Consider the following 56,234-nt stretch of genomic DNA (forward strand, 5'->3'; position numbering starts at 1 on the left):
TATGACTGGAATAATCAAACCGGCGATAAAGCGATTTGTATGATGGTGGGTAAGATAACGCAATCTATGTACCCATATACCATTAAATATATAGAGGGGCAGGATTTACCTTTTTCGTCTGAAACACAAAAAGCATATTACAACCGTCTAAAAAATGACACCCTACATTTTTTTAGTGGGCTAGGTTTTTTTACTGAGGAGCTGGTGGGTGAAACTGATGGTAAACCGCTATATCGTTATAATCTTACAGAGTTAGGTCGAAAATATGTGGACTGGGAATTTGGAGAAACTAACTTCTGTTTTGGTCGGGTGGTCGTGGATAAAATTGAACGTATCAAGGATACCATTAATGGCGTAGGGGGAGGAACAGTGCGAGATGTCTATATTACGTATCATATCGAAAATATTCCGGACTGGGTAAAAAATCCTCAGGTGTATAAGCGTTTTCGCTACTTTAAAAAAATGATAACTGGAGAGTCTGTTCGTGGACAACATAGTTATAAAGTGTTAGGTAAAGATAAACTAGAGACAATGACTGGTGTAAGCGGAAGATATAATTGGGCTTCCGATTTTAAAAAAGAGATAGAAGAGTAAGTTTTGTTTAAGCCAGATTCTGTTGGCAGGATTTGGCTTATCATTGTTTGACCACGACAGCAATAACAAAAATCAAATTGGTTTATTTTTATAAAGTATTACCATTACTTGGTTGTTTAAAATTGAACATAAAATAAAAATTGGTGTAAAGCATATTTTCATTGCTGATTATGTTGATGTTTAATAAACTGAAAAAATTATTTTAAACTGTCAAATAATCTTAGGTTATTGGACTATATCGAATCAATTAATAGAGAGTACATCTCTATGTTTATATTAGTGAAATAAATTCAGCATGACGACACCACTTATTGCTTTTAATAAACCTTATGGCGTAATTTGCCAATTTTCGGGTGATGAGCAGCGTCCAACCTTAAAACATTATATTGAAGCTGAGGGTTATTACCCAGCTGGTCGTTTAGATACAGATAGTGAAGGTTTACTTTTATTAACCAATGACGGACGTTTACAAGCTAAAATTACCGAACCAAAATATAAACTACCAAAAACGTATTGGGTACAAGTAGAAGGTGCTATAACAGAATCGGCTATTTTACAGCTAGCAAAAGGAGTAAAACTAAAAGAGTTTACCACTGAGCCAGCAAACGTATTTGCTATTCCAACACCTGAAAATTTATGGCAACGTCATCCACCAATAAGAGAACGTAAATTTATTCCCACTTCCTGGCTAAGCATAACGATCAAAGAGGGGAAAAATCGGCAAGTTAGGCGTATGTGCGCAGCAGTTGGCTTTCCTTGTTTACGATTAGTTCGCGTGCAAATTGGGCAGCTAAATCTATTTAAGCAGGGCTTGGCATTAGGTCAATGGAACTATATTGAAACCAATATGTTATAAGCATGGCAATCTGCGATGTTTATTTGAGAAAATACATCATTTAGTTAATAATAAATGCTATTATGATCACGATCAATCTTACGATAAATTAGAGTTAATAAACGCATGAGTGAAGAAAAAAAAGTCGGTTTTTTTGCCCGTTTAAAACAAGGGCTGTTTAAAACAAAGAAAAATATTGGTTCTGGATTTCGCCAACTTTTCCAGGGAAAAAAGATCGATGATGAATTATTTGAAATACTGGAAGAACAGTTATTAGTGGCCGATGTGGGTGTTGAAACCACCCAACGTTTAATTACATCACTGACTGAGCAAGCGTCTCGAAAACAGTTAAAAGATGCTGAGGCATTACATGATTTATTAAAGCAAGAGATGGCGACTATTTTACAAAATGTCGATCAAACGTTAGATACCACTACGCATAAACCTTTTGTTATTTTAATGGTCGGGGTAAATGGCGTAGGTAAAACCACGACGATTGGTAAATTAGCCCGTCAATTTCAGGCTGAAGGTAAATCAGTAATGTTAGCCGCTGGCGATACTTTCCGTGCCGCCGCCGTTGAACAATTGCAAGTTTGGGGTGAGCGTAATCGAATTCCTGTGATAGCGCAACATACCAACGCGGACTCTGCCTCTGTTATTTTTGACGCTATGCAAGCGGCGAAAGCAAAGAATATTGATGTGTTAATTGCTGATACCGCTGGGCGCTTACAAAACAAAGCTCATTTAATGGATGAGTTAAAGAAAATTGTTCGCGTAATGAAAAAGCAAGATCCTAGTGCACCCCATGAAATCATGCTAACTATCGATGCAGGAACCGGACAGAATGCAATTAGTCAAACTAAATTATTTCACGATGCGGTAGGGCTAACAGGCATAACATTAACTAAATTAGATGGTACCGCTAAAGGTGGGGTTATTTTCAGTTTGGCGGATCAATTCGCTATACCAATTCGTTATATTGGCGTGGGTGAGAAAATTGAAGATCTAAGACCATTTGTTGCCGATGATTTTATTGAAGCACTATTTTCCAATGAAGAAAATGAGGATGCATAATAATGATTTGTTTTGAGCAGGTTAGTAAAGTCTATTCCGGCGGTAAGCCAGCTCTACAAAATATTAGTTTTTCTTTGCGACAAGGAGAGATGGTTTTTTTAACCGGTCACTCAGGTGCTGGAAAAAGCACCTTATTAAGACTGATTTGTGGTTTAGAACGCGTTAATGATGGACGTGTATTATTAAACGGTTTAGATATTAGCCGTATCAAAAAGCATGACATCCCTTTTTTGCGACGTCACATTGGGATGATTTTTCAGGATCATCAATTATTAATGGATCATACTATTTTTGATAATGTGGCAATTCCGTTAATTATCTTAGGAAAATCAATGGAAGAAATTCGAGGACGCGTTTCAGCCGCATTAGATAAAGTAGGGCTTATCGATAAAATGAAGTGTTATCCGATACAGCTTTCTGGTGGTGAGCAGCAACGCGTCGGTATTGCTCGGGCGATTGTTAATAAACCAGTCATTTTGTTAGCCGATGAACCAACAGGTAACTTAGATGATAAAATAGCCAGAGATATTTTAACATTGTTCGAGGAGTTAAACCAAACCGGCGTCACGGTATTAATGGCAACGCATAATTTAGGCTTGATTCGTCAAAATCACTACCGCATTCTCAATTTAAGTCAAGGGCGACTAATAGGAGATTCAAAATATTGTGAGTAAGAAAAATAACGAAAATAATGGTTTTTTTGTGCGTTGGTGGCGTCAGATTAGCTACGCGTGCCGAAATGTCTACAATGATATCCGTCAACATCTACTGACGTCGATTTTAACCATTATTGTCATTGCTATTTCGATTATGTTGCCAACTATTTGTTATCTACTATGGAAAAATGTTAATGAAGCCGCTAAACAGTGGTATCCTACGCCCAATTTAACCGTCTATCTTAATCAAGATATCGATCAGACTCAAACCGATAGCCTAATTGCTGATATTGTGAAATATCCAGAGGTAGAAAAGATTAAATATCTGTCACAACATGATACGTTGGAAGAGTTCCGTGAATGGTCAGGGTTTAGCGAGGCCTTAGATTTATTAGAGGAAAATCCCTTACCGGCGATTATCATCGTTATGCCTAAAGATGAGGCAAAAAAATCAGTCATATTGGCTGAATTGAAGAAAAAGATTCAAACCCTTGATAAGGTGAATGATGTTCGTCTCGATGACAGTTGGTTTGCTCGATTAACGGCATTGACGGGGATGGTCGAAACGATTGCTTGGACCATCTCGCTCTTAATGATCATTGCGGTATCATTAGTTATCGGTAACAGTATTCGATTGATGATTTTTGCGCGACGGCAAACGATTTTAGTTATGCAATTAATTGGCGCGACTGAAGGGTTTATACTGCGACCTTTTTTGTATAGTGGCATGTTTAATGGGGTAATCGGTGCCTTGTTGGCATTATGTATGTCACAAATCTTTATTTTGCGAGTCGATGCAATTATATTGAATGTTTCATCCGTATTTGGTACTGTGTTTAAATTAGTAGGCCTAACCTTTGAAGAAAGTATATTTATTATTTTACTTTCTGGTATTTTAGGGTGGTTATCGGCATGGATTGCGGTAAGAAAATATTTGCAAATGACAGAACAACGATCATGAAATTGATGTTTTTTTTACCAAAATAGCTGAACTATATCAATCCGTTAAGGTCTAAAATAATACATGTTGTTTTTGTTTTTGATAGATAATAAGGATGATATCATCAAAATAATAACGATAGTTGATAGTGCAAAGAGATAAGGAAAGTTAAATGAGTACTGAAATGAAAATGTCAACAGTGACTTTTATACCACAAGGTAGTATAGAAGCTTATCTTAGGATGGTAAATAATTATCCTATGCTAACGGCTGAAGAAGAGAAAGCGTTAGGAGAGCGACTTTATTATAATGATGATTTAGAAGCAGCAAAATTGTTGATATTATCCCATTTACGATTTGTTGCTCATATCGCACGTAATTATTCAGGTTATGGACTACCTCAGGCTGATTTAATTCAGGAAGGAAATATTGGCTTAATGAAAGCCGTACGCCGTTTTAATCCAGAGATGGGGGTAAGATTAGTCTCATTTGCTGTCCATTGGATTAAAGCTGAGATACATGAATATGTATTAAAAAACTGGCGTATTGTTAAGGTTGCCACCACCAAAGCTCAACGTAAATTATTCTTCAATCTCCGCAAAGCTAAACAGCGTTTAGGCTGGTTTAATCATGAAGAAGTTAAAATGGTGGCCGATGAATTAGGTGTTACAACCAAAGATGTATTAGAGATGGAATCTCGCATGGCGGCACAAGATATGTCATTTGATATGGATAATAATGATGACGATAATTCAGCTATTGCACCAGTATTTTATTTAGAAGATAGTCGTTCTAATTTTTCACAAACGATTGAAGACGACAACTGGGAAGATGATGCAACGGATAAGTTAAATCGTGCGTTATCATCGCTTGATGAACGTAGCCAAGATATTATACGGGCCCGTTGGTTAGATACGGATGACAGTAAATCAACGCTACAAGAGTTAGCGAATAAATATCATGTTTCTGCTGAACGCATTCGTCAGTTAGAAAAAAATGCGATGAAAAAATTACGTGTGGCAATAGAAGTTTAGCTATTTTATTGGCTTTAATTCTCTGGTTGGAAATAAAATGGGTTGATAATAGAACAACCCATTTTGTTTTATCTATAAAAGACACCACCAATCAGACTAGACCGTATGAATAACAGTTAAGTCTGAGCCTTGTCCCTCTAAAGTAGTAAAAACCCCTACGGCACTAATTAAGGTTTCATTATAATAAAGTAAGGGAATTCGATTACGCATCCATGGCGGCACGCCCAATTCTTGCCATAATTTTTTTATTGTTCTTGAGCCTAGACGATTAACGATTGTAAAACGTCCTTGAGCCTGAAAACGAATAGTTACTTGTTCATTTGCTCGTGGTGCACGTAATCCTGCTGGCATGCTAGGGCTAAGGGCCAGTTGACCTAAGTCATCAGGTAAGATTAAAGGTGATAACATATCCCAAGGTAAAATCGTATCCCTTAATGACGGTGAATTTGGTAATAAATAAAGCGTACGTTGATAGCGACGAATTATCTTTTGCTGCAATGTAAATATTGGATTGGCATCGTCCCTAGCCAAAGCAACTGTTTGCCATAACAGCGTTAACTGTTGCCTTGATGGCATATCAACATGATGAAGTTTAAACCAAGCACGTAATATCGCATTGCGTTTAATATCCGACATCGCCAATAAAGGTTGAAGATAGAGTTGCTTTTCAGGCGTTAAACAGTGTTGTAATTGTTCTTGAATAAGTTCAGCAATAAGTTGCGTCTCTTCAGCGCAAAGTTCAGCGCTGCGCGCGACCATCTGATTAAATTGCGGCCAGCGTTGATTGATTTCAGGTAACACCTTTAAGCGTAAGAAGTTACGATCATAACGGGTATCTTGATTACTTTCATCTTCAATCCACGGTAATTGATGGATACCCGCATAGATTTCAATTGCCCTTCGTGAAATACCCAATAATGGGCGGATAAGATAACTACTCGCAAATGGCGATATGGCAGGCATAGCTGATAAACCTGTCGGTCCACTACCACGTTTTAATGCTAACAAAAAGGTTTCGCTTTGATCATTAAGATGTTGCGCAGTCATTAAGACTTGGTTAGGTTGTAATTGTTGGCTAATCGCGTGATAACGCGCCGTTCTTGCTTGTGCCTCAATATTACTACTGAGATCAATCTGCACTTTGCAAATATGTAAAGGGACATGCCACTGTTGGCAAACTTGTTGACAATGCTGTGCCCACTGATCAGCATGTTGACTAATCCCATGATGAATATAGATAGCCGATAATTGAAGCGCATAGTCTGATCGTAGTTGTACCAACGCATGGAGTAAAACCGTTGAATCAATACCACCGCTAAAAGCAACCATAATTGATCGCTCTTGGTATAAATAGGGTCGCAGGGCGGTGATTATTTCTGAGGTATGGGTTAAATCAACTTCCATTAAATTAAATCTCAACGCTATAATTAAATTTTAAGGGGTAATTCGCTGTAAGCCGGCGGCTAAATCAGCAATAAGATCATCGGCATCTTCAAGCCCGATATGTAATCGAATTAACGTACCAGTAAAATCCACACCAGTAATAGGTCGTATATTGGCAATCTCATCAGGTTGATGGGCTAATATTAATGATTCGAATCCTCCCCATGAATAAGCCATCGTAAATAAAGTAAAATGATCGAGAAAATGGGCTAACTGCGATTTAGATAATTTTTGCTTTAATACAAAGGAGAATAAACCACTACAACCACTAAAATCACGCTTATAAATTTGATACCCCTTATGATTAGGTAAAGCGGGATGATGAACCTGAGCTACTTGAGGTTGAGTGGTTAGCCACTTGGCAATTTTTATACTGCTTTCTTGATGTTGTTTTAGACGGGTTAATAAGGTACGAATACCGCGTGTGGCAAGATAAGCCGTATCAGCATCACACATTTGTCCCATTAAATAAGATTGTTCCCGTAATTGTGCCCAACAACGTGCATTACTTACGGCGGTTCCTAACATCGCATCTGAATGACCAATAATATACTTGGTTGCAGCTTGGATCGAAATATCGACCCCACAAGTAAGTGGCTTAACTAAAACGCCAGCGCCCCAAGTATTATCAACAATGATCACTATCTCAGGATTCACTGAACGCACGGCTTTTACAATCGCTGGAATATCCTGTACTTCCATCGTGATGGATCCCGGAGACTCTAAAAATACTACTTTTGTATTGGGCTGAATAAAGTGGATAATCTCGCTACTGATTTGGGATGGAAAATAATCGGTCTTGACACTTAAACGTGTTAAAACGTCATTGCAAAAAGCTTGGGTTGGTTCATAAGCGGTTTCTGTAACCAGAATATGATCGCCAGCCGATACAAACGCTAAGAGAGTATTGGCAATAGCCGCTGCACCACAAGGGTAAAGATAACAGCCCACACCTTCTTCCATTTCTGTCATTGCCTCTTGTAAAGAAAAATGGGTTAGGGTACCGCGTCTACCATAATAAAGAGAACCTGTTTCCCGTCCCTTCGAGGCTTGTTCTTTTGCATCTAACGTCTCAAAAACTAAAGAGGAGGCACGTTGAATAATAGGATTAACGGCGCCTTGTGTATAACGTGCTTGACGACCTGCGGTAATCAGTGTGGTACGTAGTTTCTTAGACATTGTTTTAACCCCATGCAACGTGTGATATTGATGGTAGCATAACAGGATTAACTGTTTTTTCAACATCTATACTAGATTGTTTTACAAAGTAAAAAATAATTTGTTTTTAATTAAAATACCTAACATTACGATTATTCACTGTTATGCTATCTTTGATTGATTGATTGATTGATTGATTGATTGATTGATTGATTGATTGATTGATTGATTGATTGATTGATTGATAATAGTAATAGTTTTAGCTAATCTCTAATATCATATTTTGCTTTTATTATATTAACCAATTGATATAGCTACAAATACAGCAATAACAGATAGGATACTATTTAATTTTCCATGATAAGTCAGATAAATAAAACAACGAAGGTGATTATTGGGGTCGCCTCTCTGAATCAGTTTGATATTACCTCACTACAGCACAGCGAACGGATACCACCGTGGGTAAAAGAAAAAGCAAGTGAACTTGCTAGCAAACGACAATTACAATTTTTAGCCTGCCGTTTTCTATTAGCTGAGCTGCTACATCAACATTGGTCAATTGAAACACTTCCACTTATTAAGGCCAAAAAGAATAATCGTCCTGCATTTGTTGATCCAACTTTACCTGATTTTAATATTAGCCATAGCGGTGATTATATTGCCGTTGCCGTTTGCCAAAATGGGCAGATAGGATTAGATATCGAACAACAACGACCGCGTGACAATATTGAAAAAATAGCAGGTCAATTTTTTTCTGTTGATGAATTTAGCTGGTTGCATAAACAACCTGATAAATTAAGTGCCTTCTGGAAACTTTGGACCCTACGTGAATCGGCATTAAAATTATATGCTAAAGGTGTTTGGCAAATGCGAGAAGTCGTTATTAATCCAGATACATTAATTGTTAACGCGACATTTGCAGATGCCTTTTATAGCACTTATCAGCAAATTAATAATGTTCACCTATCTTTATGTTGTAATCGATCAATCGATATATTACAAATTATTGCTTAAGCAGATTATTTGAAATAAAAATAATACGATATAGCATATATTTATATATCAAAATCAATAAGTTAAAATCTAGTGATTTCTTAAATTAACTTATTGATTTTATTGTTAGTTCTAATTAACTTATTATCTATTATTAAATGCACGCGTCTTAATCTTATAGTGAATGCTAGAGTAAATATTTATGCTGTAATTGCTCTCGTTTGGCGAAAGTTAAACCATAATCAAGTTCAAGCCAGCGATCAATGGTTTGATATCTTTTCTTAATCGCCCGTAAGGCCGACAATAAATACGCTTCTTTGGTAGCAAATAGCGCCTGTTGAAAAGCAAACTCTGCCGATGAAACTGTTGGCGCTAGCTTAGCTAAAAATGCTTCGCTAAATGGTGCTAAGGTTTTTTCGGTCAAAAGATAATCTTGCATAACCGTCTCTTCATCAACGCCTAGGGCCAATTGTGTTAATGCACAACCGACACCAGTACGATCTTTACCCACCGCACAATGCTGTACCATTGGTGTTAGTTCGGGCGCTAATAATAGGCTAACTAGTTGTTTATAAGCAGGATTGTTAAAGGGCAGTTGCTCATATAGTTTTATCATAAATGCACTGCCACTGCGATGATCATGGCTATTGGCTTTAATGTCTTCAATAATATTCGCAGACACGTCACCATTTAAAGGATTAGCAGCAATAGCATAATAATTAACCCCAGACCAAAGCCTATCTGGATTTTTTTCGATTTCACTTCTATCACGATAATCTAAAATTGACTTTAAACCAATATTATCGGCTAAAAATTGACAATCGTTTGCACTTAAATTGGAAAGCATACCAGAACGAAATAACACACCAGTTTTAATTTTTGCACCTGACTTTGTTGGTATTCTACCCATATCTCGAAAATTAATTCCTTTTTCTAACGGTAGTAACTGCATTGCTTTTCTCCTTATTATCTTAGCCTTATTCACTGCATTAGAATTAATCTTATTAAAAAATAGTCATTAGTGATAATCAATATAATTATTTTACGATTGAATCGAGCAGCACTATAGTGCTTAATCATATCTTATGTATCAATATTAATGTAAAGTAAATATGAACTTATCTACTTTAATCCCAAAAAATAGGATTAAAATAGAAAAATAGCTAATATGGTTATACGTTATACCGGGCTAATTAATATAACGATATGAATAAATTGAATTATTGTTTATATCAATGCGTCTCAATGTAGTATTGATTATTTAACTAATATCGGCTTATTTAATTTAATCTAGATGCACAATTTAACGCGTTATTTTTTTAGGTAATCAGCAATAATTAGTTGCATGATTTGGTATTAAAACTAAATAGCGTTATATTATATAGTTTTATTTTATTAAATTTTAGTTGTAAAAAATTAAAAAGTAGTGATTTGAGGTTTAAGTCGTAATGATTATTCCATGGCAACAGCTAGACAAAGCTACATTACACAACATTATCGAGTACTTTGTGTTGCGTGAAGGTACCGATTACGGTGATCAAGAGAAAACGCTGGCAGAAAAAGTAAATGATGTACAGCAGCAGCTTGAAGCGGGTAAAGCGGTATTAGTGTGGTCTGAATTACATGAATCTATTGATATTAAAATTCATCCATAATAACTAGATTCACGCTAAGAATAATTTTTAATCACCATATGATCATTTTATTGTAGTCATGTACTTTGTTGATTCAGGGGCTTTATATGATTTTAGAAAAACAGCATACAGATACAACGCTAGACTGGTTTTTGTCACATTGCCATATCCATAAATATGCAGCTAAAAGCACGCTTATTCATCAAGGAGAAAGAGCCGAAACCTTATACTATATCATTAAGGGATCGGTGGCGGTATTGGTGAAGGATGATGAAGGTAAAGAAATGATTTTATCTTATCTTAGTCAAGGGCAATTTATCGGGGAAATTGGCCTATTTCAGCAAGATACCGAACGTAGTGCTTGGGTAAAAGCAAAAACGCAGTGTGAAATCGCCGAAATTTCATATAAAAAATTTAAACAATTAATTCACGTAAACCCTGATATTTTAATGCGTTTAGCTGGACAAATGGCGAGTCGTTTACAAGTTACGTCAGAAAAAGTCAGTAATTTAACTTTTCTTGATGTAGCAGGTCGTATTGCGCAAACTTTATTACATTTAGCGAAACAACCTGATGCGATGACCCATCCAGATGGAATGCAGATAAAAATTACCCGACAAGAAATTGGGCAAATTGTAGGATGTTCACGAGAAACCGTTGGTCGCATACTAAAAATATTAGAAGAGCAACATTTAATTTCAGCTCATGGTAAAACGATTGTTGTTTATGGCACCCGTTAATGATTTATAGCTTTCTTACACTGTTAAGATAATCTTTATAGCGCTTTAATTTTATTTCATAATTTTTAATTAATTATTTGATTTTAAGCAGCAAAAAAATTTCCACCCTATTAGGGGGTTATGCTAACATAATTAATGTTTAAAGAGTCATATATTAATAAAATTAAGTCAGTTATAGGATTAACATGCCTGGATCTAATATAGGTTTTCCAAAACATGTCGCTATTATTATGGATGGTAATGGGCGATGGGCTAAACAACGAGGTCAATTACGTGCTATTGGGCATAAAGCCGGGCTTAAAACTGTAAGGCGAATTGTTCGCTTTGCTTCTCAAAAGGGGATAACTGCATTAACATTATATGCTTTTAGCAGTGAAAACTGGAATCGACCAAAAACAGAAGTTTCAGCACTGATGGCATTATTTGGTTATGCACTTAATCGAGAAGTGAGAATCTTACATAAAAATAATATTAAATTACAAATTATTGGTGATGTATCACGTTTTAGTCATCAATTACAAAAATGTTTAAAGATTGCTGAAGATTTAACCTGTGATAATACTGGATTGGTCTTAAATATTGCTGCTAATTATGGAGGTCGTTGGGATATTGTTAATGCCGGTAAACAGGTCATGAAGCAAATCAATCAAGGTGAGATCACTTTAGAACAGCTTGACGAATCCCATTTTTCACGGTATTTATCTTTATCTGAATTGCCTGCGATTGATTTAGTCATTCGCACTGGTGGTGAATATCGCATAAGTAATTTTTTGTTGTGGCAAATTGCCTATGCTGAGTTCTATTTTACCGATATTTTATGGCCTGATTTTGATGAAAAGGTCTTTATGCAGGCGATTGATGTGTTTCAATCACGTGAACGACGTTTTGGAAGTATAAAAGAATAAGAGAATAAGGGGTCACTTCATGCTAATGCAACGTTTGTTAGCGGCACTGGTCTTAATACCAGTGGTGCTAATTGCGCTATTTTTCTTACCTATCACTTTTTTTGTTGCTATCGTTATTATTATTTGTGGAATAGGTGTATGGGAATGGACACAATTTCTTCCGGTAACAACCCGCATAATTAGATACTACTGTGTTATCATTACTACCTTATTGCTAGCTATTAGCTATTACTTACTCTCTAACCATTTTGTTTATCTTTTATTTGATTATTCATTAATCTTGGGATTGTGCTGGTGGTTAGCTGCTTTAATTCTCGTTATCACTTATCCTAAAAGTGCTAAATTCTGGCAAGCTTCTTATAGGCTAAAAGGCTTATTTGGTCTTTGTACATTATTTCCATTTTTTAGCGGTATGGCGATCTTACGTTCAATATTTTATGAAAGTAACCCCTATTTTGGTGCATTTATACTATTATATGTATTAACGTTAATTTGGGCGACTGACTCAGGCGCTTATTTTGTTGGGCGTATGTGTGGTAAACATAAATTAGCACCCCAAGTTTCACCAGGTAAAACTATTGAAGGTTTGATCGGCGGAGTGGTAAGCGCAATGTTAATTGCTACCGTGACCAGTTGTTTATTTTATGATGGACTTTTTTTTGGAAATTTAATGATAATATCATTTATAACGATTTTAGCCTCAGTGCTCGGTGATTTAACCGAAAGTATGTTTAAACGCGCAGCGGGTATTAAAGATAGCGGCAATCTTATTCCGGGTCACGGTGGGATACTCGATCGTATTGATAGCTTAACATCGGCGATTCCTATATTTGCTGCGTTACTTTTATTAATTATTCCATAAGGATTAATATGTGCTTTGGACGATATTAATCTTTATTATAACTATTGGCATATTGGTCACTATCCATGAGTTTGGGCATTTTTGGGTTGCCCGCCGTGCTGGGGTAATGGTTGAATGTTTTTCTATTGGATTTGGACCGAAGTTAGTTACTTATCATAGTAAAAAAGGTACTCAATTTACTATTGCCGCTATTCCCTTAGGCGGCTACGTTAAGATGCTAGACGGTCGTAATAATCAGCTGACGGAGAAAAATCAACAGTTTGCATTTGACCGCCAATCTCTAGCTAAACGATCTGCTATTATCGCCGCCGGTCCTTTAGCCAACTTTTTATTTGCTTTTGTCATTTACTGGATTATTTTCCAGTTAGGTGTTTCAAGCTTTCCAGTAAAAGTGGCGCAAGTCATTCCTAACTCTGTCGCCTCTACGATAAAGATCCCATCTGGCGCCGAGCTAAAATTAATTGATCAAATCAAAATAAAAGATTGGCAAGATGTACAATTAGCGTTAGTAAATAGCCTAGGTAAGTCGCAAATCACCATTACTTATTTACCTGAACATAGTAACCATACCGTGACAGACAAAGTAGATATTCGTCACTGGGCGGTTGACTTAAATAAACAAAACCCCATAACCGCATTTGGATTGGTACCGCAGAAACCTAAAATTATTCCTGTTTTCAGTCAAATTATACCCGATTCTGCTGCGCAGCGTGCAGGGTTAAAGCCGAAGGATCATGTCATTCAAGTAAATGGGCATAAACTTAATGATTGGAATGAGCTATACACTCAAATAAAGCAAGGTCTCCCCTTTGACATAGTGGTAGATCGCGAAGGTAAACAATTATCCTTTACGATTACGCCTGATACGCGAATGGTTAAAAATTCCCAAGGAATATTACAACAAGAAGGGTTTATCGGCGTAGTGCCAGAAACCGATGTGATAACGAAAAAATATGACGCTATTGCTGCGCTAGCCGCATCTTTTGAACAAACACAGGTCATGATAAAAGTGACTATCCGTTCATTTTATCAATTAATAACGGGCAGCTTAAGCTTAAAAAATTTATCAGGACCTGTAACAATAGCAAAAATTGCAGATCAATCGGCAAGTTATGGTATAGTATCGTATTTATATTTTTTGGCTTTTATCAGTATCAGTTTAGGTGTGGTTAATCTAATTCCTTTACCAATACTTGATGGGGGACATTTATTGTTTTTATTGATTGAAGCAATAAAAGGCAAGCCATTGCCGGAACAGAAACAGCTATTGTTCTATCGTTTTAGTTTTGCTTTATTAATGTTAATAATGGGCGTTGCGTTATTTAACGATTTTTCACGAATATAGTTTCAGATTGTAACTATAGAAATATGGATGAGCAGTGATAATGAAAATGAATAAGCTATTCATAGTACCGCTGGTATTCGGTAGCATGTCAACTTACAGTGTAGCGGCAAGAGCCGATGATTTTGTTATACAGGATATCCAATTTAAAGGATTACAACGTGTTGCACTTGGTGCAGCACTATTAGATACACCCGTTCAAGTTGGTGATATGATCAATGATAGTGATCTAGGACAAATTGTTAAAACTTTGTTTAGCAGTGGTAATTTTGAGGATATTCATATTTACCGTGATGGGCGAAGATTAATTATTCAGGTAAAAGAACGTCCAACAATTGCTAACATTATTTTATCCGGCAATAAAGCAGTAAAAAAAGATGCATTAATGAAAAATTTGGACAGTTCAGGTATTCGTATTGGTGAAGCATTAGATCGAACCAAACTGTCACAAATTGAGAAAGGTTTAGAAGAGTTTTATTATAGCATTGGTAAATATAATGCACAGGTAAAAGCGATTATTACCCCTCTTGAGCGTAATCGTGTTGATTTAACATTAACCATCGCAGAAGGTAAATCAGCATTAATTGAACAAATTAATATTGTAGGTGCGAAAGCATTTTCATCGGATTCATTGATATCTCGTTTTTCGTTACGTGATGAGGTGCCATGGTGGAATCTACTCGGTGATCGTAAATATCAAAAGCAAAAATTAGCCTCAGATTTGGATGAATTACAAAGTTTTTATCTTGATCATGGTTATGCGCGCTTTAACATTGATTCAACGCAAGTCAGTTTAACGCCAGATAAGAAAGGGATTTACGTTACTATCAATATTACTGAAGGTGATCAATATAAGCTTAACGGCTATGAACTTAAAGGCAATTTATCTGGTTATGAAGATCAGCTAGATCAAATTGCAGCTAAACATATTGTCGACGGACAATTATATAACGGTAAACGGGTCACCGCCTTAGAAGAAAGTATTAAAAAAATGCTGGCAAATAGTGGTTATGCATTTCCTAAAGTTGTAACACAACCAGAAATAAATGAACAAGATAAAACCGTTAAATTGGTCGTTTATGTCGACGTAGGCAACCGCTATTATGTCCGTAAAATTAACGTCACAGGTAATGATATTACCAGCGACAAAGTGATTAGGCGCGAGCTCCGTCAAATGGAAGGCGCATGGTTAGGCGGCAGTCTGGTTGAAGCAGGGAAAGAACGTCTAAATCGTCTAGGATATTTTGAAACGGTAGAAGTTGAAACCGAGCGTGTACCAGGTACTGACGATCAAGTGGACGTAAATTATCGCGTAACGGAAAGAAATACCGGAAGTATTAAGCTTGGGATTGGTATTGGTACAGAAAGTGGTTTAAGTTTTAATGCAGGTATTCAGCAAAGTAACTGGTTGGGTACGGGTAATAGCGTCTCATTTGATGTTAATACGACGAATGCGGATAAGACCGCTTCAATCTCTATGACCAATCCGTATTTTACGGTGGATGGAGTAAGCTTAGGCGGAAGTATTTTTTATAGCACGTATAATGCGGATAAAGATGGTGATTTATCTGAATATTCCAGTAAATCTTATGGAACTAATGTAAATCTTGGTTTCCCAGTTAGTGAAAATAACTTTGTTCGATTTGGGCTTGAATATACGCATCGTAACTTATCAGATATGAAACCACAATATACCATGTGGCGTTATTTCCATTCGGTGGGGAAACAAGTATCCAACAATGATCTTGATTTTAAATATCAAGCAGATGATTTATTATTCAATATGTATTGGGGGTATAACTCATTAGATCGTGGTTATTTCCCAACCGATGGGATAAAAAGTTCAGTTAATGCCAAAGTCTCTATACCGACTTTTGACAATCGCTACTATAAAATTACTTGGGATGGCTCCTATTACTATCCTGTCGATGAAGCGCATGAATGGGTTATGTTAGCGAGAATGCGTTTAGGGACAGGAAATGGTTTTGGTGGGCGAGATTTACCATTCTATGATAATTTTTATGCGGGTGGTTCACAAATGTTACGTGGTTTTAAAGCTAACACCGTTGGACCTAAAGCTATTTATTATAGAGACTGTACATCAGATATGAGTTATTGTAGAGCTTCTTCAGATGCAGTTGGTGGTAATACATTAGGATTTGCTAGTTTAGAAATGATTGTACCAACACCATTTATTAGTGAAAAATATTCAAGTAGTGTAAGAAGTTCTTTCTTCTTTGACGCGGGAAATGTGTTTGATTCACATTGGGGATTAAAAGAAACGAACAATGTGCATGATTATAGCGAACCATTTGATATTCGTATGTCGGTTGGTTTTGCATTACAATGGATGTCGCCATTAGGTCCATTGGTCTTTTCATATGCACAACCAATTAAAAAATATGAAGGCGATTCATCGCAACAATTCCAATTTAATATTGGCACGACTTGGTAATTAATTAAATATTGATATAAATTTTAAGGGGGACATTGTGAAAAAGATTATTTATGCTTTAGGGTTAACCATAATGCTGTTAACTGGTAGTGTATTTGCTACTGAACAAAAAATTGCTGTCGTCAACGTTATGTATATATTACAAAACATGCCTGAACGTGAAACAGTATCAAAAACATTAAATTCAGAATTTGAATCTAGAGCTAAAACTTTACAATCACAAGAGAAAAAAGCGCAAGAAGCGGCACAGCGTTTACAAAAAGAGGGCTTAACGCTATCGGCTGGTGATAAGAATAAACTGAAAGACATTATTGCTTCTTTCGAAGAAAAAGCGAAAGCATTTTCACAAGATTACCATAAACGCGAAAATGAAGAAGTTAATAAACTGCTTGGACATATTCAACAAGCCGTGTCTACATTAGTGAAACAAGAGCATTACACATTAGTATTAAAAGCAGAAGCTGCATTTTATGTGAATGATACTATTGATATAACAGAAAAAGTTTTAGAACAGGTTAAGAAATAATGCATTCATTCCGTTTGGAAGATCTAGCAAAACATTTAGGTGCAACGCTTTATGGTGATAAGGAATTGCTTATCACCAGTTTAGCATCGATGAAAAATGCAAAAGCAGGTCAAATTACATTTCTTGCTGATCAAAAATATCAGCAACAGTTATCTTCTTGTCAGGCAAGTGCAATTGTATTAACCGAAGAAAGCCAACCTTATTGGTCGGGAGCCGCATTAGTGGTTAGAAATCCTTACCTAGCCTATGCGAAGTTAGCACAATTGTTAGATACCACGCCAAATCCAGCGGAAAATATTGCGCCTTCAGCCGTTATCGCTAAAGATGTAAAATTAGGTAACCACGTTGCCATTGGGGCAAATGCTGTTATTGAAACAGGTGTCTGTCTAGGTGATAATGTTATTATTGGTGCTGGATGTTTCATTGGTAAAAATACGGTGATTGGTGCAGGAACCAAGCTGTGGGCGAATGTTTCGGTCTACCATAATGTCATGATTGGCGAGAATTGTTTGATTCAATCAGGTACGGTGATTGGTGCTGATGGCTTCGGTTATGCCAACGATCGTGGTAACTGGATAAAAATTCCTCAATTAGGTTCGGTGAAGATTGGTAATAATGTGGAAATCGGTGCTTGTACCACTATTGACCGTGGAGCACTAGATGATACTACCATTGGTAATGGCGTGATTATTGATAATCAATGTCAAATTGCACATAATGATATTATTGGTGATCATACCGCGGTTGCTGGTGGGGTAATTATGGCTGGCAGCCTCAAAATTGGTCGTCATTGTATGATAGGTGGCGCTAGTGTGATCAATGGTCATATGGAAATATGCGATAAAGTCACGGTAACCGGTATGGGGATGGTGATGAGGCCAATTACGGAGCCAGGTGTTTACTCATCAGGGATCCCACTACAAACCAATAAAGTTTGGCGTAAAACAGCATCATTAGTATTACATATTGATGAAATGAACAAGCGCTTAAAAGCATTAGAGAAGCAATTTAAACAGGACAGCAAATAAAACAGACTCGACGTAACTACTTACGATCGGTATAATGCATGCCTATTTTGTAAACTTTTTAAGCATTGGGTATTAGCAGATAAATTAATGACCCTATGCCATTTAATATATTTTATGATTTTTGAGGTAAAAAAATGCAAGTTTCTGTAGAAACAACTCAAGGTTTAGGTCGCCGCTTAACGATAATAATCAAAGCTGAAGATATTAAAAATGCTGTGCATACAGAACTTGTAAATACAGCAAAAAAAGTACGTATTGATGGTTTCCGTAAAGGAAAAGTACCATTAAAAATCGTTGAACAGCGTTATGGTGCAACTATTTTACAAGATGCATTAAGTGATTTAATGCAGAAAAATTTCATTGACGCCATTATCAAAGAAAAAATTAATCCAGTTGGTGCACCAACTTATACGCCAAGTGAATATAAAGCTGATCAAGATTTCACTTATACGGTAGAATTCGAAGTGTATCCAACGATTGAAATCAAAGATATTGAACAAATCGAAGTAGAAAAACCAGTCGCTGAGATTGCTGATGCAGATGTCGAGGTAATGGTTGAAACCTTACGTAAACAGCAAGGTAGCTGGCAAGAAGTACAACGTGAAGCAAAAGAACAAGATCGTGTTGTTTTAGATTTCACGGGTACAGTGGATGGTGAAGAATTTGAAGGCGGGAAAGCAACTGACTTTGCTTTAGTTTTAGGTCAAGGTCGTATGATCCCAGGTTTTGAAGACGTTATCTTAGGTCATAAAGCAGGCGATAGCTTTGATATTGAGGTGACTTTCCCTGAAGATTACCATGCTGAAAACTTAAAAGGCAAACCAGCTAAATTTGCTTCTGTATTGAAAAAAGTTGAAGCATTAGAATTACCTGAATTAACAGAAGATGTTATCAAACGCTTTGGTATTGCTGATGGCACATTAGATTCACTTAAAGCAGAAGTCCGTCGTAATATGGAACGTGAATTAAAAGCCGCAATCCGTAGCCGTATTAAAAATCAAGTGATCGATGGTCTAGTTAAAACCAACGCTATTGATATCCCAACCGCAATGATTGATCGTGAAGTGGATGTATTACGTCAGCAAGCGATGAATCGTTTTGGCGGTAATGCTAAACAACCTATCGAATTACCGAAAGAGTTATTTGAAGCTGAAGCGAAAAAACGTGTTGCAGTTGGACTACTATTTGGTGAAATCATCGATAGTAATAAAATGACAGCCGATGATAAACGCATCAATGATTTAATCAAGGATATTGCTTCTGCTTATGAAGATCCAAAAGAAGTGATTGCTTATTACGAGAAAGATAAAAAAGCAATGGAAAATCTAAAAGCAGTTGCGCTTGAAGATCAAGTTGTTGATTTCTTACTTGAAAAAGCCAAAGTAACAGATAAAGCGAGTTCATTCTCTGAATTATTAAATCAGGCTCCAGCAGTATAATTCAGATTTAACTGTTTTATTCATTATTTATTATGATAATAGCCCAAATAAGATTCCCTCTTCTTTGGGCTGTTTTTCTTATTATCAGGAGGATATATGTCTCATTTTAATCATCATACCGATCTCAGTATGTCTGTTGTTCCAATGGTTGTAGAACAGAGTTCTCGTGGTGAACGTGCTTATGATATTTATTCACGTTTATTAAAAGAGCGGGTGATTTTTTTAAATGGTCAAGTTGAAGATAACATGGCTAATCTTATTGTTGCACAAATGTTATTTCTTGAGGCAGAAAACCCAGAAAAAGATATTTATCTTTACATTAATTCTCCTGGTGGGGTCATTACTTCTGGTATGTCGATTTATGATACCATGCAATTTATTAAGCCTGATGTCAGCACTATTTGTTTAGGCCAAGCTTGTTCGATGGGGGCATTTTTGCTCACAGCGGGGGCGAAAGGCAAACGTTTTTGCTTACCTAATGCCAGAGTGATGATTCACCAACCTTTAGGTGGGTATCAAGGACAAGCAACTGATATTCAAATTCATGCAGAAGAAATGTTAAAAGTGAAACGTCGCATGAATGAATTGATGGCACATCATACAGGAAAATCGATTAAAACTATTGAAAAAGATACTGATCGCGATAATTTTATGTCAGCTAAAGAAGCCATGGATTACGGTTTAATCGATGGTATTTTTACCAAACGTACTTAAATTGTTTTATTCATTAATAAATTATGTAAAATAATGGTTTTTATGTGAAAAGTCTTGAAATTAAATCATATATTAACATATAAATAATAAGGCTTTAGGTGTTTCTCATAGCAAATTTGGTTAATTTCAACTTAAGCCTATCGTAAGCAAAACGAGTATTGCTATGAGAATTAATCAACAAATTTAGGTGATTTAAGTGAATAATGAAAATGTAGGTAAAATGCTCTATTGCACATTTTGTGGTAAAAATCAGGATGAAGTAAAGTTAATTGCTGGACCATCTTCGATTTATATTTGTAATGAATGCATTAGTTTATGCAATGACGTTTTGAAAGAAGAAAATATCGGTTTTACTGAAAATGGTGAATTTGATAAAAGTACTTTACCTACACCTCACCAGATTCGAAAACATCTTGATCAGTATGTTATCGGCCAAGATCGGGCGAAGAAAGTATTAGCTGTTGCGGTATACAATCATTATAAACGTTTATATAGTGATAAAACGGTAAACGGGGTTGAATTAGGTAAAAGTAATATTTTATTAATTGGTCCAACTGGTAGCGGTAAAACTTTATTAGCGGAAACGTTAGCACGACGACTTGATGTCCCTTTTGCCATTGCTGATGCCACAACATTAACCGAAGCTGGCTATGTGGGTGAGGATGTTGAGAATATCGTGCAAAAACTACTACAAAATTGTGACTATGATGTAGAAAAAGCACAACGCGGAATCATTTATATCGATGAAATCGATAAAATATCACGTAAATCGGATAACCCATCAATTACACGCGATGTTTCCGGCGAAGGCGTACAACAAGCTCTATTAAAATTAATTGAAGGGACCGTTGCCGCGGTACCACCAAAGGGAGGACGCAAACACCCTCAGCAAGAATTTTTGCAAGTCGATACCTCAAAAATTCTGTTTATTTGTGGTGGTGCTTTTGCTGGTTTGGATAAGGTCATTAGCCAACGTGTAGCGACTAATACTGGAATTGGTTTTGGGGCTGAAGTGAAATCTGAAAAACAGAACGCATCAGAAAGTGACTTGTTAGCGCAAATTGAACCAGAAGATTTAATTAAATTTGGTCTAATTCCCGAGTTTATCGGTCGTTTGCCTGTGGTTGCTACATTATCTGAACTGGATGAAAAAGCACTTATTCAAATTCTTACTGAACCAAAAAATGCACTTACTAAACAATATCAGGCATTATTTAATTTAGAAAATACGGAATTAGAATTTTCTCAAGAGGCATTAGAGGCTATTGCCAAGAAAGCCATGAAACGAAAAACAGGCGCACGTGGTTTACGATCAATTGTAGAAAATATTTTACTTGATACAATGTACGACTTACCTTCGTTTGACGATGTCGCTAAGGTGGTAGTAACTAAAGACACGGTTGATGAGAATTTGCCACCTAACTTGATAAAAACTATAAAATTAGAAAATAACGCTGAAACTGAGCAATAAAATGGTGTTCAATCTTCATCATTGCCCCATCAATGTTGACCATCAGGCGAAGTGAATCGCCTGATGTATAATTCAATCATTATTAAATTTAATCGTTTACTGACTATTTTAGATATACTTATAAGCGTACAAATTGATACACTATATAGTAGGTATCGCTGTGATAGATATATAACCTAGTAAATATAGTAATCTAGCTTGAATAATTAATCTTTACCCTTATATAACTAAAATAACACGATTTACTATTTTAGAGAGAATATTATGAGTAATAAACATTCTAAACAGATGATTATACCAATCCTACCCTTACGAGATGTGGTAGTATTACCATATATGGTTATTCCTCTGTTTGTGGGAAGAAGTAAATCTATTCATTGTCTTGAGCATGCCGAAATAGACGGTAAGGTTTTTTTGCTCACTCAAAAAGATGCCAATAAAGATGATCCAGAAATGGATGATCTCTACACCATAGGTACGATTGCCAAAATTTTACAACTATTAAAATTACCAGATGGTACGATTAAGGTATTAGTTGAAGGTATTGAACGCGCACGTTTAATTGATATGCTACCTTATGAAAATGATGATTTTTATATGGCTAATATTGAGCCTTATCAAGAAGTAAGCAATGATGATGCTTTAAATCAAGCTTTAGTTCGTGTCGCCCAATCAAATTTTGAACATTATGCTAAGATGAGTAAAAAAGTTACTCAAGAAGTGATTGAAACGATTTTAGCTATCAAAAATCCATCGCAATTAGTGGATAGTATTGCCGCTGCCTTACCGCTTAAAGTTGAGCAAAAACAGCAATTATTAGCCTCCGCGGCGACTGAGCAACGTTTAGAATTATTACTTTCAATGTTAGAAGTAGAAATTGAGCTACTGGAAGTAGAAAAAAATATCCGTCAACGTGTTAAACAACAGATGGAAAAAGCGCAGAAAGAGTATTATCTTAATGAGCAAATTAAAGCGATTCATAAAGAATTGGGTGATTCTGAAAATCGTAGTGATGAGTTTGAAGAGTTACAAACCAAAATTACGGCAACTAAAATGCCTAAAGAGGCAAAAGAAAAAACCCTTTCTGAATTGAATAAATTAAAAATGATGCCGCCAATGTCAGCTGAAAGTACCGTAGTACGTGGCTATATCGATTGGATGTTACAGGTACCTTGGAGCAAAAAAAGCAAGATTAAAAAAGATTTACAACAGGCACAGCAAGTACTAGATAAAGACCATTATGGCTTAGAGCGCGTCAAAGACCGAATTTTAGAATATTTAGCTGTACAGAGTCGTGTGGATAAATTACGAGGACCGATTTTATGTTTAGTTGGACCGCCAGGGGTGGGGAAAACCTCGCTTGGGCAATCCATTGCCAAAGCAACAGGACGTAAATATGTACGTATGGCTTTAGGTGGAGTTCGTGATGAAGCGGAGATCCGTGGACATCGTCGTACTTATATTGGTTCTATGCCCGGTAAACTTATTCAACGCATGGCTAAGGTCGGTGTAAAAAACCCATTATTTTTACTGGATGAAATCGACAAAATGGCATCAGATATGCGTGGTGACCCAGCATCCGCATTGCTTGAGGTTCTAGATCCTGAGCAAAACCGTAGCTTTAACGATCATTATTTAGAAGTCGATTATGATTTATCGGAAGTGATGTTTATTGCTACAGCCAATTCAATGAATATTCCAGCACCATTATTGGATCGCATGGAGGTGATTCGTTTATCTGGTTATACCGAAGATGAAAAATTAAATATCGCTAAACAATATTTAGTATCGAAACAAATTGAACATAATGGGCTCAAATCAAATGAACTTGTGATTGATGACAGCGCTATTATTGATATTATTCGTTACTACACTCGCGAAGCGGGCGTACGTGGACTTGAGCGTGAGATAGCGAAAATTTGCCGTAAAGTGGTCAAACAATTAGCATTAAATAAACAGCTTAAAACGTTAGTGGTTGATCAGCATAATCTTAAGGAATTTCTTGGCATACAACGTTTTGATTACGGCAAAACAGATAATGAAAATCGTATTGGCCAAGTAAATGGTTTAGCGTGGACTGAAGTTGGTGGAGACTTACTTACTATCGAATCCGTCAGTGTTCCAGGTAAAGGTAAATTAAGTTATACTGGTTCACTTGGCGATATTATGAAAGAATCCATTCAAACGGCGATGACAGTTGTCCGTTCTCGTGCGGATAAACTAGGTATTAATGCTGATTTCCACGAAAAAAGAGATATTCATGTTCATGTTCCAGATGGTGCAACACCGAAAGATGGACCAAGTGCAGGGATTGGAATGTGCACATCGCTAGTTTCAACGTTGACGGGAAATCCAGTAAAAGCAGACGTTGCTATGACGGGTGAAATTACGTTACGTGGTGAGGTATTGCCGATTGGCGGATTAAAAGAGAAGCTTTTGGCAGCGCACCGTGGTGGGATTAAAACTGTAATTATTCCAATGGATAATAAAAAGGATTTGGAAGATATTCCTGATAATGTTAAAGCGGAAATCAAAATTTGTCCGGTAAAATGGATTGATGAAGTATTAAAGATTGCATTACAAGATAATCCTTATGGTATGGAACCCATTAAATTAAAAGAATCCAAATCGACTATCAAACGTCCGGCAAAAAAATTAAAAGAGTCGATGGTTATACCTGATTCAATTAATTAAAAAAAGACATATTTTTATTTATTCAGCTAATAGCACATCTTTACCGATGTGCTATACTTTTTTAAAACAATTAATAACGATAATAAATCATTCATATATCATTTTATGAACATTTATTTCATATGGAGAGTAGCTACTATATGATGGAAAAAATTCGTACTGCGGCAAATAACGTAGTGGTTAAAATTATTTTTGGCTTAATAATATTGTCTTTTATTTTTGCTGGTGTAGGTGGTATTTTCACGATGAACGCCAATACAGACAAACAATATATTGCTAAGGTTGATGGGGAAGGACTAAGTCGTATTGCATATGAGAATGCGGCGTTATCACAAATTCAGCAGTATCACTTAACTAGCGATCAACCCGAGTTGATTCAGTTAGTACGTCAAAATGTATTACAACAACAGATTCAAGATCACTTAGTTTACAAATATCTTGATAAACTTGATATTAAAGTAACCAATGAACAAGTAAAAAGTAATATTCGACGAAATCCTGCCTTTGCCAAAGATGGACGATTTAACAATGAATTGTTCTTAAATACCATTAAGCGACAAGGTTATCCATCGGCAGACATTTATGCAGAATATTTACGGCAACAAATGCGAATGCAACAACTATTTAGTGCCTTACAGTTAACTGACTTCGTATTACCTGTTGATGCTGATCTGGTTAAATTACACGATCAGCAACGAGTTGTTGCAACAGCAACTCTATCGGCTAAGGATTTGGGCATAGCCGATAAGTCATTTACTGATGAGGAACTTAAAGCTTATTATTTAGCTCATCCACAACAATTTACTACCAATACTGAACTCGTTAAACTTGATATTGTTCGTTTACCTCGTTCAGCGATCGAGGCAGGAATTAATATCACGGATGAGGACATTAACACTTATTATGAGCAACATAAAAAGAGTTATGTTACGCCACCTGAATTTGCCTATAGCTCAATTGAAACCGAAAATTTAGCAGATGCTGAAGCGATTTATCAACAATTAGTTTCTGGTGCAGACTTTGCTGAATTAGCGGCTGAAAAAGGTCTATATCCTATGCAGCGTAATACGAAAGGCGTGCTTGGCTGGTTTAGTGCTGAATCCTTACCTGAATCACTTAAAGCTGCGAATTTAACGGATATTGGACAATTTTCAAAACCGCTAAAACAAGAAAATGGTCATTATTTAATTGTAAAACTAGATGATCAACATGAACAACAAACAGCAGCGTTAGAATCAATTAAAGATGTAGTGAAAAATGATTTACTACAAAGCATGATTGATCAACAGATACAAGATAAAGAAAAACAAATACACCAATTTGTTGAGCAAGGTCTATCATTATCTGATATTGCAGGCAAACTAAATCGTCAAGTTGAACAAACGACTTGGATCAATCAGCATACGGCGCCATTAACCTATTCAGCGGTGGGTGAAATCGTCATGCAACAACTAGATGAAGATAGTACGAATCGTACGCATATTTTAGGTCCTGTTTATGCTGATGAAAATCAGGAAATATATGCAGTGCAAATTATGGATTATCGACCAATTGGATTAGCAACGTTTGAATCAGTCAAATTGGACATTTTAGCTATATTACAAAAACAAGATCGTGATGAACGTTTCCGTACTGCTACTGAGCAACTCATGACAAAATTAAGTTCACAAGATGCGGAAACGAAGGCTAAATTGACTTTTACTGAAGCTCAGCTTATCACGCGTCAGGATACGTCTTTAGATAAGGATGTGATAAAAACAGCCTTTAATTTAGTGCCGTCTGTGGATAATAAACCGGTGTATGGTATTACTTATCTACCACAAGAACGTGCGGTGATTACTCAGTTAACTCAGGTAAAAGAGGCAACAGAAGTACGTAATATGGATGATAATATGTTGGAACCGTTAATTGCGAGCTCCTCAAAAGCCATTGTCACTACGTTAACATCACAAGCTAAAATAGAATTAATGCCAACGGAATAAATGTGATATTTATCGTATTTATTGCTACAGCAATGCAATGATAAAAAGCCACTTTAGTGGCTTTTCTATTGTTTAACGATATCTCATATCATTTCATAACCTATACTGGCAAAGTATCAAACCTCATTAGGTATGATAACAAGGAGTCAGTAAAGATGAAAAATAACAAAACATTACACTTATTAGTCACGGCTATCTACTGTTGCATGCTACTATCATCAACATCAATGGCAGCAAATGTACCCGTTGAAATGGAACAGGTACAAACAACCGAAACTAAGATCAATATTAATACAGCGACGGCGGAAGAGTTAGCCGCTAAATTAAATGGTATTGGTTTAAATAAAGCAAAATTAATTGTTGAGTATCGCGAAAAATATGGCAATTTTGTAGCAATTGAACAATTAAAAGAAGTGAAAGGGATAGGACAAACTATTCTAGATAAAAATTTAGCTATTTTAACGTTATAATATCAAATGATCATTGAGCCAATGAGAATTGGCTCAAGTCTTTGATTATCTCATGATATACTTTGAAGTAAATTATTAAGTAAGGTTTATATAATATGGCGGCATGGAATATTGCGGTGGTCGGTGCAACAGGCGCTGTAGGTAGTAATATTATTCAATTATTAGAAGAACGTCAGTTCCCAGTCTCGGAGCTGTTTGTCTTTGCAACAGAAGATCATTTAGGCGAATCAATTCGTTTTAATGGTAAAAGTATTAAAGTACAGGCATTAGCTAATTTTGACTGGTCACAGGTTAATATCGCTTTCTTTACGGCAGGAGCAGCGGTATCAGAATTATATGCTTACCAAGCAGCGGATATGGGGTGTGTTGTGATTGACACCAGTGATTATTTTACCCGTTCGCCAGAAGTGCCATTAATTGTGCCAAAGGTCAATGATAAAGATCTCGTTGATTATCGCAATAACAATATTATTGCTATTGCCAATCCAGTGGTAAGTCAACTATTAAGAACCGTAACAGCAGTTTCTGATGTAGAAAATATTTTGCAGATACATGTAAATAGTTATTTACCCGCTTCATTTTACGGCAAAAAGGCGATTGATTCGTTAGCAGGGCAGAGTGCACGCTTATTAAATGGCTTAGCCATTGAAGATAAACAATTAGCCTTTAATTTACAGCCAGTTATTAACAATAGCACCATGTTGTTATCAGAAGAACAGCTATTACAACAGTGCCGTCGAGTGTTAGGCCATTATCAATTACCGATCGCATTTGATTTTATTGATGTACCTGTTTTCTATGGCTTATCGCAGTCCATCAATGTATCGTTAAATTATCCTATTGATTTAGCACAATTACCTACTCATTTAGCGCAATCATCAGATATTGAATTTGGCGATAACCCAGTTCCAACGCCTGTTCAACCTCAAGAAACAGCATTAAAATTAAAAATAGGTAATCTTCGTTATGCTTATGGTATGCCTGAAGTGTTACAGTTATGGGCAGTAAGCGATAATGTACGCTATTTAGGAAGTTTAATGGCGATTGAAACAGCCGAATGTTTAATTGAAAATTATCTATAGGTTGCACATGGTGAAAATCGCATTAGGGATTGAATATGATGGCAGCGAATATTACGGTTGGCAGCGTCAACAAACCGTTCCCTCTATACAAGAAAATTTAGAAAATGCGCTAAGTAAAGTTGCTAACCAGCCAATAACTGTTTTCTGTGCAGGTCGAACTGATGCGGGTGTACATGCGACAGGCCAAGTTGTTCATTTTGAAACCTCAGCGATAAGAAACGACGTCGCTTGGACGATGGGAGTTAATGCCAATTTACCGAAAAATATTGCGGTTCGTTGGGCCAAGTCTATTGATGATGATTTTCATGCTCGCTTTAGCGCCTTAGCAAGACGTTATCGTTATATAATTTATAATCATAAATATCGTCCAGCGATTTTAGGCTCAGGCGTTTCACATTATCATCTGCCATTAGATGCACAAAAAATGCACCGAGCAGCTCAATTTTTATTAGGTGAAAATGATTTCAGTGCTTTTCGCGCAGCGCAATGCCAGTCTAAAACGCCATGGCGAAATATACATCATGTGTCAGTCCGTCGTTTAAACCATTATATTGTCGTTGACATAAAAGCCAATGCATTTGTACATCACATGGTACGCAATATTGTTGGCAGTTTAATCGAAGTGGGTAATGGCCATCAAGTGGAAACGTGGATAGCTGAATTACTAGCCAAAAAAGATAGAACATTGGCCGCTGCCACCGCTAAAGCAGAAGGACTTTATTTAGTTCAAGTGGATTATCCCGAACACTATCAGCTACCTAAGGTTGATATTGGTCCGTTATTTCTTATTTAGGCGTAATGGTCATGTTTATTGGTAAGTAGTAAAGTAAAATTTGTTTGACTAAACATGAAAAACTATTGTTAAGTATTGTTGGAAAATAATATACAATACGAAATATCAACACAAAGAGAAAAAGGTTACTATGAGTTGGATTGAAAAGATTTTAAATAAAAGTACCATCACTGGTGATCACAAAGCCAATATTCCAGGTGGAGTATGGACGAAATGTGACAGTTGTGGTCAGTTTATTTATCGTGCTGAACTGGAACGTAATTTGGATGTTTGTCCAAAATGCGATCATCATATGAGAATTTCTGCTCGTGTTCGCTTATACCGTTTCCTTGATGAAGGTTCGGATATTGAACTAGGCACAGACTTACAACCAAAAGATGTTTTAAAATTCAAAGATTCTAAAAAATATAAAGATCGTTTAACCGCAGCACAAAAAGCAACGGGTGAACGTGATGCTATGGTCGCAATGAAAGGGACATTACATGGGTTACCTGTGGTTGCTGTAGCATTTGAATTTGAGTTTATGGGTGGTTCAATGGGCACCGTTGTTGGTGAAATGTTTGCCCGCGCTGCTGAACAGGCTATCGAAGATAATTGTCCATTAGTTTGCTTTTCCGCAAGCGGGGGCGCGCGTATGCAAGAAGCGCTCTATTCGCTAATGCAAATGGCTAAAACCAGCGCAGTTTTGGCAAAAATGCAAGATGCAGGTTTACCTTACATTTCGGTACTTACCGATCCAACTATGGGCGGTGTATCGGCGAGTTTAGCCATGTTAGGGGATCTTAACATCGCTGAACCTAAAGCATTGATTGGTTTTGCTGGACCGCGTGTTATTGAACAAACTGTTCGTGAAAAATTACCAGAAGGATTCCAACGCAGTGAATTTTTATTAGAAAAAGGGGCAATTGATATGATTGTACATCGTAAAGATTTACGCCCGCGTATTGCGAGTCTTCTAGCTAAATTAATGCAGCAACCTAATCCACTTATGCGATCGCAAGGTGGTGTCACTGAAAGTATGTAATAAAATTACAGATTAACCCTAATGGATGATAAATTACAAGATAAACCAAATGCCATGTCGACACTTTCAACATGGCTTTGTTATTTAGAGCATTTACACAATCGACCAATTGAATTGGGATTATCCCGTATCCAAAAAGTCGCTAAAAAATTAGATGTAGAAAAACCTGCGCCTTATGTGATTACGGTTGCTGGTACTAATGGTAAAGGCACCACTTGTCGCATGCTAGAAATGATACTATTAGCTGCCAATTATCGCGTTGGTGTATATAGTTCCCCCCATCTTATTCATTATACAGAACGCATAAGAATTAATAATCAACATCTACCTGATGCAACACATGTCGCCGCGTTTGATTTAATTGAGCAAGCTCGCGGTGATATATCACTCACCTACTTTGAGTTTAGCACCTTAGCGGCATTGTTGGCATTTAAACAGTCACAAGTTGAGGTAATAATTCTTGAAGTTGGTCTAGGCGGGCGCCTTGATGCTACGAATGTGGTTGATTCAGATATGGCGGTGATAACCTCTATCGCTTTAGATCATACGGATTGGTTGGGTGATACACGCCAAAGTATTGGTCGAGAAAAAGCCGGCATTTTTAGAGCACACCATCCAGCGATTATCGGTGAACCTGATATGCCACAATCAATAGTCGATTATGCGCAGTCATTGCAAGTCAATTTACTGTCTTGTAAACCAAATAAACACGCCAGTTGGTCCTATTCGGTCTCGGAAGATAGCTGGTGTTTTCAATCTGAACACCTAGTATTAGATCATTTACCGTTGCCTCATATTCCATTAGCTAATGCTGCGACAGCTATAGCGACGCTGGTTTATTCCTCATTAACGATCACTGATGAAGCGATTAAAACAGGTATTTCTCATGCTACACTGCCGGGACGTATGCAAAAGGTCATGAGTGAACCTTTAGTTATATTAGATGTCGCACACAATCCTCATGCGGCTAAATATTTAGCGGCGCAGCTTACCCAATTACGTGCTAAACAGTCTCAACATGGCGCAGTTCGTTTTGTGATTGGAATGTTACGGGATAAGGATATTGCATCGACATTACACTGTTTATCGGCTGATTATTGGTACTGTGGCTCATTATATGGCGAACGGGGTACTTCTGCGACAACATTAGCTCAATATCTGCCTAAACAAACAACCAAAACCTTTACATCGGTAGCTGAGGCTTGGCAGTGCGCATTAGCTGAGGCCAGTAAGGACGATATTATTATTGTATGTGGTTCTTTTCATACGGTAGCCGAAGTAATGGAAACAATAAAAGAATGAATAATCATATCCGGAATAGATTAATTGGAATACTATGTATACTATTAATGATAGCTATTGCTTTTCCATATATCATTAGAGAAAATGCATTTAAACCTAATCCAACGATTTCTTTAATGACAAAATCAGAGACGGACGATTATCACGATTTCATTCTTAATTCAGCGAAAACTCAGGGTTATTCGCCTAATTTAGAATCGGGGTATGTGCCACCGCCAATGACAGCGCCACAATATAGTGATACAAATAGAAATAAAGAGGCTGCCTCTCATAACAATATATCAATGGCAAGCGCACAAAATAGTGGGGATAAGCTTTATTATATTCAATTGGCTGCGTTAAAAAATAAACAAAAAATTGAGGAGCTAATCGCTTTATTAAGATTACATAATTATGATGTACTGATTGATACGCAAACTAAAGGAAATGAACAACTTTATCGTCTTTTAGTTGGACCGTATTCGTCTAAAGAACAAACAGAGTTAGCCGTTTTGGATTTAAAAAATTTAACCAAATTGGATGGTTTTATTCTTTCTCGTTAAATATTTGGATATAAAATATGATGTTAATGTTAAATGAAATTGATTTTGCCATTATTGGTATCATACTATTTTCTCTAATAGTAAGTATTATTCGTGGTTTTGTTCGTGAAGTATTATCGTTAACAAGTTGGTTTTGTGCCTTTTATGTTACGAGCCATTTTTATTCTTATATTACTCGTTATCTGACTTATTTTAATGATCCTTTTGTGCGTAGGGCGGCGGCAATAGCCATTTTATTTTTGCTAACTTTAATTATTTGTTCATTTATAAGCTATATGATCAGTCTATTAGTGCTTAAAACGGGGTTAAGTGGCACCGATAGAGTGCTTGGAAGTTGTTTTGGTGTAGCCAGAGGAATATTGATTGTTGCGGCGATATTATTTTTTACCGACACTTTTACATCGATGTCAAAAAGTCAACTATGGAAGCAATCGGTACTGATTCCTCATTTTAATTATATTATTCGTTGGTTTTTTGATTTTTTACAAAATTCGTCTGCATTTTTGAGGTAGGGTGTTCATTTTCAGGGTAGTAATTTTATGTTGAGGTGACTTTATGTGTGGTATTGTTGGTATGGTCAGTTTTAGTCCCGTGAATCAATCGATTTATGATGCATTATCAGTACTACAGCACCGAGGACAAGATGCGGCAGGGATAATAACCATTGATAGTAATAACCACTTTAGATTACGTAAAGCTAATGGTTTAGTTAATGAAGTTTTTCAAGCCCATCATATGCAACGTTTAGAAGGCAATGTGGGGATAGGGCATATTCGTTACCCAACCGCTGGAAGTTCAAGTGTATCCGAAGCACAACCATTTTACGTCAATTCACCTTATGGTATTGCGCTAGCTCATAATGGTAATTTAACTAATGCGGAAGCGCTACGACAGAAAATCTTTGAGCAAGGTAAGCGCCATGTTAATACACATTCAGATTCAGAAATATTACTCAATATTTTAGCCATTGAATTGGCAAATTTTCCTGACTATCCACTGTCTGCAGCAAATATTTTTTCTGCTATAGCTGCGGTACATAAAGTTATTCATGGTGCTTATGCTTGTGTTGCTATGATTATTGGTCATGGATTAATTGCCTTTCGCGATCCAAATGGCATACGTCCTTTAGTCTTAGGTAAAAGGGAAACGGTTGATCACCGTACCGAATATATGTTTGCATCTGAAAGCGTCGCGTTAGATAGTTTAGATTATACTTTTGTGCGTGATGTTGAGCCGGGTGAAGCGATTTATATTACTCAAGATGGCGAGTTTTTCTCTCAGCAATGTGCTGATAATCCTAAATTATGCCCATGTATTTTTGAATACGTCTATTTTGCCAGACCAGATTCATTGATTAATGGTATTTCAGTTTATCAAGCACGAATTCATATGGGACAAATGCTTGGCAAGAAAATTGCCCGCGAATGGCGCGATCTCGATATTGATGTAGTGATTCCGATCCCTGAAACATCCTGTGATGCAGCACTGGAAATTGCCCGTATTTTAAATAAACCTTATCGTCAGGGTTTTGTCAAAAATCGCTATATTGGACGAACGTTTATTATGCCTGGTCAGACGGTGCGTCGTCGTTCAGTTCGCCGTAAATTAAATGCGAATAATATTGAATTTGAAGGGAAAAATGTGTTACTCGTTGATGACTCAATAGTCAGAGGCACGACGTCAAAAGAAATATTAGAGATGGTTCGGTCTGTTGGCGCAAAAAAGATCTATTTGGCCTCGGCAGCACCCGAAATACGTTATCCAAATGTTTATGGCATTGATATGCCATCAGCGGATGAATTAATTGCCCATGATCGTAATGTGGATGAAATCGCTCAATTTATTGGTGCCGATGCAGTTATTTTTCAAGATTTATCCGATTTAATCGCTGCTGTGCAAATGAGTAATCCAACCATAACACAATTTGAATGTTCTGTTTTTGATGGACAATATATTACGCATGACATCGATCCACCTTATTTGGCCTCATTAGAAAGATTACGCAGTCATAACCGCAAACAGACCTCAACCTCTGCTTTAGCGCCTTCTCCAGAATTTGAGAATCTGGGAATTTATAATAATGAATAAGTTTAAAAAAATAGAATTAAGTCACATGAGGTAAATTTTGGTTAACCGTATTATCGTTGGTGTCACTGGGGCAAGTGGTGGTATTTATGCAGTTAGATTACTTGCATTATTAAAACAGATAGCTGAAATTGAAACGCATTTGGTCATGACCGATTCTGCTGTGCGTTCTTTAGAAATTGAAACACAATTGCCCCTAGAAGAGCTTAAGGCAATGGCGGATATAAACTATGATATTAACGATATTGCGGCAGCGATCGCTTCAGGTTCATTTAATACCGCAGGCATGATTATTGCGCCATGCTCTATGAAAACATTGTCTGGTATTGCTAATAGTTATAGTGATAATTTACTTACGCGCGCTGCTGATGTGACGCTTAAAGAGCGACGTCCTTTAGTCCTTAGCGTCAGAGAAACCCCTTTACATTTAGGCCATCTTCGTTTAATGACAACTGCATGTGAGCTAGGGGCAATTATTATGCCACCGCTTAATGCATTTTATCACAAGCCAAACTCAATTGACGCATTAGTCGATAATACAGTTCGCCGTATGGTACAGCAACTCCGCCTTAATATTGATATACCCGACTATCAGCAGTGGCTAGGTCCCGAATGATGATTATCGTTAATGACCTATCATTATTACTTTCCCAGTTTATTGTCTAATTAGTAACGAACGAAGTCGACGACTATAATGAGTTTGATAAAGCGACGGCAATACGTCATTTTTGTTTAACTTAAACTAAAATAAAAGGGGAATGATTGACGTCTAGCAAATGGTTAGAATAAAACGCGAGTGATGGGTGCATCATAAATCCATTCTTTTTTCTATTTCACTAGATCAAAACATTATAGTAAAGAAAACGGTTTATTGTGTTTTTTTATAAGTAAAATCCCATATTGATTTAACTTATGTTATGCTAAAACCAACAGTTTACAATAAGGATAATGTTTAAATGAAGGATCCATTTTTTGAGCGCGAGGCGGAAAAATATGACACGCCGATCGCCAGTCGAGAACTTATTCTCACTTATTTAAAAGAAATCGATAAACCAGCTAGTTTAGATACCATTGCTAAAGCAATGAACCTATACACTGAAGAAAAACAAACCATTTTACACCGCCGCTTAAGAGCGATGGAACGTGATGGCCAAGTGGTATTTACGCGACGTAAATGTTATGCGTTACCTGAAAAATTAGCGATGGTAAAAGGTCAGGTACTTGGGCATCGTGATGGTTACGGCTTTTTACGAGTCGAAGGTGAAAAAGACGATTACTATTTACCACCAGATCAATTTAAGTTAGTACTACATGGCGATACCGTACTTGCTCAGCCATTATCAAATAAATACCGCGGCAAAAGAGAAGTACGAATTGTTCGAATTCTTGAACCAAGAAACCATTTTATTGTTGGACGTTATTTTATCGAACAAGGTATTGGTTTTGTTGTGCCCGATGATAGTCGTTTAAGTTTTGATATTCTGGTTGCTGAAAAAACAGATAAAACGGTGCGTATGGGTTCTGTGGTGGTCGTTGAACTATTAAGACGTCCAGAAAAGCGGATTAAAGCGCTTGGGCGTATTGTTGAAATCCTCGGTGAAAAAATGGAAACCGATTTAGCCATTGAGATGGCGATTCGTAACCATGATCTTAATCACACTTTTCCTGAAGCGGTTATCCAACAGACAGCACATTTTAAAGAAGATGTCCCAGAGAAAGCCAAAGCAGATCGGATTGATTTACGACATCTCCCATTGGTGACCATTGATGGTGAAGATGCCAGAGATTTTGATGATGCCGTCTATTGTGAGAAGAAGCGTGGCGGAGGCTGGCGGTTATGGGTGGCGATTGCCGATGTAAGCTATTATGTTAGACCAGGCACACCCTTAGATAAAGAAGCATTAGCACGTAGTACATCCGTTTATTTCCCTTCTCGGGTTATTCCAATGCTACCAGAAGTTCTATCTAATGGACTGTGTTCGTTAAATCCTCAAGTTGATCGCCTATGCATGGTGTGTGAAATGACTATTTCAGCTCGAGGGGCGTTAACGGGGTATAAATTCTATGAGGCGGTCATGAATTCGCATGCTCGTTTAACTTATACCAAAGTACATAAAATCTTAACGGGCGATCAAACTCTACGAGAACAGTATCAATCGTTAGTGCCGCATTTAGAAACTTTATACGCACTCTTTAATGTGCTCGATGAAAGTCGTCAGTTACGAGGCGCGATTGGTTTTGATTCGCCTGAACCTAAATTTATTTTTAATGCCGATAAACGTATTGAACGCGTAGACGTTGCTGAACGCAATGAGGCACATAAAATGATTGAAGAGTGCATGATTATGGCTAATGTTGCTGCCGCCAAATTTGTTGAAAAGGCGCAAATTCCTTCATTATATCGTGTACATGATGAACCCGATCAAGATCGAATTAATAATTTGCGAGCGATTCTCAATGAGTTAGGATTAACGTTAATGGGCGGTGATAAACCTGAACCGCACGATATCGCGACCTTAATGTCAGAGGTTGCTGAGCGCCCAGATCATGAGATGATTCAAACGCTTATACTGCGTTCCATGAAACAAGCAATCTATGATCCAGAAAATCGCGGTCATTTTGGCTTGGCTTTGCACGAATATGCTCATTTTACCTCGCCAATCCGCCGCTATCCTGATTTGCTGTTACATCGCTCAATTAAGTGGCTGATAGCGCAACAAGCACCACAGCAAGATAATTCGGGTGGTTATCGATATAATCTTGAAGAAATGTTATTTTTTGGTCAGCAATGTTCAATGGCTGAACGTCGCGCAGATGAAGCGGTGCGTGATGTGGTTGACTGGTTAAAATCAGATTTTATGCAAGATCATGTTGGCGAAGTGTATCAAGGTATTATTTCTAGCCTGACCAACTTTGGTTTTTTTGTCCGTCTTGATGAGTTGTATATTGATGGATTAGTCCATGTTTCATCATTAGAAAATGATTATTATTTCTATGATGCGGCACGTCAGCGTTTAGTTGGTGAAGCTTCTGGGTATATTTATCGTTTAGGGGATAAAGTGACGGTAAAAGTCGAGGCCGTCAATTTAGAAGAACATAAAATTGACTTCTCATTAATGAGTAGTGAAAGAAAACCGCAACGTGCGGGAAAAACCGCTAAAGACCGCACACGCGTAAAAGCAAAGGTAGCCAAAGGGGAGAGGAAAGATAACCCAAGTGGTCGGCGGGTTAGTCGTGATAAAACTAAACCTAAGACAAAAGGTAAAGTATCATCAAGTAAGCGACGAAAAACTAAGTTAACGAACAAAAGTATCAAAAAGTAGAAGATAGATTATGAGTGAAATAATTTATGGTATTCATGCCATTGAAGCATTATTAAATCGTGCACCAGAACGTTTTATCGATATATTCTTGCTTAAAGGGCGGGAAGATAAAAGGCTTATGCCGCTTATTAAGCAACTTGACGCATTAGGATTAACGATTAAGTTAGTTAATCGTCAGTTTCTTGATGAACAATCCTCTGGTGGCGTCCATCAAGGAATTTTAGCGAGAGTAAAAGCGGGAAAACAGTATCAAGAAAATGACTTAACGGATCTGTTAGAGACTATAGCAACACCCCTAATTCTGATCTTAGATGGTGTTACCGATCCCCATAACCTAGGCGCATGCTTACGAACTGCCGATGCTGCAGGCGTTGATATAGTGATTGTGCCTAAGGATCGCAGTGCCCCCTTAAATGCTACTGCCAAGAAAGTTGCTTGTGGGGCGGCTGAAAATTTACCTTTAATTAGAGTGACTAATTTAGCTCGTACTATGCGTTTATTACAAGAACATCATATCTGGATCGTGGGTACGGCCGGTGAAGCAGAACGTAGCCTTTATCAAAGCCAATATAAAGGTGCGTTAGCCCTTGTAATGGGGGCAGAGGGTGAAGGCATGCGTCGATTAACACGCGAGCACTGTGATGAACTGATTAATATTCCAATGGCTGGCAGCGTCTCATCTCTGAATGTATCGGTCGCGACGGGAGTCTGTTTGTTTGAAATAGTAAGACAACGATTAGTATAGTGTGATTAATGGGTGCAACATCAATATAAATCCGATCTAAATGGCGATTTTATTTTGTTATAGTGCACCCATTATGATAACGTCCTAATTCGATTCTATTTGCGGCCAATATTGATTGAACGTGATGTTATAATAAGCCTTTAACATCCCATAATTGGGCTTTTTTTGTTTTCGACATTTATATCATTTTGGGATTTTCATATTCATTGCTTCTTTATGCATTGATACATAGCCGATATCAACCCTATTTTTTACGCGTTGACTCTCCACTAAAATAACCTTTAATTTATAAGATCCAAAAATAACACTTCTCAACTATCCCGTTTTTCATCAACTAGTTTGATTAAAAAAGCCCATTTTTATGGTATAGAATGAAAAAGGATAAAAATCAAAAAGATTATACTTATAACCCATTGATTTTCGTATATAATTAAGGTCTGACACCTAATGTATGGCATAAAGTATAGCTCATGTCGGCACGATTTAACGTATAGAAATGAAAGTTTCTTATTCCCTCACCAGACAACACTTTAACCATATCAATCGCAACCGATGCGCCAATTGCTTTACGTGTCTCGACATCATCATCTAAGCCAGTAAACATTTTGATCAACCAAGGCGGAATATAAACATTAGTCATATTGGCAAATCGTTTAAGTTGTTGTAGGTTTGAAACCGGTAAAATACCAGGAATAATCTCTATATTAATATTATGTTTACTACATTGATCACGAAAACGCAGGAATTTTTCAATATCAAAAAAGAATTGAGTAATTGCACGATTTGCGCCCGCATCCACTTTACGTTTTAAATTATCTAAATCTTTTTGCGGTGATAGCGCTTGTGGATGAACTTCTGGATAGGCAGCGACACTAATATCAAAATCAGCCACACTTTTTAATAAGGCAACCAGATCGGCTGCATAAATGTGTGGGTCAGGACAACCTGCTGGAATATCGCCACGTAAAGCAACAATATGACGAATACCATTTTCCCAGTAATCTTTGGCTATTTCAAGAAGTTGATCTTTAGAAGCATCAATGCATGTCAGATGTGGCGCTGCAATTAAACCTGTTCTCTTTTTGATGGCTTTAATGATGTCATGCGTACGATCTCTAGTGCCGGAGTTTGCCCCATAAGTAACGGAAACAAATTTCGGTTTAAGTGTCGCTAAGCGGGAAACCGATTGCCATAATGTTGTTTCCATTTCAGCTGTTTTAGGAGGAAAAAATTCAAAAGACACATCAATATTTTCAGCTATGTCAATCACATATTGGTTTAATAAATTATGGTGTTGAGCATGGGTGTACGTTTTCATTGTTACCGCCTTCGTTTTAAATTAAATAGTAGACAAGGCATTGCTTAAATCACTAATTTGATCGGTATTCTCTTCTAATCCCACTGATAAACGTAATAACGTATCGGAAACGCCTGCCACTTCTCGGGCTGCTTTGGACATGCCAGAATGGGTCATACTAGCAGGATGGCAAATTAAACTTTCAACGCCACCAAGTGATTGTGCAAGCGTAAATAGCTTTAATGATTGAATAAATTTAGGTATATTTTTTTCGTCTGTATTGAGTTCAAAACTTAGCATTGCTCCAAATCCAGTCTGTTGTTTACAAGCTATCTCATGCCCTTGGTTGGTTGCTAGGGAAGGGTGATAGACTCGAGAAACTTTAGGATGATTAAGTAGAAATGCAACAATATTTAATGCATTTTTCTGCTGTAATTGGATACGTGCGCCTAATGTTTTTAAACCACGTAGTAGTAAATAACTATCGAATGCCGAATTGGCTGTACCAATATTGTTTGCCCACCAAGCAATTTCATCGGCTAACTGTTGCTGTTTAAAAATTAAAATACCGGCCAATAGATCTGAGTGACCATTTAAATACTTAGTACATGAATGAATAACAATATCTGCACCAAGTGTTATCGGTTGCTGTAATATAGGACTCATAAACGTATTATCAACCGCAACTAAAGCACCAGCTTGATGCGCTTGGCTAGCAATACTTTGGATATTGACCACGCGTAACAGTGGATTACTTGGCGATTCAATTAAAACTAATTTAGGTTTTTGGGACAGCGCCTGTTTTAGGGCCTGTGTATCAGACTGATCAACAAATAGTACCTTAAATAAACCACGTTGGCTTAAACTTGAAAATAATCGGTAACTGCCACCATAACAATCATGAGGTGCGATAATTGTATCATTTGGCGTTAGTAGCGAAACACACAGTAAGTGAATTGCCGACATACCAGTATTAGTGAGAATCGCATCTGCGCCACCTTCAAGTTCTGCAATCGTCTGTTCAACAAAATGCCGGCTTGGATTGCTACGCCGCCCATAATCAAATTCTCTTGGTTTATTTACCTCATACCAACTATAACTCGTTGATGGAATAATAGGTGGAATAACGCTACCAAATTGTTTATCGATATTTAGACCGCCTCTCACCGCAATTGTGTTTTGTTTTTGAACCATTTGTTCGTTCTTCCTTCTATTTCTGATTGATTTTTACCAGTATAGCATTGGTTTTTTAGACGTCAACACTTCTAGATGTCTAATGTGTGTGATGTGTTGATTGCGGATTAGTATAAATCTGGTTAGAATGGTGATTTAATTGGAAGTTGATAGTAAAGCGTAACAAATAGGTGGATTATTATGGCTGAATGGAACGGGGAATATATTAGCCCCTATGCCGAACATGGTAAAAAGAGTGAGCAAGTAAAAAAGATTACAGTATCCATTCCTTTAAAAGTGCTAAAAATATTAACAGATGAACGAACTCGACGTCAGGTCAATAATTTACGGCATGCGACCAATAGTGAATTATTGTGTGAGGCTTTTTTACATGCTTTTACCGGTCAACCTTTACCTAGTGATGCGGATTTATTGAAAGATCGCAATGATGAGATTCCTGAACAGGCCAAAATGATGATGAGAGAATTAGGTATTGATCCATCTACTGTTGAGTATTAAGGTATCAAAAAAACGAAAGTGAATCTTATACATGCCGAGTGAGAGAAGCACCAATAAAAAAAGCGCCAAGTAGCGCTTTTTTTATTGGGCATTAATATCGATAAATTATTTTTTACCGCCAACCATACCAAAACGTTGTTTAAATTTATCAACGCGTCCGCCAGTTGCAACATCACGTTGTTTACCGGTGTAGAATGGGTGACATTCACCACACACATCAAGATGGATATCATGACCGATGGTTGATTGGGTTTTAATGGTATTACCGCAAGAACAAGTTGCCGTAATTTCTTTATATTCTGGATGAATACCTTGTTTCATAGAAACCTCGTTGTTTAACTCGTATCGCTATATGAACACAACTACTATGCCATACACCATACGTATGTAATTAAAATACATGTAGAATAAGGTGGCATATTATACAATATGTGCTTAATTCGTCAAGATTAGATAGGGAATTTCGCTATTGTTAATTGTAATTCCAGCTGTTTACCTTGACGTATGATTGAAATTGGTATCGTCGTATTTGGCTTCATTTCCGCAATGTGATCCATGGTCTCGATGATCGATTTAACTGGCTTATGGTCGACAGAGACCAAAATATCATTTGGTAACACACCTGCTTGTTTGGCGGGACCATCAACATTGGTGACTAAAATACCCAACACACGTGGTAACTGTTGTGAATTTTGTACTGGTGCGAATTCCAATCCATCTATGCCGGCATAACCGCGGATGATTTGTCCATCTTGAATTAATTTTTGCATAATTTTGGTCGCAAGGGACGTTGGGATAGCAAAACTCAGTCCTTCAGGTATATCAATATTATTATTTTTAGTAATAGAAAGCGTATTAATTCCTACTAATTCGCCTAATGTATTAACTAAGGCGCCCCCAGAATTACCATGATTAATGGACGCATCGGTTTGAATAAAATTCTGACGCCGATAGGGGCTTAATCCATCACGTCCCGTTGCGCTGATAATACCTTGGGTAATTGTTTGTCCTATATTATATGGATTACCAATTGCTAACACCACATCGCCTATTTGCGGTTGTCGGGCTAAATTTATCGGAATAGTGGGTAAATCTTTATCGTCCACTTTTAATACCGCTAAATCAACTAGCTTGTCTAAACCAACTAAAATCGCTTCATATATTTGTCCCGTTTGCATAGCCACAATAATTTGTTGCGCATCTTTTATAACATGGTAGTTAGTCAGAATATAGCCTTCTTTACTCATGATAACACCCGATCCTAATGGGGTAATAGCCGATGGGGTATTTTGTCCTTGACTAATAGTACGGCTATAAACATTGACCACAGCGGGTGCGGCTTTCCTTACTGCTTCTTGATAACTCAACGGATTGTTGAAAAAGAGATGTTCAGGAATAAATGATTTTTCAGCATTGTGTAATGATGGAAATAAAATCAGCAATACCACTGCTAACACACTACCGATCAAGGTTGGCCAAAGAATATTTTTTATCATAATCAGGAACAGAATTAAACTAAGTAGATATAGATAATAGCATATAAGTCAATGTAATTTAAAAATTTAACATAATGAACGAGTTAACGGCTCAGCTAAACATCTGAGTAGTCATCCGCTCAAACTACGCTGTCGCTGCCTTTCTGCTATATTGTCTTCTGATGTAGCTTGTACGTACTCAGTGATGGGATTGCGGAGTGAGGGAAATTGTTGTACCAAGTTTGATAGACGTCCTTCATGCGGATCAAATACCGAAAAATCCGTTACATAGCAGGCTATCATAGCTTTTCCCTACCAACCTATTTTTTGAAGCGGTTTAATAAATTTTGTTGCCCTTACCATAGGTAGAAATCCTATGATAAATTGATTTATTCCGTTTGTTAAGACACCAGCAGTCGTATCTGGAGGCGGCACGTTAGGAAGGTGTATTGGGTTTAGCGCGCGCTCAATGGGTTTATCACTGATTATTTCTTGATAGATATTGTCTAATATTATTGGCGCTGCTGGATCTTGCCATAAGAAATTTACTATATTTCGCGCTGAATCACGCATCCCATCTAATATTTGTAAGGGAACATCTTTATACCTAGCACGATATTTGGTTTGTTTATCAAACACCATATTAACGAATTTTCATATAAACCTGATTGATTGAGATCGTGAAAATACGCATTTTGTCAACATAAGGGCATGATAGTATGCTAGCAGCACTTTTACAAATATCATACGCTGATCTGATATGATCCTTGAATAAAGCGTCATCACTTCCGATCTGGATAACGTTACTAAGTTCATGATAGTTTTGATTTTATCTGACGAAAAATGCTCAACGTTTTTAGTCTGTCCACACTATTTACGTACTAAAAAGTGTGGACAGACTACAATATGAAAAATAAAAGCGCGTTGTGGTGAAACGCGCTTTATTAAATCTTTTATCAAGATAATAATGTCATCTTAACGTAAGATTAGATAAACTTGCGCATTGCCACGAACAATATTTAATGCAATCGCTGAAGGTTTGCTATCAATAACTTTACGTAGATCAGCAATATTATTAATTGGATGACGGTTTACGCCAGTAATTAGGTCGCCTTCGCGTAGATTTAGACGCGCTGCGGGTGAGTTTTTGGCAACACTTTCAATCATAACCCCTTTTTTACCAGATACTTCACCATTACTTAATGAAGCACCTTCTAACGCTGGGTGTAATGATTTTGCTTCGGTCGTTGATTCATCACTATTCTTTAACTTAGCCGACAAAGTAATCAATTTACCTTCGCGTATGATCCCCAATTTGACCGCATGCCCTGCGCCCATGGTGGCAATATTGGCGCGTAACTCGGCAAAACTTTCAATTGGACGATCGTTGAGAGATATAATCACATCGCCTGCTTTAATTCCAGCATCATCAGCAGCAGATTTCTCAATGACTTCGCTGACAAAAGCGCCTTTTTGCACATCAAGATCAAATGCTTTAGCGATATCTGAAGTTAATTCATTACCTTTAATACCAAGTACACCACGTTTAACTTCACCAAACTCAATTAATTGCGTCGTCAGATTACGGACCATATTACTTGGAATAGCAAAACCAATACCAACATTACCACCACTTGGCGCAATAATAGCGGTATTGATCCCAATTAGTTCACCATTGAGATTAACTAAAGCCCCACCTGAATTACCACGGTTAATAGACGCATCGGTTTGAATAAAGTTTTCTACCCCATTTACATTTAAGCCAGTACGAGCAAGAGCGGAAATAATACCAGAAGTGACCGTTTGACCAATACCAAATGGATTGCCGATAGCAACGGCAAAATCCCCTACTTTTAGATTATCAGAATCGGCTATTTTGATCGCGGTTAATTTTTTGCCATTATTCATTTTCAATAAAGCAATATCAGATAATGGATCACGTCCAATTAATTTAGCGTCAAATTCGCGTCCATCATTTAAACTAATTTTAATCGTATCTGCATTATCGATAACATGGTTATTGGTAACAACATAGCCGTGTTCCGCATCGATAATTACGCCAGAACCTTGTCCTGTAAAGGTTCTTTCCTGCCCACCTTGAGGGAATCCGAAAAACTGGCGAAATTCTTCAGGAATATTGGATTGGATTTGTGTTTTTCCTTCAGTTTGAATACTTACCACCGAAGGTAATACTTTTTCTAACATTGGTGCCAAACTAGGCACTGCTTGCGTTTCTCCATTTGGCAATTTTAAAAAAGCAGGGATACTGGCATAAGCCATTGGTAGCGTAGATAATGATAAGCCTAAACATAAGGCGACAGCACGGAACAGTTTTTTTTGTTTATATGAAGATTTATTCATTATAGTCACTCTCATTATTAAAAATTAAATAAATGGTTGAGTAATAAAATCAGATATACCTGATTGCTTAAGAATAATAATGGCGATAAAAATCAAAAAAACAAGTGAAGGATTATCACTAACATCAATTTTTAAATTCATCGTCGTTATTAATAGTATAATCTTTAGGCTGTTTTTGTAATTCTTCTGAAGAATGTTTTAGAAAGGTTTTTTTCGCCTCATCTGTACTAGTAAAAGTTGGGCTGTCTAAGTCAAACTTGGATAAGATAGTATTAGAGTTTTCAGCAACATGCTGATATAAATGACGAAAATCTTTAGCTAAATTATCCAATAACTCAGCACTATAAGCAAAATGCTTAACCACTATCTGTTTTTGTGATTGCAATGCTTGTTTGGTTAAATCCAACTCTTTTTTTATAGCATGATAACGACGTGCTTTAGGGCTAAAGAAATTAAAAATAATAAAACCCAATATGACACCAATTGTTATGCCAGTAATAAGATGAAAAGTTGCTTGGTGACCCATTGGTTTACTCCTTCTTGAATAACGACTGTATAGATAAGCGAATAATTGGCATCATAAAACCAATTAAATGTACTGGTTTTATCTTTACCTATTACCATGGTCAATATTACAACAGTTTTTTACTCAATAGGCATGCTAAAATAGTCATAAACTTTCGAAAAATCAATATAATAATTAGAATGCTATTTTTTATCACTTCGATTAGCATGTTGCGCTAGCTTAAGCAGCGTTTGCTTTAACTTTTCTGGGCTATTTTCTGCTAAAGTCAGTAGCATTTCAGCACTGGTGTGACTTAATTGCCGTTCTGCTTTATGCTTTGAGCTATTTTGTGGATCACCACTATGTAAAATATAGCGATCTATATTTAAGGTTGGATTAATAACAAAATCAATGGCACTTAGTGCGGGCAAAACCGTTGTACGTAATGTTGATAATAATTTTTGTTGTTCATAGCGTAATCGAGTTAACCAACTGGCACTGCTTACCTCGACAATTAATCGATGGTGTCGGTAGTTAGCGATTCGGCATTGCGATTGTAACGGTATCGGTAGTAATGATTTTACTGTTTGATTCAATTTTGCTAAAGCTAATGCGCGTTGCTGAACCTTACGTAATGAGCTCGTCTCATCAAATAAGTAATCAAGAGATTGAGGGGCACTTTTTCGCATAACTTAACTCGTTTGATTGTGACATTAACAATAAAATAACACCTGTCCAAAATGGATAAAATAAGATAACATATAATAGATATGATAATCATTAATTATTGGCAACACGTGTCTAAACGCTATTTTTTATCACACTTATTTTTAAGTGTGATAGCTGCTGGCTTCGGTTTGACTACCAACACCGTAGCAATATCTTCAGCGCCCGTCAATGCGACCGTGACGATTATTACAATAGCGGTAATGGCTAAAGCACGTTTGCAAGATGGGTTACATGCTATTGAAAAAGTAGCAAGAGGGCATTGGTTATTTTCTTCACACCGAAAGCAGTGCATTGATGTAATTACTCATGTCGCTTCATCTATCTTTTTTCGTCATTTATTACCGCTTAAAGGCTATGCTTTTGCCAATGCTATTCGAGCTGGTCCCAAATACACCTTCAGATAATATTTATTTTTAATTAAAAAAATCTTATTCCCTAAGATTTAAGGTTATTTATAATCTATAAAAAATTAATCATCATGCTATTGGCATGACTATAAGAGATTCAGTCATTATGTTATTAAATTTATTAACGAAAGTATTTGGTAGTCGCAATGAGCGTGTATTACGTAATATGCGTAAACGAGTTGAAAGGATTAATCGCTTAGAGCCAGCAATGGAAGCTTTGTCGGATGAAGAGTTAAAAGCAAAAACCATAGAATTTAAAACAATGTTAGCCGACGGTTGCACGACCGATTATATCTTAGAAGAAGCGTTTGCAGTGGTGCGTGAAGCAAGTAAACGTGTATTTGGTATGCGTCATTTTGATGTGCAACTTATCGGTGGTATGGTACTTAATGAACGCTGTATTGCTGAGATGAGAACGGGTGAAGGGAAAACATTAACCGCCACCTTACCGGCCTATCTTAATGCACTAACAGGTCGTGGCGTACATGTGGTGACCGTCAATGATTATTTGGCACAACGTGATGCAGAAAATAATCGTCCTTTGTTTGAGTTTTTGGGTTTATCTGTTGGGATCAATTTACCAAATTTGTCACCAGAGTTAAAACGCGCAGCGTATAACGCCGATATCACTTATGGAACGAATAACGAATACGGTTTTGACTATTTACGCGATAATATGGTGTTTTCTAAAGATATGCGGGTGCAGCGGCCGCTTAATTATGCCTTAGTGGATGAAGTCGATTCCATTTTAATTGATGAAGCAAGAACGCCATTGATTATTTCTGGGCCAGCAGAAGATAGCTCAGAAATGTATATGCGTATTAATAAAATTGTGCCGCATTTGATTGCTCAAGAAAAAGAAGATTCTGAGGATTACCAAGGCGAGGGCGATTTCTCGATTGATGAAAAATCAAAACAAGTTAACTTAACGGAACGTGGTTTAATTAAAATTGAGCAATTAATGGTTAAAGTGGGCATTATGAAAGAGGAAGAATCTTTATATGCACCTTCAAACATTATGTTAATGCACCATGTTAATGCCGCATTACGTGCTCATCATTTATTCCATCGTAATGTGGATTATATTGTTAAAGATGGTCAAGTGATCATTGTTGATGAACATACGGGTCGTACTATGGATGGTCGCCGCTGGTCTGATGGTTTACATCAAGCAGTAGAAGCAAAAGAGAATGTAGCTATTCAAAATGAAAATCAGACTTTGGCCTCCATTACTTTCCAAAATTATTTCCGTCTATATGAGAAATTGGCAGGTATGACGGGGACTGCTGACACAGAAGCTTTTGAATTTAATCAAATTTATCATTTAGATACGATTGTAATTCCAACCAATCGCCCGATGGTACGTCGTGATTTACCTGATTTGGTTTTTATGACTGAGCGCGAAAAAGTTCAGGCTATTATTGCTGATATCAAAGAGTGTTTATCACGTGGGCAACCGGTACTAGTCGGTACGGCCTCTATCGAAAAATCAGAAATGGTGTCACAAGCTTTAGATAAAGCGGGCATTAAACACAATGTATTAAATGCTAAATTTCATGCAAAAGAAGCTGAAATTATTGGTGATGCCGGTCGTAAGGGCGCGGTTACTATTGCGACCAACATGGCAGGACGTGGTACCGATATTATGTTAGGTGGTAATTGGCAGGCTGAAGTGGCCAAACTTGAGCAGCCAACCGAAGAACAGATTGCAGCAATTAAACAGAACTGGCAGCAACTGCATGAAGAGGTCTTAAGTTTAGGTGGTCTACATATTATCGGTACCGAAAGACACGAATCACGCCGTATTGATAACCAATTACGTGGGCGTGCTGGACGTCAAGGTGATGTGGGGTCATCGCGTTTTTATTTATCGTTAGACGATCCATTAATGCGTATTTTTGCGTCTGATCGAGTATCGGCAATGATGCGTAAATTTGGTATGAAAGACGGTGAGGCGATTGAACATCCTTGGGTAACAAAAGCGATTTCTAATGCGCAACGTAAAGTTGAGAATCGTAACTTTGATATCCGTAAACAGCTACTTGAATATGATGATGTAGCTAATGATCAACGCCGTGCAATTTATAGTCAGCGTAATGATATTTTAGATCAACCTAATGTTAAAGAAACCATCGATTCAATTCGCCAAGATGTGTTTTATTCGGTGATTAGTCAATATATTCCTCCACAATCAATGGAAGAAATGTGGGATGTTTCAGGTCTAGAACAAGCCCTTAAACATGACTTTGATCTGGTATTACCGATAGCTGAATGGTTAGATAAAGATCCTAATTTACATGAAGAAACGCTGCGTGAGCGTATCAATCAAATTGCTTTAACACGTTATCGTGAAAAAGAGCAAATTGTTGGCGAAGATGCTTTCAGAGATTTTGAAAAAAGTGTCATGTTACAAACCTTAGATACGTTATGGAAAGAGCATCTTGCTAGTGTTGATCACTTGCGTCAGGGCATTCATTTACGTGGTTATGCGCAAAAAGATCCAAAACAGGAATTTAAACGGGAGTCATTTGCTTTATTTGCACAAATGTTAGATACCTTAAAATATGAAGTTATTGGTGTCTTAAGCCGTGTGCAGATTCGTTCACAACAAGAAATTGACGAGGCGGAGCGTCGTCGTCAAGAGGAGATAGCTCGCTTAGCCCAAAAACAACAATTAAGCCATGATGAAGCAACCGCCTCGGAGTTACCCGCACAGCCAATCGTACGCCAAGGCATTAAAGTTGGTCGTAATGAAATTTGTCCTTGTGGTTCGGGCAAAAAATATAAACACTGTCATGGTAGTGTTCAATAATTTACGTTAGTATAAGATGATAATTAGAGATATTTTACTATGAGGAGAAATGGAAATTAGCAATGAAAACAAAAAACCATGTTGAAATTGCCGTTGGTATCATTTGCTCACAAGATAGCCAGATTTTTATCACTCAGCGAGGCGAACATTCTCATCTCGCTGGATTCTGGGAATTTCCTGGGGGTAAAGTGGAGCCAAATGAAACGATTGAACAAACCTTACATCGTGAATTAGCAGAAGAAATTGATATTCATGTTATTGAGGCTCGTTTTCTAGAAACCATTAACTATAGTTATGGTGATAGAGATATCACTATCCATGCTTATTTAGTTGAGAGCTGGGATGGTGAACCTTTCGCAAAAGAGGGGCAAAATAGTCGATGGATCGATATTGAAGACTTAAATGCGGATGAGTTTCCTGATGCTAATCGTCATTTAATCGAGATGTTAAAAAATCTAGATAAAGCACTATAGGCAGATGCTTAATTATTTTCGTCATAAGATAAGCGTATCTTATGACGAAAAATTTCTGTTATTCTCTATCCGTCAACAAATTAAACCGAATCTAGTGTATAAAAAATACTTAGTGGCTCACATGGTGACATAATACCATTGGTATGATTATCACTGAATAAACCATAGAAAAAACGTTGTTGTACCAGCAATGATTTCTGATTTAATATTGGTTGTTCGTTACTTCAATTTAAATTCGATATTCAAGCATTGACATTGTTATACGGTTTTTACGATAAGCTGGGCAGCTATCGGTAAAACATCCATTTAACTACGATTTAAAATTTCAAATCGATAATTATATGGATTTTGATCATTGGCCATATGTTGCTCAGTAAAACTAAGTTGCCACTGATCATTATCATAATTTGGGAAATAAGTATCGCCGTCAACGTTAATTGCAATATGAGTTAAATATAAGCGATTGGCTAATGGTAATGCTTGTTGATAAATATTCCCGCCCCCAATGATCATTATTTCAGGTTCATTACCGGCGGCCTTTATCGCCGCTTCTAGTGAATTGACCCAAGTTAGATTTGCCGATGTAGCAAAATCTGATATTGATTGACGTGTAATAATAATATTATGACGGTGAGGTAAAGGACGCCCAATCGATTCAAACGTTTTGCGCCCCATAATGATTGGTTTATGAAGCGTATTCTGCTTAAACCAAGCTAAATCTGCGGGCAAGTGCCAAGGCATTTGATTTTGATAGCCAATAACACGCTGATTACTCATCGCCGCAATTAGACTTATTATCATATTGATATCCTACAGTAAACAAAATTAATTAAGTAATAGCTAAGAGTGTATAATTTCTTGACTAAAGAGTATAACCTAAAGTTCTAATTTTTTGTTTCACATGATAAGGATACTTCACTTGTTGCCATAAACGATGGCTCAAAGTGGATAGATCGTCTTTTTGTCCATTCATAATCCATTCGGCTAACGTTTTAGCCACATCAGGATAAATGATCGGTGTGGGTAAAGGTTGAGTTAACCATTGACGCACGGTATTAATATCCAGCGTTGGCATGATGGTAGCAAGTCCAAGTTTGCTGAGGCAAGAGGCATTATAAAGTTGTTCAAACTGCCCTTTAACGGGCTTGGTTAAGATTTTTTTGCCTAAGACTAGTGCTTCAGAGATCAAAGCAAACCCAGTATTAGTGATAATACCAGATGCCGTAGATAACGATTGAGTAAAAACCGTACGGCTTAAGGATTGCCAATTAATATTATCACTATAACTTGATTGAGTAATATCGGGATGAAAGCACTTAAATTGATAATCCTTAAAAGGTGCTAACAGTAACTTAATATGATCTATTGATTCAAAGGGTAAATAAACGACGATAGAGCCATCTTCATCGGTTTTATTTAATGCATCAATAATCGGTGGTATGATAGGTGCTCCAAAATGAAACCAATGTAATCCTACCGATTGAGTCACTGGTGCGTAATATTTCATAATTGTTCGGGCGATTAAACCGTATTCTTTAGGGTGGATATAGTGACAAACTGCTTGATTACTAATACCAATACAATCAAGTAACTGATGTTTAGCCGCCCAAGCACTGATCGGTTCAAAGTCACTAATAATGCAATCATATTCGGAGAGATCGAGCTCTTTTACATCTTTAATTAGGCGCAAAGCTTGAATATTTTGTACCGTTCTTGGTAAATTGACTCTGCCATTTTGGGTGGCAAAGCTAACGCCAGGAAAAATACGATATTCACCAAATGCCTCCATATCAAAATACGCTTCTGCATGGCGTCCACTAAAAATACAGTCAACTTCTGCACCACATTGTTTTAAAGCAAGTACTAAAGTACGACTACGGCTAATATGTCCATTACCGGTTCCCTGTATACCGAAAAGTATCCGCATTGCATATCCTATTTTTTATATTCCTTTAATTATGATAGCAGACCCAATGATTAAAAAAATATCAGATCGATTATTATGTGAGTACTTTACGTTTATTTTTTACTTTGCATTATTTACTTAGTATCGGTTAATTTAACGTTAAGTAAAGTAACGAAAAAATAACTATTTAGGTTATTTTTTCGTATATACTAATAGTATGTTAGCGATTAGGTACTATCATCAAAAACTATGTTTTTTTTATCTATACCTATAACGGTATTATTAATATTGTCAGTGGTAATTTCGACGCCGATGTTGGCTTCATTATTTAAGAAACATCAATATCAGCTTATTGTTATTGTGTTACTCTCGCTATTTATCGTCACCGAATTAATATCTATTTACTTTAGTGGTGGTTTTATCGATTACCAATTTTTTGTTAATCTTAATTTTCGCGATATTTTTGCTGGTTTATTTATTTTTAAATTACAGGCGGCGCTTGCTATTTTTAGCTTTATTTTATTTGTATTTGTTCTCGCATTTATGTCCAAATGGGTCAAGAAGCATATAGTGATTTGGTTACGAATGACAGTACTGCTATGTACAATTATTATGATCAGTCAAAGTGGGGGACCACTAAGCAAAATCCATGAAATTTATCAGATTACCATTGCCAGTCAACAACCATTTGAACAAGCACTAACACAACTTGGTATGGTTGACTATGTGAAAAAATCCCAATTAGTCGCCAACAAAGGTAAAAATATTATTGTTATTTCCTTGGAATCATTTGAACGTGGTTTTATGGATATGCCTAGCATTACGCCTAATCTTATTCGGTTATCTCAGCAATACACTTATTTTCCATCGCTACCAATGGGAATAGGTAGTTCTTGGACGACTGCCTCTATGTATACTTATATGACGGGGATACCTTTTCTTATTGGTGAATTAACCACTATGCCGATGAAAGAGACCAAAGCGTTACAATTAGTCAGTTTAGGCGATGTATTATCGCGTGCTGGCTACCAAACAAAATATATTATGGGGAGTCCTAATTTTGCTGGTATGGGACATATTATTTCACTATTTGGTATACCTGTTATTTCCGAAGCTACCTATCCAAATCAATATCCGTCTGCGCCATTTGGACTTTATGATCGTGATATTTTTGATGTCGCCAAAAGGCAAATTAATGAATTAACGCAGACTAAACAACCATTTGCTTTATTTATTTCCACCGTATCAACGCATGCGCCTAATGGATTTGAAGATAAGCGTATGCAACAATATATTTCTCCACAGTCAAATAATATGGACTTTGTGGCGGCCTCGCTCGATTACAATCTAGGTCAATTTATTGATTATCTTGAGAGTAATCATCTGCTTGACGATACTGTCTTTTATATTTTCCCTGATCACTTAATGATGGGAATAGGTACGCAGACTATTGCAAAATTATCGTTACAAAAACGAAGTTTATATCTGATTAGTAATGCGGATACCAACGCCCTTAACCATAAACAAAGTGATACGCTTTATCAAATAGATTTACCGCGAATAATTTTAAATGGTGCGCAAATAGAGTCGAATGCTAAATTTTTAACCGATTATTTAACTGGTGATCAAGATAAATTGGCGTTCATAAAGTTGCATAAAGAAAAAATTGCACAGTTAAATAAAGCTGCTGAGATAAGTGGTTCGGTAAATAACTAATTCATTTTTTAGTTAATATCGGAGTAGTTGCTAAGGCATGGTGTTGAAGGATAAACGCTGTTTTGGATAATTAAAACCGCCCTTATTTTTATTATAGAGAATTTGTTCCTCGTCTACTGTACTATTTTAGGGGAGGGGAGTAATTACCATAACGTTCATCTGTACTTAATTGTGATTTAGACTGTGTGACGGTAACTGTTTGAATACTTTGTCAATAATGGGGGCTGAAACTAAATTTCATCATAAATTAGCCACCGTTATTTTTTGTTTATTGTATAAAACGCCAAATCATCTTACGGTGATAAGGCGTTAATCGAGTACTGTTACACATATTTATTATCGTATTTTGTTCTAATACAGGAAATAACATAAATCAATTTTGCATCTAATCCGTGATTTATAACGACATGATTAATGTAGTTGTGTCATTGTTTATAAATTAATTCATCATCCGTTGGTTGTCTATAAGCCATAAAATAGTCTTCTCCGATAATAAATAACGTATTTTTCATATAAATGGCTTGATTACCATTGAATAAAAAGGTAGATAATGGGGACGCAACAATATTATTAAATGTTACCTATTCAACTTCATCGCTAATATCGATATTATGTTTGTTAACATTAGCAGTGTGCTTTTAATATAACACTTCATTACTAAAAAATCGTTTTGAATTGACTTTACTAAAGCTGAATAAATAAGACTGTTGATCATTAACCCAAAGTTTTTTGGGTCAACATTTAACGTTACTGTTACCCTATTGAGTTTTCTAATCTGCTGTCATCAAAACGTAACTTATCATTAGTTTGCATTGGTAATACATTAACTTGCTCAATACTTTGAGTAGAATATTCATCTTTCAAACACATTAATTCAAAATTTCTTACATCAAAATGTACCTATATTGGAACCGTAGCTTTATCTTCAGATTTTTTTACTCAGTTACCAACCTCTAAAGAAATAACATTTTTAACTTCCCATCTATAATGTGCATTACAGTATTTAATCAACTTTATTTTTAACTAAATAAATCAATTATATAAGCTCATGATTATAAATAATTTTTAATAAATATTTATTTATACTCTATAGCACGATATTGCTTAACTATTTTCTATAAAAACTTAATTTCGATTTTAATCATTACTTAGTTATTATTTTTGTTGTTTAATATATCCATCTTGATGTAAATAATAATGTTTAGTGGTTAAATTGTTATCATATTCGGTTTTAACTGTAATGATAAAATTCTTGGAAAGGGTAAATTGTGTTTTTTCAATTAAATCTTCATTATTTCCAGGCTCATACCATTCACCTTCAACATACAAGTTTGAGCGAATTTGATTATCTTTTATGATTAATAAATAAAGTCGATATGGAAAATCTCCACAATCTTGCGGTACTAAAATTGCATCAATACCATCTTTAGATGGTATAGGAATATAACGAAAATCTGGCTCACAACTCCACAAGTCCAAATCTGCAATTTTACAATTTTCAAGATTCGCTATTTTATATTCCGTATTTTTATGTTTTCTATTTAGCGGTAAGTGATCTATGCTTTTTTCAAAACAGGTGTTTTTATTATTGCGATAAATACTTTTATTTGCATTATTTTTAATAGTAGATTCTTGTGCATAAACCCCAAAAGGAAGCATGCAAAACATCAAATAACTGATATATTTTTTTTTCATAAAATTACCCTAATTTATTAATTAACGATTTTTTAACACTAATGAACTTAGAGTTACACCATTTAATGTTTAAGAATCTTTACAAAAATATTCATCTTTCAAAAAATTGTGATCAAATTCCCTTACATCATAATGTACCCAACTCGTAGCTCCTATTGAGGATGACTCCAGATTAAAAATATTATTCTGCCCAACCTTCCAGTCCCATTTAGCACCTAAATATTTATTAAAAATATCTTTTCTCAATATATCCATATCATCACATGATTTAGTTCTAATATCATTTTTATTAAAATGAATGTCTAACGCTTTTCCTTTATGGTTTGTAGATTGTCTCTTTTTCTGGATATTTCTATCATAACATCTATATCCTGATGCAATTTTTCTAAAACTATAAACTGATTTTTCTTTTTTTAATAAAATATTACCGCTTTTAATGCAAATAATAACGACCTGTGTATACCAGGATACTCGTATCTATGTGTTGCTTCTTTTTTTAATTTTTCATTGTAATACATATTGTTATGTCTATTTTTCCCAAATCCATCACATTTCCCACAAGGGCAAAACATTTGTTCGGAATCACTAGACGTTTTTTTGTTCCATTCATTTTTTGGTAAATCATACTCATTAGAAAAATTATCAATGGCTTTTACTACTTCTATATCAACAAAACCAGTTTCCTCAACATTCATATAGTCACGCTGAAACTGTTTTATCATATTTTCTGTTCTTTCGGTAAATTCATCTGTTGGCACATTACCGCCAAAGCCTGCAAGGCGTATATTAATTTCTCGAATAATCTCATGCTTATCGCCTTTTTGAAAAAGGATTCTATTTTTAGGAAAATAATCCATTATCCCCACAGGATGAATAAACCATGCCCTACCATCCATTGATAGATTAGAAAGTATCGGCGTGTTAGCATTAAGAGGGGTTTGGTTAGAGTTTGCTGTTTGTGCTTCTGCCACTTCTTTCCACCATAAAGATGGTTTTATGCGTTTCTCTTTTTCAAGTTGCCAGTTGGTTTTGATATGTTCGTGGGCTTCGTTTAATTTTTTTAAGGCAAAGTCACGTTGATAAGGTAAGGTTAGACCGAGTTTGTTTAACTCTTGTTCGATGATTTCTTTTTTTTGCTGTTTTTCTTGTTCATACAGGCTATCTATCTCATTCCATTTACTTAATTCTTCATCGGCATACCATTCACTTTCATAGTTTATAAGTAAATGGTCTATTTGCTGTGCTGTCCAGCTTGTGCGTAATCCTTCTTTTAAATCGCCAT

At 36.5% G+C, this 56,234-nt stretch carries 50 protein-coding genes and 2 pseudogenes; 36 read left to right on the top strand and 16 right to left on the bottom strand.

Features of this window, described 5'->3' with window-relative positions; genetic code table 11:
* The 6 genes and pseudogenes from O970_RS09910 to rpoH form a co-directional block, all read left to right on the top strand.
* A pseudogene (locus tag O970_RS09910) lies at positions 1-594 on the top strand (hypothetical protein); the annotation flags it as partial.
* Between the two features lie 295 nt (positions 595-889).
* Positions 890-1,450 (top strand): pseudouridine synthase, encoded by a 561-nt coding sequence (locus tag O970_RS07115; protein ID WP_024496427.1) that lies wholly within the window; start codon positions 890-892, stop codon positions 1,448-1,450.
* A gap of 120 nt (positions 1,451-1,570) precedes the next feature.
* Positions 1,571-2,503: pseudogene (ftsY, locus tag O970_RS07120) on the top strand (signal recognition particle-docking protein FtsY); the annotation flags it as partial.
* 2 nt (positions 2,504-2,505) lie between these two features.
* Positions 2,506-3,177 carry a cell division ATP-binding protein FtsE gene (ftsE, locus tag O970_RS07125; protein WP_024496429.1) on the top strand — a complete coding sequence of 224 codons (672 nt, stop codon included), beginning with the start codon at positions 2,506-2,508 and terminating at the stop codon, positions 3,175-3,177.
* Positions 3,170-4,120, top strand: coding sequence for a permease-like cell division protein FtsX (gene ftsX / locus O970_RS07130; RefSeq protein ID WP_024496430.1), 951 nt, complete (start codon positions 3,170-3,172; stop codon positions 4,118-4,120). The genes ftsE and ftsX overlap by 8 nt, the downstream gene beginning before the upstream one ends.
* Positions 4,121-4,283: 163 nt before the next feature.
* Positions 4,284-5,132 (top strand): RNA polymerase sigma factor RpoH, encoded by an 849-nt coding sequence (gene rpoH / locus O970_RS07135; RefSeq protein WP_238610608.1) that lies wholly within the window; start codon positions 4,284-4,286, stop codon positions 5,130-5,132.
* Positions 5,133-5,228: 96 nt separating this feature from the next.
* On the opposite strand, the gene tilS is transcribed toward rpoH, so the two are convergent.
* Both tilS and metC read right to left on the bottom strand, forming a co-directional pair.
* Positions 5,229-6,536 carry a tRNA lysidine(34) synthetase TilS gene (tilS, locus tag O970_RS07140; RefSeq protein WP_081685286.1) on the bottom strand — a complete coding sequence of 436 codons (1,308 nt, stop codon included), beginning with the start codon at positions 6,534-6,536 and terminating at the stop codon, positions 5,229-5,231.
* 30 nt (positions 6,537-6,566) lie between these two features.
* A complete protein-coding gene (gene metC, locus O970_RS07145; protein ID WP_024496433.1) occupies positions 6,567-7,754 on the bottom strand; it encodes a cystathionine beta-lyase in 1,188 nt (395 codons plus the stop codon).
* 336 nt (positions 7,755-8,090) lie between these two features.
* On the opposite strand from metC, the gene O970_RS07150 reads away from it, so the two are divergent.
* A complete protein-coding gene (locus O970_RS07150; RefSeq protein ID WP_024496434.1) occupies positions 8,091-8,747 on the top strand; it encodes a 4'-phosphopantetheinyl transferase family protein in 657 nt (218 codons plus the stop codon).
* A gap of 166 nt (positions 8,748-8,913) precedes the next feature.
* Here the strand turns inward: O970_RS07150 and O970_RS07155 are convergent, their stop codons facing one another.
* Positions 8,914-9,678, bottom strand: coding sequence for a tyrosine-protein phosphatase (locus O970_RS07155; RefSeq protein ID WP_024496435.1), 765 nt, complete (start codon positions 9,676-9,678; stop codon positions 8,914-8,916).
* Positions 9,679-10,174: 496 nt separating this feature from the next.
* Between O970_RS07155 and O970_RS07160 the strand changes: the two genes are divergently transcribed.
* The 24 genes from O970_RS07160 (at position 10,175) to rlmB (ending at position 37,884) form a co-directional block, all read left to right on the top strand.
* A complete protein-coding gene (locus O970_RS07160; protein WP_024496436.1) occupies positions 10,175-10,381 on the top strand; it encodes a YheU family protein in 207 nt (68 codons plus the stop codon).
* 86 nt (positions 10,382-10,467) lie between these two features.
* The gene (gene crp, locus O970_RS07165) at positions 10,468-11,100 is read left to right on the top strand and encodes a cAMP-activated global transcriptional regulator CRP (RefSeq protein ID WP_024496437.1); all 633 of its coding nucleotides are present in this window, start codon (positions 10,468-10,470) and stop codon (positions 11,098-11,100) included.
* A 185-nt stretch (positions 11,101-11,285) separates the two neighbouring features.
* Entirely contained in the window at positions 11,286-12,005 is a 720-nt protein-coding gene (uppS, locus tag O970_RS07170) for a polyprenyl diphosphate synthase (RefSeq protein WP_036562980.1), read from the top strand.
* Between the two features lie 19 nt (positions 12,006-12,024).
* Complete coding sequence (locus tag O970_RS07175; protein WP_024496438.1) at positions 12,025-12,867, top strand: phosphatidate cytidylyltransferase; 843 nt, start codon at positions 12,025-12,027, stop codon at positions 12,865-12,867.
* 10 nt (positions 12,868-12,877) lie between these two features.
* Positions 12,878-14,212, top strand: coding sequence for a sigma E protease regulator RseP (gene rseP / locus O970_RS07180; RefSeq protein ID WP_024496439.1), 1,335 nt, complete (start codon positions 12,878-12,880; stop codon positions 14,210-14,212).
* Positions 14,213-14,252: 40 nt separating this feature from the next.
* Entirely contained in the window at positions 14,253-16,664 is a 2,412-nt protein-coding gene (gene bamA, locus O970_RS07185) for an outer membrane protein assembly factor BamA (protein ID WP_024496440.1), read from the top strand.
* Positions 16,665-16,701: 37 nt separating this feature from the next.
* Positions 16,702-17,190, top strand: a complete 489-nt coding sequence (locus O970_RS07190; RefSeq protein WP_024496441.1) for an OmpH family outer membrane protein — start codon at positions 16,702-16,704, stop codon at positions 17,188-17,190.
* Positions 17,190-18,218 (top strand): UDP-3-O-(3-hydroxymyristoyl)glucosamine N-acyltransferase, encoded by a 1,029-nt coding sequence (lpxD, locus tag O970_RS07195; RefSeq protein ID WP_024496442.1) that lies wholly within the window; start codon positions 17,190-17,192, stop codon positions 18,216-18,218. Before O970_RS07190 ends, lpxD begins: the two co-directional genes overlap by 1 nt.
* Before the next feature lie 134 nt (positions 18,219-18,352).
* Entirely contained in the window at positions 18,353-19,657 is a 1,305-nt protein-coding gene (tig, locus tag O970_RS07200; protein WP_024496443.1) for a trigger factor, read from the top strand.
* Positions 19,658-19,753: 96 nt separating this feature from the next.
* Positions 19,754-20,371 (top strand): ATP-dependent Clp endopeptidase proteolytic subunit ClpP, encoded by a 618-nt coding sequence (gene clpP / locus O970_RS07205; RefSeq protein ID WP_036562982.1) that lies wholly within the window; start codon positions 19,754-19,756, stop codon positions 20,369-20,371.
* Positions 20,372-20,591: 220 nt separating this feature from the next.
* The gene (gene clpX, locus O970_RS07210) at positions 20,592-21,842 is read left to right on the top strand and encodes an ATP-dependent protease ATP-binding subunit ClpX (protein WP_036562993.1); all 1,251 of its coding nucleotides are present in this window, start codon (positions 20,592-20,594) and stop codon (positions 21,840-21,842) included.
* 264 nt (positions 21,843-22,106) lie between these two features.
* Positions 22,107-24,536, top strand: coding sequence for an endopeptidase La (lon, locus tag O970_RS07215; protein WP_024496446.1), 2,430 nt, complete (start codon positions 22,107-22,109; stop codon positions 24,534-24,536).
* Between the two features lie 140 nt (positions 24,537-24,676).
* A complete protein-coding gene (locus O970_RS07220) occupies positions 24,677-26,518 on the top strand; it encodes a SurA N-terminal domain-containing protein (protein ID WP_024496447.1) in 1,842 nt (613 codons plus the stop codon).
* Between the two features lie 155 nt (positions 26,519-26,673).
* The gene (locus O970_RS07225; protein ID WP_024496448.1) at positions 26,674-26,988 is read left to right on the top strand and encodes a ComEA family DNA-binding protein; all 315 of its coding nucleotides are present in this window, start codon (positions 26,674-26,676) and stop codon (positions 26,986-26,988) included.
* Between the two features lie 95 nt (positions 26,989-27,083).
* Positions 27,084-28,070 (top strand): aspartate-semialdehyde dehydrogenase, encoded by a 987-nt coding sequence (locus O970_RS07230; protein ID WP_024496449.1) that lies wholly within the window; start codon positions 27,084-27,086, stop codon positions 28,068-28,070.
* 7 nt (positions 28,071-28,077) lie between these two features.
* Positions 28,078-28,863, top strand: a complete 786-nt coding sequence (gene truA, locus O970_RS07235) for a tRNA pseudouridine(38-40) synthase TruA (RefSeq protein ID WP_024496450.1) — start codon at positions 28,078-28,080, stop codon at positions 28,861-28,863.
* A 130-nt stretch (positions 28,864-28,993) separates the two neighbouring features.
* A complete protein-coding gene (gene accD / locus O970_RS07240; RefSeq protein ID WP_024496451.1) occupies positions 28,994-29,887 on the top strand; it encodes an acetyl-CoA carboxylase, carboxyltransferase subunit beta in 894 nt (297 codons plus the stop codon).
* Between the two features lie 21 nt (positions 29,888-29,908).
* Positions 29,909-31,189: a bifunctional tetrahydrofolate synthase/dihydrofolate synthase gene (folC, locus tag O970_RS07245; protein WP_024496452.1), complete on the top strand. Its 1,281-nt coding sequence runs from the start codon at positions 29,909-29,911 to the stop codon at positions 31,187-31,189.
* Positions 31,186-31,731 carry an SPOR domain-containing protein gene (locus tag O970_RS07250; protein ID WP_024496453.1) on the top strand — a complete coding sequence of 182 codons (546 nt, stop codon included), beginning with the start codon at positions 31,186-31,188 and terminating at the stop codon, positions 31,729-31,731. The genes folC and O970_RS07250 overlap by 4 nt, the downstream gene beginning before the upstream one ends.
* A gap of 26 nt (positions 31,732-31,757) precedes the next feature.
* The gene (locus O970_RS07255) at positions 31,758-32,243 is read left to right on the top strand and encodes a CvpA family protein (RefSeq protein WP_036563007.1); all 486 of its coding nucleotides are present in this window, start codon (positions 31,758-31,760) and stop codon (positions 32,241-32,243) included.
* A 43-nt stretch (positions 32,244-32,286) separates the two neighbouring features.
* Positions 32,287-33,819, top strand: a complete 1,533-nt coding sequence (purF, locus tag O970_RS07260) for an amidophosphoribosyltransferase (protein ID WP_024496455.1) — start codon at positions 32,287-32,289, stop codon at positions 33,817-33,819.
* Between the two features lie 37 nt (positions 33,820-33,856).
* Positions 33,857-34,432: a UbiX family flavin prenyltransferase gene (locus O970_RS07265; RefSeq protein ID WP_024496456.1), complete on the top strand. Its 576-nt coding sequence runs from the start codon at positions 33,857-33,859 to the stop codon at positions 34,430-34,432.
* 340 nt (positions 34,433-34,772) lie between these two features.
* Positions 34,773-37,139 (top strand): ribonuclease R, encoded by a 2,367-nt coding sequence (gene rnr, locus O970_RS07270; protein WP_024496457.1) that lies wholly within the window; start codon positions 34,773-34,775, stop codon positions 37,137-37,139.
* Between the two features lie 10 nt (positions 37,140-37,149).
* Complete coding sequence (rlmB, locus tag O970_RS07275) at positions 37,150-37,884, top strand: 23S rRNA (guanosine(2251)-2'-O)-methyltransferase RlmB (RefSeq protein ID WP_024496458.1); 735 nt, start codon at positions 37,150-37,152, stop codon at positions 37,882-37,884.
* Positions 37,885-38,314: 430 nt separating this feature from the next.
* On the opposite strand, the gene metF is transcribed toward rlmB, so the two are convergent.
* Both metF and metB read right to left on the bottom strand, forming a co-directional pair.
* Positions 38,315-39,202, bottom strand: coding sequence for a methylenetetrahydrofolate reductase (gene metF / locus O970_RS07280; protein ID WP_024496459.1), 888 nt, complete (start codon positions 39,200-39,202; stop codon positions 38,315-38,317).
* Positions 39,203-39,223: 21 nt separating this feature from the next.
* Positions 39,224-40,375, bottom strand: a complete 1,152-nt coding sequence (metB, locus tag O970_RS07285) for a cystathionine gamma-synthase (protein WP_024496460.1) — start codon at positions 40,373-40,375, stop codon at positions 39,224-39,226.
* A 180-nt stretch (positions 40,376-40,555) separates the two neighbouring features.
* Here metB and metJ point away from each other — a divergent pair, with 180 nt between their 5' ends.
* Positions 40,556-40,873, top strand: a complete 318-nt coding sequence (metJ, locus tag O970_RS07290; RefSeq protein WP_024496461.1) for a met regulon transcriptional regulator MetJ — start codon at positions 40,556-40,558, stop codon at positions 40,871-40,873.
* Positions 40,874-40,978: 105 nt separating this feature from the next.
* On the opposite strand, the gene rpmE is transcribed toward metJ, so the two are convergent.
* The 7 genes from rpmE to O970_RS07320 all read right to left on the bottom strand — a co-directional run bounded on the left by rpmE (position 40,979) and on the right by O970_RS07320 (position 45,903).
* Complete coding sequence (gene rpmE, locus O970_RS07295; protein WP_024496462.1) at positions 40,979-41,194, bottom strand: 50S ribosomal protein L31; 216 nt, start codon at positions 41,192-41,194, stop codon at positions 40,979-40,981.
* Positions 41,195-41,322: 128 nt separating this feature from the next.
* Positions 41,323-42,369: an outer membrane-stress sensor serine endopeptidase DegS gene (gene degS / locus O970_RS07300; protein ID WP_036562983.1), complete on the bottom strand. Its 1,047-nt coding sequence runs from the start codon at positions 42,367-42,369 to the stop codon at positions 41,323-41,325.
* A gap of 111 nt (positions 42,370-42,480) precedes the next feature.
* Positions 42,481-42,651 carry a hypothetical protein gene (locus O970_RS09915; RefSeq protein ID WP_166667095.1) on the bottom strand — a complete coding sequence of 57 codons (171 nt, stop codon included), beginning with the start codon at positions 42,649-42,651 and terminating at the stop codon, positions 42,481-42,483.
* Between the two features lie 9 nt (positions 42,652-42,660).
* Positions 42,661-42,987 carry a hypothetical protein gene (locus tag O970_RS07305; protein ID WP_238610607.1) on the bottom strand — a complete coding sequence of 109 codons (327 nt, stop codon included), beginning with the start codon at positions 42,985-42,987 and terminating at the stop codon, positions 42,661-42,663.
* Positions 42,988-43,323: 336 nt separating this feature from the next.
* Positions 43,324-44,709: a Do family serine endopeptidase gene (locus O970_RS07310; protein WP_024496465.1), complete on the bottom strand. Its 1,386-nt coding sequence runs from the start codon at positions 44,707-44,709 to the stop codon at positions 43,324-43,326.
* Positions 44,710-44,833: 124 nt separating this feature from the next.
* Positions 44,834-45,235 carry a ZapG family protein gene (locus O970_RS07315; protein ID WP_024496466.1) on the bottom strand — a complete coding sequence of 134 codons (402 nt, stop codon included), beginning with the start codon at positions 45,233-45,235 and terminating at the stop codon, positions 44,834-44,836.
* Between the two features lie 182 nt (positions 45,236-45,417).
* Positions 45,418-45,903, bottom strand: a complete 486-nt coding sequence (locus O970_RS07320) for a DUF721 domain-containing protein (RefSeq protein WP_024496467.1) — start codon at positions 45,901-45,903, stop codon at positions 45,418-45,420.
* A gap of 81 nt (positions 45,904-45,984) precedes the next feature.
* Here O970_RS07320 and O970_RS07325 point away from each other — a divergent pair, with 81 nt between their 5' ends.
* From O970_RS07325 to mutT, 3 genes are all read left to right on the top strand, one after another.
* Positions 45,985-46,347, top strand: a complete 363-nt coding sequence (locus tag O970_RS07325; RefSeq protein ID WP_024496468.1) for a hypothetical protein — start codon at positions 45,985-45,987, stop codon at positions 46,345-46,347.
* 109 nt (positions 46,348-46,456) lie between these two features.
* A complete protein-coding gene (secA, locus tag O970_RS07330) occupies positions 46,457-49,162 on the top strand; it encodes a preprotein translocase subunit SecA (RefSeq protein WP_024496469.1) in 2,706 nt (901 codons plus the stop codon).
* Positions 49,163-49,224: 62 nt separating this feature from the next.
* A complete protein-coding gene (mutT, locus tag O970_RS07335) occupies positions 49,225-49,635 on the top strand; it encodes an 8-oxo-dGTP diphosphatase MutT (protein ID WP_024496470.1) in 411 nt (136 codons plus the stop codon).
* 306 nt (positions 49,636-49,941) lie between these two features.
* Here the strand turns inward: mutT and folA are convergent, their stop codons facing one another.
* Positions 49,942-50,436: a type 3 dihydrofolate reductase gene (gene folA / locus O970_RS07340; protein WP_024496471.1), complete on the bottom strand. Its 495-nt coding sequence runs from the start codon at positions 50,434-50,436 to the stop codon at positions 49,942-49,944.
* Between the two features lie 61 nt (positions 50,437-50,497).
* Positions 50,498-51,562, bottom strand: coding sequence for an MJ1255/VC2487 family glycosyltransferase (locus O970_RS07345; RefSeq protein WP_024496472.1), 1,065 nt, complete (start codon positions 51,560-51,562; stop codon positions 50,498-50,500).
* Between the two features lie 273 nt (positions 51,563-51,835).
* On the opposite strand from O970_RS07345, the gene O970_RS07350 reads away from it, so the two are divergent.
* A complete protein-coding gene (locus O970_RS07350) occupies positions 51,836-53,257 on the top strand; it encodes a sulfatase-like hydrolase/transferase (RefSeq protein WP_238610610.1) in 1,422 nt (473 codons plus the stop codon).
* A 1,155-nt stretch (positions 53,258-54,412) separates the two neighbouring features.
* Here the strand turns inward: O970_RS07350 and O970_RS07355 are convergent.
* Together O970_RS07355 and O970_RS09920 are read right to left on the bottom strand one after the other, a co-directional pair.
* A complete protein-coding gene (locus O970_RS07355) occupies positions 54,413-54,952 on the bottom strand; it encodes a hypothetical protein (protein ID WP_024496474.1) in 540 nt (179 codons plus the stop codon).
* Between the two features lie 413 nt (positions 54,953-55,365).
* On the bottom strand, positions 55,366-56,234 hold an 869-nt coding region (locus O970_RS09920; RefSeq protein WP_036562987.1), incomplete at its 5' end, for a peptidoglycan-binding domain-containing protein.

Source organism: Candidatus Schmidhempelia bombi str. Bimp (assembly GCF_000471645.3).
In the GTDB taxonomy this organism is placed as follows: Bacteria; Pseudomonadota; Gammaproteobacteria; order Enterobacterales; family Orbaceae; genus Utexia; species Utexia bombi.

Excerpts from the sequence above, each read along its gene's own strand:
- O970_RS07115 (WP_024496427.1), top strand. The coding sequence starts at position 890 with ATGACGACACCACTTATTGCTTTTAATAAACCTTATGGCGTAATTTGC.
- ftsE (WP_024496429.1), top strand. The coding sequence starts at position 2,506 with ATGATTTGTTTTGAGCAGGTTAGTAAAGTCTATTCCGGCGGTAAGCCA.
- rpoH (WP_238610608.1), top strand. The coding sequence starts at position 4,284 with ATGAAAATGTCAACAGTGACTTTTATACCACAAGGTAGTATAGAAGCT.
- tilS (WP_081685286.1), bottom strand. The coding sequence starts at position 6,536 with ATGGAAGTTGATTTAACCCATACCTCAGAAATAATCACCGCCCTGCGA.
- metC (WP_024496433.1), bottom strand. The coding sequence starts at position 7,754 with ATGTCTAAGAAACTACGTACCACACTGATTACCGCAGGTCGTCAAGCA.
- O970_RS07150 (WP_024496434.1), top strand. The coding sequence starts at position 8,091 with ATGATAAGTCAGATAAATAAAACAACGAAGGTGATTATTGGGGTCGCC.
- O970_RS07155 (WP_024496435.1), bottom strand. The coding sequence starts at position 9,678 with ATGCAGTTACTACCGTTAGAAAAAGGAATTAATTTTCGAGATATGGGT.
- O970_RS07160 (WP_024496436.1), top strand. The coding sequence starts at position 10,175 with ATGATTATTCCATGGCAACAGCTAGACAAAGCTACATTACACAACATT.
- crp (WP_024496437.1), top strand. The coding sequence starts at position 10,468 with ATGATTTTAGAAAAACAGCATACAGATACAACGCTAGACTGGTTTTTG.
- uppS (WP_036562980.1), top strand. The coding sequence starts at position 11,286 with ATGCCTGGATCTAATATAGGTTTTCCAAAACATGTCGCTATTATTATG.
- O970_RS07175 (WP_024496438.1), top strand. The coding sequence starts at position 12,025 with ATGCTAATGCAACGTTTGTTAGCGGCACTGGTCTTAATACCAGTGGTG.
- bamA (WP_024496440.1), top strand. The coding sequence starts at position 14,253 with ATGAAAATGAATAAGCTATTCATAGTACCGCTGGTATTCGGTAGCATG.
- lpxD (WP_024496442.1), top strand. The coding sequence starts at position 17,190 with ATGCATTCATTCCGTTTGGAAGATCTAGCAAAACATTTAGGTGCAACG.
- tig (WP_024496443.1), top strand. The coding sequence starts at position 18,353 with ATGCAAGTTTCTGTAGAAACAACTCAAGGTTTAGGTCGCCGCTTAACG.
- clpP (WP_036562982.1), top strand. The coding sequence starts at position 19,754 with ATGTCTCATTTTAATCATCATACCGATCTCAGTATGTCTGTTGTTCCA.
- clpX (WP_036562993.1), top strand. The coding sequence starts at position 20,592 with ATGCTCTATTGCACATTTTGTGGTAAAAATCAGGATGAAGTAAAGTTA.
- lon (WP_024496446.1), top strand. The coding sequence starts at position 22,107 with ATGAGTAATAAACATTCTAAACAGATGATTATACCAATCCTACCCTTA.
- O970_RS07220 (WP_024496447.1), top strand. The coding sequence starts at position 24,677 with ATGATGGAAAAAATTCGTACTGCGGCAAATAACGTAGTGGTTAAAATT.
- O970_RS07225 (WP_024496448.1), top strand. The coding sequence starts at position 26,674 with ATGAAAAATAACAAAACATTACACTTATTAGTCACGGCTATCTACTGT.
- O970_RS07230 (WP_024496449.1), top strand. The coding sequence starts at position 27,084 with ATGGCGGCATGGAATATTGCGGTGGTCGGTGCAACAGGCGCTGTAGGT.
- truA (WP_024496450.1), top strand. The coding sequence starts at position 28,078 with ATGGTGAAAATCGCATTAGGGATTGAATATGATGGCAGCGAATATTAC.
- accD (WP_024496451.1), top strand. The coding sequence starts at position 28,994 with ATGAGTTGGATTGAAAAGATTTTAAATAAAAGTACCATCACTGGTGAT.
- folC (WP_024496452.1), top strand. The coding sequence starts at position 29,909 with ATGGATGATAAATTACAAGATAAACCAAATGCCATGTCGACACTTTCA.
- O970_RS07250 (WP_024496453.1), top strand. The coding sequence starts at position 31,186 with ATGAATAATCATATCCGGAATAGATTAATTGGAATACTATGTATACTA.
- O970_RS07255 (WP_036563007.1), top strand. The coding sequence starts at position 31,758 with ATGTTAAATGAAATTGATTTTGCCATTATTGGTATCATACTATTTTCT.
- purF (WP_024496455.1), top strand. The coding sequence starts at position 32,287 with ATGTGTGGTATTGTTGGTATGGTCAGTTTTAGTCCCGTGAATCAATCG.
- rnr (WP_024496457.1), top strand. The coding sequence starts at position 34,773 with ATGAAGGATCCATTTTTTGAGCGCGAGGCGGAAAAATATGACACGCCG.
- rlmB (WP_024496458.1), top strand. The coding sequence starts at position 37,150 with ATGAGTGAAATAATTTATGGTATTCATGCCATTGAAGCATTATTAAAT.
- metF (WP_024496459.1), bottom strand. The coding sequence starts at position 39,202 with ATGAAAACGTACACCCATGCTCAACACCATAATTTATTAAACCAATAT.
- metB (WP_024496460.1), bottom strand. The coding sequence starts at position 40,375 with ATGGTTCAAAAACAAAACACAATTGCGGTGAGAGGCGGTCTAAATATC.
- metJ (WP_024496461.1), top strand. The coding sequence starts at position 40,556 with ATGGCTGAATGGAACGGGGAATATATTAGCCCCTATGCCGAACATGGT.
- rpmE (WP_024496462.1), bottom strand. The coding sequence starts at position 41,194 with ATGAAACAAGGTATTCATCCAGAATATAAAGAAATTACGGCAACTTGT.
- degS (WP_036562983.1), bottom strand. The coding sequence starts at position 42,369 with ATGATAAAAAATATTCTTTGGCCAACCTTGATCGGTAGTGTGTTAGCA.
- O970_RS09915 (WP_166667095.1), bottom strand. The coding sequence starts at position 42,651 with ATGATAGCCTGCTATGTAACGGATTTTTCGGTATTTGATCCGCATGAA.
- O970_RS07310 (WP_024496465.1), bottom strand. The coding sequence starts at position 44,709 with ATGAATAAATCTTCATATAAACAAAAAAAACTGTTCCGTGCTGTCGCC.
- O970_RS07315 (WP_024496466.1), bottom strand. The coding sequence starts at position 45,235 with ATGGGTCACCAAGCAACTTTTCATCTTATTACTGGCATAACAATTGGT.
- O970_RS07320 (WP_024496467.1), bottom strand. The coding sequence starts at position 45,903 with ATGCGAAAAAGTGCCCCTCAATCTCTTGATTACTTATTTGATGAGACG.
- O970_RS07325 (WP_024496468.1), top strand. The coding sequence starts at position 45,985 with ATGATAATCATTAATTATTGGCAACACGTGTCTAAACGCTATTTTTTA.
- secA (WP_024496469.1), top strand. The coding sequence starts at position 46,457 with ATGTTATTAAATTTATTAACGAAAGTATTTGGTAGTCGCAATGAGCGT.
- mutT (WP_024496470.1), top strand. The coding sequence starts at position 49,225 with ATGAAAACAAAAAACCATGTTGAAATTGCCGTTGGTATCATTTGCTCA.
- folA (WP_024496471.1), bottom strand. The coding sequence starts at position 50,436 with ATGATAATAAGTCTAATTGCGGCGATGAGTAATCAGCGTGTTATTGGC.
- O970_RS07345 (WP_024496472.1), bottom strand. The coding sequence starts at position 51,562 with ATGCGGATACTTTTCGGTATACAGGGAACCGGTAATGGACATATTAGC.
- O970_RS07355 (WP_024496474.1), bottom strand. The coding sequence starts at position 54,952 with ATGAAAAAAAAATATATCAGTTATTTGATGTTTTGCATGCTTCCTTTT.